The organism is Streptomyces sp. NPDC002911, assembly GCF_053591835.1.
Window position 1 is genome coordinate 1 of sequence record NZ_JBSFUO010000005.1, and the last position, 57,671, is coordinate 57,671.

Sequence of the window (57,671 nt, forward strand, 5' to 3'; positions counted from 1 at the left end):
GCGGGACGCGTCGCGTCACCGAACGGGTCGTTGCCACGCCAGCCCACGGTCCAGAGACCGAAGGTGAACCTGTCCGCGGGGGTGGGAGTGAAGCGTTCCGTCATGATGTGTCCGCCTTCGCCTGCCTCGGGTCCGGAGCCGTCGTCAGTACCCCGGACCTATTTGTTCACTGACATGATTAATTATGCACGCAGCACCGTGCGGACGTAAACCCCCAGAGGAGGAAACGAGGGCCGCCTCTGTTCCGGACGCCGTGGATCACGTAATTTGTTTGTCGCACTCCCAAAACCGCATCACCGGAAACCGCACGAGAAGAGGTAGCCCATGCCGCCGCGTACCGTCGTCATCGGCGTGGACAGCTCCACCCAGTCCACCAAGGCTGCGATCACCGACACCGAGACCGGTGAGCTGCTCGCCGTCGGCCGCGCCCCCCATGTCGTCACGGGTGAGGGCGGGGCGCGCGAGACCGACCCCGAGATCTGGTGGCGGGCGCTGCGCGACGCCGTCGCGGCCGGACTCAAGGAGTCCGGACTCTCCGCGTCCTCCGTCACGGGCATCGCCGTCGCGGGACAGCAGCACGGTCTCGTGACCCTCGACCGGTCCGGCCGTCCGCTGCGCCCCGCACTCCTGTGGAACGACACGCGCTCCGCGCCACAGGCCGCGGCGCTCGTCGCCGAGCTGGGCGGACCGGAGGCCTGGACCGCGCGTACCGGCACGGTGCCCGTCGCTTCCATGACCGCGACGAAGTGGCGGTGGCTGCGCGAGAACGACCCGGTGAACGCCGAGGCGACGGCCGCCGTGCGGCTGCCCCACGACTTCCTGACGGAGCGGCTCGCGGGCGTCGCGGCGACGGACCCGGGCGACGCGTCGGGCACCTGCTGGTACTCCACCGCGACGGGCGCGTACGACGTGGAGCTCCTGGACCGCCTCGGCCTGGACCTCTCCATGCTGCCGGAGGTCGCCGCCACGGGCGGGACCCGGATCGGCTCCCTGACCGAGGCCGCAGCCGAGGCGCTCGGCCTGCCGGCCGGGATCGCCGTCGCGGCCGGCACCGGGGACAACATGAGCGCCGCGGTGGGCCTCGGCCTGGGCGGCGCGGGACTGCTGGACCATCCCGTGCTGAGCCTGGGCACGTCGGGCACCGTCTTCGCCGCCTCCCGGGCCCGGCCCGCCTCCACGGCCCTCTCGGGGTTCGCCGCCGCCGACGGTACGTACCTCCCGCTGGCCTGCACCCTCAACTGCACGCTGGCCGTCGACAAGGTGGCCACCCTACTGGGCCTGCACCGCGACGACGCGACACCCGGCGGCGAGGCCGTCCTCCTTCCGTACCTGGACGGCGAACGCACCCCGGACCTGCCCACCTCGTCCGGCCTTCTCACCGGCCTGCGGCACGACACCACACCGCAGCAGCTGCTGGGCGCGGCGTACGAGGGCGCGGCCTTCACCGTGCTGCGGGCGCTCGACGAGCTGCTGCGGGCGTGCGGCCTCGACCCGGCCGACCCCGAGGTCGCCGGCCGGCCGCTGCGGCTGATCGGCGGCGGCGCCCAGGGCCGCACCTGGGTGGAGACCGTGCGCCGGCTCTCCGGCCGGCCCCTGATCGTGCCGGGCAGCGGGGAACTGGTCGCGCTCGGCGCGGCCGCGCTGGCCGCTTCCGCAGCGGGCGGCGGCGACCCGGTCGCCATCGCGACCCGCTGGAACGCGAAGGCGCAGGAAGCCGACGCCGAACTCCCGCCGGCGAAACGGGACACCGAGACCTGGGAGCGCGTCGGTTCGGTGCTGGACCGGGCGGCGGAGCCATTGCTCGGCGGATGAGGCAGGGCTCAGGAACCGTGTCCGGCGCACGTGTTGGGAATGACAGTGGATCTTCCATAAGATCCGGCGATGATCATAAGAGAACGGCTGACGGCCGGGGTGGGCGTCCTGCTCGCCACCCTGGCCGCCGGGCTGGGCACCGCCCTTCCGGCCGCCGCCGAGGAACCCCCCACCGCCGCATCGCCCAAGGTCGAACTGGTCCTTGACGTCAGCGGCTCCATGCGCACCCGCGACATCGACGGGGAGTCCCGTATATCCGCCGCCAAGCAGGCGTTCAACGACGTCCTGGACTCGGTGCCCGAGGAGGTGGAGCTCGGCATCCGTACGCTCGGTGCCGACTACCCGGGCGACGACCGGAAGGTCGGCTGCAAGGACACCAGACAGCTCTACCCGGTCGGCCCGCTCGACCGCACCGAGGCCAAGACCGCCGTCGCCACCCTGGCGCCGACCGGCTGGACACCGATCGGACCCGCCCTGCTCGGCGCTGCCGACGACCTCGAGGGCGGGGACGCCACCCGGCGGATCGTCCTGATCACCGACGGCGAGGACACCTGCGGCCCGCTCGACCCGTGCGAGGTCGCGCGCGACATCGCCGCCCGGGGCATCCACCTGGTCATCGACACGCTGGGCCTGGTGCCGAACGCCAAGATCCGGCAGCAGCTGACCTGTATCGCCGAGGCCACCGGCGGCACCTACACGGCGGTCCAGCACACCGATGAACTCTCCGGCCGGGTCAAGCAGCTGGTGGACCGGGCCGCCGAGCCCGTCATCACCCCCGTGGCGACCGAGGGTGCGGGCGACTGCTCTGCGGCCCCCGAACTGAAGGCCGGGCTCTACACGGACCGCCAGGAGATCGGCAAGCACCGCTGGTACCGGGTGGACGTCCTGCCCGGCGAGGAACTGCGCGCCTCGGCGAGTGTGGCGGCCGACCGCGCCGTGCACAACGACTACGGGGTCCTGCTGCGCGCCGTGACCGCGCACGGCCGTGAGATCGTCCGTGGGGCGGAGTCCGGCACGGGGCGTACGGACGCCATCTCCGCCGGGCTGCGCTACCCGAAGCCCGCACGGGACGACACCGACGGCGATGTGAAGCCCGCCGCCGAGACCGTGTGCCTCCAGCTCAGCAACTCCTTCTCCGCACCTGCGTCCGTGAAGACCACTCCCGGCATGCCCGTCGAGCTGACCATCGACCTGGTGGACGCTCCCGACGAGGCCGCCGACGCCGCCGCGTTCGGCCTGGGCCGCGGCTGGTGGCTGCTCGGCGTCATGGCGCTGACCGGACTGATCGCGGGGCTGCTGTTCGGCTGGATCTCGCGCTGGCGCGTCGCCGTATGGAGGACCAACTGATGCGTACCACCCGCAGGAACAGCCTGAGGCGCGGATGCGTGGGCGCATCGCTGGCCGCCGTCACCCTGCTCACCTCGGGGGGCTCCGCCGTCGCCGACTCCCCGTCCGCGAGCGCGAGCCCGGCGGAGGGCGAGACTGCGGGACCGACGGAGGCCGGCACCACGTTCCGCACCGCCACGGCGATTCAGCAGGAACAGACGGCGACCGCGGACGCGTCCTCAGGCGACTATCTGTACTGGACCTTCCCCGCCGACGCCGGACAACGGCCCACCGTCCGCGCGAAGGTGAGTCTGCCGGAGGACGCCACCTGGCACGGTGCGTCGACCTGGCAGGTCGACGTGTACGACGGGCTCCGCCGTCGGCAGGCCTGCGTGTACGGCCACCAGACCAGGAAGGCGGATCCGGACGCGGGCACCGTCGAGCTGTCCTGTGTGCTGCGTACGGTGCGCGCCTGGTCCGAGCCGTGGGCGTCCGACCCGCTGCCCGGCAGCTACTACGTACGCCTGACGGTGGTCGGCCTGGCCGAGGAGGACCTGGGCCTGCCGGTCCACGTCGAGACCGAGGTCACCGCGGCCGGCCAGGGCGGTGCCCACGACGTGGACGGCGCTCTCGCCGAGCCCCTGGTGCCGGGCGTGGCCGCCGCCTCGGCACCGAGCGGTACCTCGGTCGGCAGCGAGCCCGAGGACGGCTGGTCCTCCGGCTGGTGGACCGACCGCTGGCTGTGGACCGCCGGCGGTGGCGTGCTCGCCGCGCTGGCTGGGATGTTCGGCTACGGCCTCACCCGCGGCGGCGGCCGCCCGTCACGGGTGCCGCCGGGGGCCTGACCGCGAAACACACCGCCTGAGGGCCGCAGGCCACCGCCGGCGGCCCTCAGGCATGCCGGGACCCGGCACCGCGAACCCGCCTCGAGCGTACGGCTGGCCGGCCGGCGTCAGGCTCTGCAACTCACGTACTGCGCACGGCAGATGACGGGAGTTCCCTGTGTCGCAGCCGCTGTCGGGCATCGCCTTCCGACGCGGTGATCGACGCGGAGATGGGGCGTGTGGTGGCCCGCCACCACGACGGGGACGGAGAGCGCCCCGACCTGCTGAGCCGACTGCTCACCGCGGTGGACGAGACCGGGGCGCACCTCTCCGACAAGGAGATCCGGCGGCGGCCCCCGGGTCTGCCTCGGTACGCGCTTCGCGATGGTCGAGGCGGTGCTGATCCTCGCCGTCCTGGCGCGCCGGTTCCATCTGGAGGTGGACCCGGGCAGGGTTTCAGCCCCGTGCCGACACTGACCCCGCAGCCGGACCGGGAGATCACGGCTACCGTACGGGCGCGCTGAACGCGCCGACGGGTGGAGCGGCCCCGGAACAGTTGACCTCAAGGTTACTTGAGGTCCTAGCGTGCTGTGCATACCGACCGACTCCGGAGGCACGAGCATGGACATGGAAGTCACCGCGTGGCATTCGCTGCACAGCACGATGAACGCGGAGAAGGACCGCAGGCCCTTCTCCCGGGCCACGCTGCACCGCATCGCGGCGTTCGCCCGGCCGCACCGGGGCAGGATCCTCCGCTTCCTGCTCCTCAGCGTGGTCACCGCCCTGCTGGCGGTGGCCACCCCGATGCTGGCGGGGCGGGTCGTCGACGCGATCGTGCAGGGCCGGGATGCCGGCACGATCACCAGGATCGCCCTGCTCATCGCCCTGATCGCCGTGGCCGAGGCGGGGCTCGGGCTCCTCACCCGGTGGCTCTCCGCCACCCTCGGCGAAGGGCTGATCCTGGATCTGCGTACCGCCGTGTTCGACCACGTCCAACGGATGCCCGTCGCCTTCTTCACCCGTACCAGGACCGGCGCTCTGGTCAGCCGTCTCAACAACGATGTGATCGGAGCCCAGCGGGCATTCAGCAACACCCTGTCGGGCGTCGTCTCCAATCTCGTCACCCTGCTGCTGACCCTGGCCGTGATGCTCACCATCTCCTGGCAGATCACGTTGTCGGCCCTGGTGCTGCTGCCGGTGTTCGTCGTCCCCGCCCGCCGGATGGGCTCCCGGATGGCAGGGCTCCAGCGGGAGGCCGCCGCTCACAACGCCACCATGGGCACCCAGATGACCGAACGCTTCTCGGCGCCCGGCGCGACACTCATCAAGCTCTTCGGGCGCCCCGCCGACGAGTCCGCCGCCTTCGCCGCCCGCGCGGGCCGGGTGCGTGATATCGGCGTCCGCACGGCGATGCTCCAGTCCACCTTCATCACGGCGCTCACCCTTGTTTCGGCGCTGGCTCTCGCCCTCGTCTACGGGCTCGGCGGCTACTACGCCCTGCGCGGCAGCCTGGAGCCCGGGGCCGTCGTCGCCCTGGCCCTGCTCCTCACCCGGCTCTACGCCCCGCTGACGGCACTGGCCGGCGCCCGGGTCGAGGTGATGAGCGCCCTGGTCAGCTTCGAGCGGGTCTTCGAAATCCTCGACCTCCAGCCCCTGATCGCCGAGAAGCCCGACGCCCGCCGGGTGCCGGACGGACCGGTGTCCGTGGAGTTCGACGGGGTCTCCTTCGGCTACCCCTCCGCCGACAAGGTCTCCCTCGCCTCACTCGAAGAGGTCGCCACACTCGACTCGGGAGGCGGCACACAGGTGCTGCACGACGTGTCCTTCACGGCGGAGCCCGGCCGGATGGTCGCGCTCGTGGGATCGTCCGGAGCCGGAAAGTCGACGATCGCGCAACTCCTCCCCCGGCTGTACGACACCGACACCGGCGCCGTGCGGCTGAACGGCGTCGACGTACGCGACCTGACGGCAGAGTCGATCCGGGAGACGCTCGGCATGGTCACCCAGGACGGGCACCTCTTCCACGAGTCGGTACGCGCCAATCTGCTGCTCGCCCGGCCGGAGTCCACCGAGGAGGAGATCTGGGACGCGCTGCGCCGCTCCCGCCTGGACGGTCTGGTGGCGTCGCTGCCCGAGGGACTGGACACGGTGGTGGGCGAGCGCGGTTACCGGCTCTCCGGCGGCGAACGCCAGCGTCTCACCATCGCACGGCTGCTGCTGGCCCGTCAGCGGGTGGTGATCCTGGACGAGGCGACCGCCCACCTGGACTCCACCTCGGAGGCGGCCGTCCAGGAGGCCTTGACCGAGGCTCTGGCGGGCCGTACGGCAGTCGTGATCGCCCACCGGCTGTCGACGGTGCGGGCGGCGGACCTGATCCTGGTGGTCGAGGACGGCAGGGTCGTCGAACGGGGCACCCACGACGAGCTGCTGGCCGCAGGAGGAAGGTACGAGGAACTGCACCGCATCCAGTTCGAGCGCCCGGGAACCGAGGGCGCGGCCCGGCCCGTCCGCTGACCGGCGGACGCGCGGGCCCGTCCGTGCCCACCGGTGGGCACGGACGGGCCCGCGGTCGTACATCACCGCGTGTAAGTCCTCCGCCCCCACCCCGCCGAGAAATGAAGCACGGTGTCTGCGCGGTGCACAGAGGCTCTGCGTGCGCGCCGTCGACCGGGGCGCGTCGGGCCTGTGCCCGAGGGGGTGGCACATCGGCGACGACTTCTTCGGGAACGTGAACCTGGGTGGTCCGCCCCATCACGGACGAGACCTCGCCACACGTACTGCCGGACGTTAGCCGCACCGGCGTCTCCCGTCGCGGCAACGGCGTTTGGGCGTGAGCCGGTTACCCACAGGCGCGGCGGCGGTGCCGCACCGAACCGGGCGAGGCGGCCGGTCCGCGTTGCGTGTTTTCGGGGCCCGCTCGTAACGTGACACGTGTCCGTCGAGCCGACCGACCCGGCCGAGGCCTGCACAGTCGGCCTCGGCAGGCCCGGCCGCCCTCGGGACCGCCCGGGCCGCAACAGCCCCTCCCGCCGCTGAAACCGGGTACGAATGAGTCAGTCACACTCCGCCTTCGGCGCATGGATCCGGCCGATAGCCGCCCGCCATGCCGGCGACCGCGCTCGAGCTGTTCTTCGACCTGTGCTTCGTCACCACCGTCGCCCAGGCGTCGGTCGCCTTCGAGCACGAGCTCGGGGAGTGATGAACAGCGCAAGAGACCCCGCCCATGTGCCACGGGGGCAGCACACGAACGGGGTCGGTCGGCTGTAGTGGCCGGTCAGTGCGGCGCGGAGGTAGACGCTCGCAGATCAGAGAGACGGCGCTGATACATCGGGCCGATTGCGTGCGCGCCCCTGGCCTCACTCGGGGTGGCCTGCTCGATGAGGTGATGGGACACAGCCTTGAGATGAGCGGCCCAAGCAATCACGTGCTGTTGCGCTGACCGCCCACATTGCTGCGGTTCACCAGGAAGGCACAGCGGGAGTTCGGGCCCAAGCTTGTTGGCTGCGTGCCGAACGTACCGGGCGATGGAGAGCCACTCGTCCTCGGACCGCCGAATGGCATTCCCTTGGTCCTCCCACCCCCACGGGCCAAAGTCGTCCCCGTGATCGTCCATACGTACGCTCCCTGGTATTCAGTGGGCTAGGCCGGTGCAGCGATGGTAGCGCCGCTGTCTGCTTCCTTGGGGTCACAGTGGCCGACCGAGGGAACGCACGGACCACAGGGGCCGCACATAGGGAGGAATTGCGGAGGCGTGCACGACTGAACACCATCGCCGTGCACAGCTGCGATATCGGCCGCAACGTCGGCCATCTGAGTGCCGCCCCAGATATCAGAGATCGGCTTGTCCAGCACATTGCCGAGGGTCAGGAACCGGCCGAGAACGCACGGCCACACATCGCCGGTCGGACCGATGGCACATTTCTCGTGAGCGCAGTGCCCGCACAGATCAGCGATGGTCGGCGTGGAACCCTGACTTGCTCGACCGAATGCGCGTGTTCGGTCTCCGCCGACTGTCCCTACGCCGAGCGTCGCGAGATCCTGCGCCGCTTCCTGCACGCGCTGCCCGTTCCTCACGGCGACGACTCCACCCCGCAGTGGGATACCGAGCCAGAGCGCCCTTTGCACATTGGCGCGAGTCTTCCTGTGGGAGCCCCGGAGTTGCGTCACTTGGTCGTGCTCCTCGGCGCTGTCCGAGTAGTACGACGTGGCGAGCTTGACGCCATAGCCGGTGAACACGTCCCAGAGTTCCGGGCGGATGTGGGTCATGTTCGAGAACACCTCGACGCCGAGCCCACGGCCGTGCGCGTGCCTGATCAGCGCGGGCAGGTCCGGGTAAAGCGTCGGCTCTCCCCCGATGAACTGAACGTCCAGCGTTCCCATGTCCGCCAGTTGATCAATCACGTTCATCCAGTCCCGCATGGTCATGGTTCCGTGCGTTCCCTTGGGCCCGCTGTCCGCGTAGCAGTGATCACAGAACTCATTGCAGAGTCCCGTCAACTCCAGCCACGCGAATAGGAGTCGGTTTGCCGCAGCGCTCATAGCCAATCTCCTTGCAACCGTTGATGTTTGATTCCCCGGCCGAATGCATCAGGCAGGGGCGGGAGTTCATAACCGGCCGGTTGCGGCCAGCACAGGCAGCGCAGTACAGAGCGCCGCGACAACGAACACGAACACCGACCAACCAAAACGGCGAACTAGCTTCATTCGGCGGCTCGGCGCTTGCATCGCTTGCATTCCGGGAACGGGCACGGCGGATATTTCGGGCCCGGTAGGTAGACAACGCCGGACACGACATCGACCGCGCCGCCGTATTCCGTCCACCAACCCTCGGGACTCCCCGCGTACGGAGTACCCGCGAAAGGGTCGGCCGGTTCTTCCGCCGTGATCATCAGTGCCCCTCGGGATGCCGTCGCAAGTAGACGTTGCAGTCGGTCACGGTCATCACGTCCCCGCCCGTCCGGGCACGGTCGCGAACGTTCGCCAGCTCTGCGCATCCCGCGCATCCCTCTACCGGGGTCGGCTCCAGTTCGCCTAAGCGCATCGGGAGTTCAACGGTCCCTGTGCTGTACCTCGTCGGCTCGGTCATGCGGAACAGCGTCGGACCGGAATGGATCTCCGACTAGCGGCCCCCTGTAGGCCAACTGTCGGCCAGAATGGGGGCATGGGGAACAGCGTCGGGGCCAACATCAAGCAGCAGCGCGAACGGCTCGGATGGAGCCAAGCGCGACTAGCACGGGAAGTCTGCCGAGCCGCTGGCATTGCCGGTGAGCCGGTGGGCCGTCAAGAGGTCAGCCGATGGGAGACAGGGAAACGCACCCCGCGCGAATGGCTACCCTTCCTCACTGCGGCGCTGGCCGTTCCCGTCAATGCACTCAGAGAGCCACAGGCGCCCGCTCAACCGCCTTTGCCGACGCTGGCCGACTTCCTCCCCACCGAGGACCCACTAGAGCCGCTGAGCGCCCGCACAGGGGGCCGACTCGGAATGGGTCAGGTGGACGACTTGCAACAGCGGGTGCACGGCCTACGGCTCGCTGATGACTTCCTGGCCGGTGGGGATCTCATGCGGCCCGCATTAAGAGAACTCCGAACGGCCGTTCGAATGTATCGAGAACACAGCTATTCGGAACTGACGGCCCGTCAGCTTTTTGTTCAAATCGGAGAGTTGGCACAGATCGCGGGATGGATTGCCAGCGACGCCGGTCAGCATGAGGAAGCCGAGCGCATCTACCGGCTAGGGCTCAGCGCGGCGACACAGGCCGAGGACCGGACGCTAGCCGGGAATCTCGCCGGATCACTGGCCTACCAATTCAGCAACAGAGGTCGGACAGTTGAAGGACTAGAGCTTTCCCGCGCCGCTCTGGACGGGGCCGGGTCGGACGCTCCCCCGAAAGCCCGCGCGCTGTACCTCGACCGGGTGGCATGGGCGGCCACAAAAGCAGGAGGAACCGAGAACGCGCAGCACGCAATGCGGACCCTCGGCGAAGCGAGCGAGGCGCTGAGTACAGACAGCGAGGGAACCGAATCACCGGCGTACCTGTATTGGGTGGACGCCGGAGAACTGCAAGTCATGGAATCCCGCGTCTACACAGAACTGCGCCGACCGCTCCGCGCTGTTCCATTGCTGCGGGATGTGCTCGACCGATACGACGCGACGCACACGCGGGAACTCGCGCTCTATCTGTCATGGCTGGCCGTTGCCTACGCCGATGCCAACGAACCCGAGGAAGCGGCCGCGACTGCGGAACGGGTGCTCACGCTGTCAGCAGATGTGGCCAGCGAGCGGACAGCGGAACGGGTGCGGGTGGTCCTGGCCCGCCTCGCTGAGTATGCCGACGTACCCGAGGTGAGGGCCGTTCTGAACTCTGTGGCCTAAGAATCTTAGGGGCGAAAATCCCCTGGTATTGCTGGACTGCCCCTACCCAAGACCCCCACAACGGCTGGATACCCCGCCTTTCTTTCGAAGGTGCCCTAGAAGCGCAAGAAACCCCCGACGTCCGAACCCACAGTGGGGCCGGTCATCGGGGGTCATGACCACACCTGAACGTTCAGGTGTGGTCACCTCATGCCGCAGTTCCTCGGGTGGCCACCGACACGTACGCGGCCAGGCAACCGAGGGGCTGCGTCCGGGGCGGGCTGGACGGTTAGCAGCGAGCGGGGAAAGCGCGATGCCACCTTGCTGGGCGGTGCTGGATCATTCGAGGGTTGCCAGCCGTTCGGGCCGAGGACTACGCGGGTCGGCTCCAATGACGTCACCTCCGGCCGTAAGCGTTGTATAGGTCCATCAGCGCACTGAATTGATTCGGCTCATTCATACGATCAACGGCCGCGAGACGGGCAAACTGTTAAGCGCGAGAGGAAGAAAAGCGGGATTACATCGGGGCCCCGCAATTGTGTTACCCAACCGGTACCGGCCAGCCGAAAAGTCGAGAATTCGTGCGCCGGGCCATCGAAGGCGTCGCCGTCCGCGTCGCCCAGCGCATCCTCGCGATGGCTGCCGCGATCTCGCACAACCACAAGACCGGCCAGCCCGTCATACGATCCTTGATCGCTTATGACCACTGATCACATCGGAATGACTCGTCCAGGTGAAACGCAGCTCCGCCGCGGCGGCTGAGGCGAGGCGGAGGGAGCCCCCGGCTCAGGTCACCGGTCCAGCCACTTCTTCCAGGTGTCCGGGTGCTTCTCGATCCAGCGTTCTGCCGCCTCGTCGGGCGACAGCCGATCGGACGCGATCATCTTGGACACCTCGTTCTGGTCCTTCTCCGACCAGGTGAACTTCTTCAGGAAGGCCGCCGCGTCCCCGCCACGCTTCGAGAAGTCCGCGTTGAGGTACTTCTGGAGCGGGGTCGTCGGGTACGCGCAGTCGATGTCCGCCGGGTCCTTGGCCGCGCAGGCGTCGGAATACTCCGGGAGCTTCACCTCGACCATCGGCACCTCGTTGAACAGCCACTGCGGCTGGTACCAGTAGCTGAGGAAGGGCTTCTTCTCCTTGGCGAACTGCTGCATCTGGGTGATCTGCGCGGCCTCGGATCCGGCGAAGACGACCTTGTAGTCCAGGCCCAGATTCTTCACCAGCGCCTTGTCGTTGGTGACGTAGGACGGCGAACCGTCCATCAGCTGGCCCTTGTCACCGCTCTCCGCGGTGCGCAGTTCGTCGGCGTACTTGTCGAGGTTCTTCCAGTCGGTGACGTCGGGGTGCTCGTCCGCCCAGTACTTCGGTACGTACCAGCCGATGTGGCCCGTGACTCCGAGGTCGCCGCCTGGGACGATGGTCTTCTTGTCCTCGACGTACAGCTGCTCCTGGTCGGGGTGGCCCCAGTCCTCCAGGATGGCGTCCACCCGGCCCTGGCTGAGGGCGTCCCAGGCGGGCACCTCGTCCGTCTGGACGAGGTCGACGCGGTAGCCCAGCTCGTCCTGCAGGATCTTCTGCGCGACGGCCACGTTCGCCTGCGCGCCGACCCAGGACTGGACGGAGAGCGTGACGGTCTTGATGTCGGCGGGAGCGGCGAACGGGGAGGCCTGCTTGGTCATGTCCGCCGCGCCGCAGCCTGTGGCAGCCAGCAGGGCCGCTGAAGAGGCGACGATCGCGGACGTACGGAGACGGGCGCGGGTACGGGTACGGGTACGGGTACGGGTGCGAGCCATGTCAGCTCTCCTTCCGCTGGCGGCGGGCGGTGGGCTGGGTGACCCGGTCCAGCATCAGCCCCAGGCAGACGATGGCGGCACCCGCGACGAGGCCGGTGGCCAGGTCGCCCTGGGCGAGGCCGAACACGACCTCGTAGCCGAGTGCGCCGGAGCCGACGAGGCCGCCGATGATGACGACCGCGAGGACCAGGACGACACCCTGGTTGACGGCCAGCAGCAGCGCGGGCCTCGCCAACGGGATCTGGACCTGCCGCAACTGCTGGCCGCTGGTGGCACCGAGTGAGCGGGCGCACTCCATCGCGGCCGGGTCGACGCCCCGCAGGCCCTGGGTCGTGATGCGGACGACGGCGGGAAGCGCGTAGACGACCGCTGCCGCGGCGGCCGGGGCGCGGCCTACGCCGAAGAGGGCGACGACCGGGATGAGGTAGACGAACTGCGGCATGGTCTGGAAAACGTCCAGGACGGGGCGCAGGAGCCGTTCGAGGCGTCGGCTGCGCGCGGCGCCGATGGCGACGGCGAAGCCCAGGACCAGGGTGACCGCGACAGCGGCGATGACCTGGCTGAGGGTGTCCATCGACAGGTCCCAGACGCCGAGGACCCCGATGGCGGCCATGGCCAGCACGGCGGTGAGCGCGGTGCGCCAGGTGCCGATCGTCCAGGCGAGGGCGGCGACGATCAGCAGGACGGACCACCAGGGCAGGCCCTGCAGTCCGCTGCGGAGCGGGTTGAGGATCCAGTTGGTGAAGTGGGCGGCCCAGTCGGCGGTTCCGCCGAGGACGGGGATGCCGGTGTAGAGGTGGTCGACCATCCAGTCCTTGGCCGTGTTGACCGGCCCCGCGATGGCGACGACGTTGCCCTCGGGCCAGATTCGGCCACCCGTGAAGCGGCCCACCGCGGCGACGGCCGCGGCGATCAGGGCGGCGAGTCCCCAGCCGCGCAGCCCGCGCAGGGCAGCGGGCCCGGTGGGCTCCGTGCCGATCCTCCGGCCGGCCGCCTCGGTCGTACGGTCCAGGACGACGGCCAGCAGCACGATGGGGATGCCCGCGGCGAGTGCGGCGCCGACGTCGACGGAGGAGAGCGCCTGATAGACGCGGTCGCCTAGGCCGCCGGCGCCGATGACGGACGCGATGACGGCCATGGACAGGGCCATCATGATGGTCTGGTTGAGGCCGAGGAGCAGCTCCTTGCGGGCCAGTGGCAGCCGGGCGCTCAGGAGGCGCTGGCGGCCGGTCGCGCCGAGCGAGGCGACGGCTTCCATGACGCCCGCGTCGGCGCCGCGCAGTCCGAGTGCGGTGAGCCGGGCCATCGGCGGAGCCGCGTAGACGACCGTCGCGAGGACCGCGCCGGGCACGCCGATGCCGAAGACCAGGACGACGGGCAGCAGATAGGCGAAGGCAGGCAGCACCTGCATGGTGTCCAGGACGGGGCGCAGGACACGGAACGTACGGTCCGAGAGGCCGGCGGCGAGCCCGAGGAGCAGGCCCAGCGCCACGGAGGCGAGGACCGCGACGGTCATCAGGGCGAGGGTCTGCATGGTCGGCACCCACATGCCGAGCAGACCGCAGACGAGGAAGGACACTCCGGTGGTCAGCGCGAGGCGCCATCCGGCCGTGCGCCAGGCGACGAGCGCGGCGACGGCGGTGACACCGGCCCAGCCGAGGGCGAGGAGCGCGAGGTAGACGCCACGCACCGACAGGACTACGGCGTTGCTGATGTGGCCGAAGAAGTAGAGGAACAGCGGGTGGCTGTCGCGGTTGTTGATGATCCAGTCGTTGACCTCACCGAGCGGTCCGCCCAGGTCGACCGTCAGGGCGCCGGGCCAGACTCCGCCGCCCCAGCGGGCATGTGCGAAGGGCACGGCGACGGCGGCGATGATCAGCAGCGCCACGGTTTTGCCGAGTACGGGACGTTTTCGCAGGACGGCCAGCGGGCCGCTCCCCGGGGGTCCGGCGGCGGTACGGGTGGCGGCTTGGGCGGTGGCCATCAGACGGTCACCTCACGGGCTCCCGAGCCCGCGACGACGTCGAGCAGACATGCGTGGTCGACGACTCCGAGCAGCCTGCCGCCCTCCATCACCCGTGCGACGGGGTCACCGGAGCGGGAGACGGCCTCGATGGCCTCGGAGACGGTGGCCCCGGGGCGGACGGCCGGGCCGTGCTCGCTCTCGCCGGCGGTCGGCGGACGCATGGCGGTGGCGACGGTGAGGACCTGTTCGCGCGGGACGTCCCGGACGAATTCGCGTACGTAGTCGTCGGCGGGTGAGCCGACGATCTCCTCGGGGGTACCGAGCTGGACGATCCCGCCGTCGCGCATCAGCGCGATGCGGGTGCCCAGGCGGAGCGCCTCGCTGAGGTCGTGGGTGATGAAGACCATGGTGCGGCCCTCCTCGCGGTGCAGCCGGACGACCTCGTCCTGCATCTCACGCCGGATCAGCGGGTCGAGCGCGCTGAACGGTTCGTCGAAGAGGAGGACGGACGGGTCGACGGCGAGTGCGCGGGCCAGCCCCACGCGCTGCTGCTGGCCACCGGAGAGCTGGGCGGGTCGACGGTCCTCGAGGCCCGCGAGGCCGACCTTCTCGACCAGTTCGGCGGCCTTGGCGCGCCGTTCGGTCCTGCCGAGGCCCTGGATCTCCAGACCGTAGGCGACGTTGTCGAGGACCGTGCGGTGCGGCAGCAGGCCGAAGTGCTGGAAGACCATCGCGGCGCGGTGGCGGCGCAGTTCACGCAGCCGGGTGGCGTCCATGCCCAGGACGTCCTCGCCGTCGATGGCGAGGGTGCCGCTCGTGGGCTCGATGAGCCGGGTCAGACAGCGTACGAGGGTGGACTTGCCGGAGCCCGACAGACCCATGACGACGAAGACTTCGCCCTTTTCGACGTCGAAGGAGACGTCGCGCACGGCGGCGGTGCAGCCGGTGCGCTCGCGCAGCGCGGTGGGGCTCAGGGCGGCGTGTTCGCTGCCGGGGATGCGGTCGGCCTTGGGCCCGAACACCTTCCAGAGGTTCCGGACGCTGAACACAGGGGTACTGGCTTCGCTCATCGGACATCGCCTCCGGTGGTCGGGGTCGCTCGGAGCAGCTCGGCGCACTTCTCGCCCACCATCAGCACGCCGATCATGGGGTTCACGGCGGGCATGGTCGGGAAGACGGACGCGTCGGCGATCCGGATGCCCTCCAGGCCCTGGATGCGCAGCTGCGGGTCGACGACGGCCGCCGGGTCGCCCACGGACCCGATGCGGCAGGTCCCGGCCGGGTGGTAGACGGTGTGCGCGACCTTGCGGGCGTACTCGCTGATGTCCTCGTCGGACGTGACCTCGGGACCGGGGCAGACCTCGCGCTTGAGCCAGTGGGCCAGCGGTTCGCTCTTCGCTATCTCGCGGGCGAGCTTGATGCCGTCGACCAGGGTGCGGCCGTCGTAGTCGTCCTCGTCGGTGAAGTAGCGGAAGTCCAGGGCGGGCTTGACCTCGGGGTCGGCGCTGGTGAGGTAGAGGCGGCCGCGGCTGCGCGGCTTGGGGATGTTCGGGGTCATCGACACACCGTGTTCGGGCTTCTCGTAGCCGAGGCGCTCCGGGTTGTCGGTGAAGGGGATCTGGTAGAAGTGGAACATCAGGTCCGGACCCCGGGAATCGGGGTCCCGGCGTACGAAGAGGCCCGCGTCGGAATCCATCGCTGAGTTCTCCGGGATCGGCCCGTCGGTCTCCCAGACGATGACCGACTCGGGGTGGTCGAGCAGGTTCTCGCCGACGCCCGGGGCGTCATGGATCACAGGGATGCCGAGCGCGGTGAGATCCTTCGCCGGTCCGACACCGGAGTGCATCAGCAGCCGCGGGGTGTCGACCGCGCCCGCGCAGACAATGACTTCTCGGGCGGCGCGCAGCAGCACCTGCTCGCCGTCCTTGGTGCGTACGTGTACCCCGGTGGCCCGGTTGCCGTCGAACTCCAGGCGGTACGCCCACGTCTCCAGCAGGATCGAGAGGTTGGGGCGGTCACCGGCCTCGATGTGCGGGTGGAGGTAGGCGACGGACGCGGAGGAGCGCTTGTTGTTCTCCGGGTGGTAGGCCAGGTCGAAGAAGCCGGCGCCCTCGTGGAAGGGCTTCCTGTTGAAGCTGTCCACGCGCGGGACTCCGGCCGCCGCCTGAGCGGCGTCGACGAAGTCGCGGGCGATGGCGTTCCGGTCCTTCTCGTCGACGGGCACGATGTTGTTGCGCAGCCGTCCGAAGTAGGGGTCCATCGCGGCGGCGTCCCAGCCGTCGGCTCCGGCCTCGGCCCACTCGTCCCAGTCGCCGGGCAGCGGCTTGAAGCTGATCAGTGTGTTGTGCGAGGAGCATCCGCCGAGGACGCGGGCGCGGCTGTGCCGGATGTGGGAGTTGCCGCGGGGCTGTTCGGTGGTGGGGTAGTCGTAGTCGAGGTCGCCGCCGAGGAGGCCGAGCCAGCGTCGGAGGGTGAGGACGTCCTCACGGTCGATGTCGGTCGGGCCGCCCTCGATGACGGTCACGGTGACATCGGGGTCCTCGGTCAGCCGGGAGGCGATGACCGAGCCGGCGGTACCGCCTCCGACGATCACGTAGTCCACGGGCTCAGGGCGTGCGGTGCTGGGGGACGGGGGCATCGGTCACTGCTCCTTCTGCAAGGTGCTTGCGTGTGCGTGGTGCGGCGAACAGGTGGGGGAGGGCCGTTTCCGGTCAGCCCGCGAACCAGCGCTGGGGGCGCGGGTTCAGGTTCTGATAGATGTGCTTGGACTCGCGGTACTCGGCGAGGCCGGTGGGGCCGAGCTCCCGGCCCGTGCCGGACTTCCCGAAGCCGCCCCACTCGGCCTGCGGGAGGTAGGGGTGGTAGTCGTTGATCCAGACGGTGCCGTGCCGCAGCCGTCCCGCGACGCGCCGGGCGCGGCCCGCGTCGGTGGTCCACACGGCGCCCGCGAGGCCGTAGTCCGTGTCGTTGGCCAGGGTGACGGCTTCTTCCTCGGTGCGGAAGGTCTCGACGGTGAGGATCGGGCCGAAGGTCTCCTCGCGGACCACCTTCATCTCCCGGTGGCAGCCGTCCAGGACGGTCGGCCGGTAGAAGTAGCCGCTCGCGGGCCGGATGTCCGAGGGCCCGGGACGGGCGCCGCCGGAGCGGACGACCGCCCCCTCCTCGCGGGCCGACGCGACGTACGCCTCGACCTTGGCGAGCTGCTGCGCGGAGACGAGCGGACCGCACTCGACTCCGTCCACGGTGCCCCGGCCGAGCCGGATCGCGTCGGCGCGGCGGGCGAGTTCGGTGACGAAGCGGTCGCGGACGGACTCCTCGATGATGAGGCGGGCTCCGGCCGAGCAGACCTGGCCGCTGTGGAAGAACGCGGCGTTCAGCGCCTGGTCGACGGCCGTGTCGAAACCTTCGTCGGTGGCGCACGCGTCGGCGAACACGACGTTGGGGTTCTTGCCGCCCAGCTCCAGGGCTACCTTCTTGACGGTGGGCGCGGCGGCCTGGGCGACCTTCGTGCCACTGGCGAGCCCGCCGGTGAAGGAGACCAGGTCGACGTCCGGGTGTTCTGAGAGCCGGGCGCCGACGGGGTCACCGGCGCCGGTGACGAGGTTGGCGGCGCCGTCGGGCAGTCCGGCCTCGGCGAGCAGCCGCATCAGGTGGACGGTGGAGAGCGGGGTGACCTCGCTGGGCTTGAGCACGAAGGTGTTGCCGGCGGCGAGGGCCGGGGCGATCTTCCAACTGGCTTGGAGCAGCGGGTAGTTCCAAGGCGCGATCAGCGCGCAGACGCCGACCGGCTCGTGCACCACGACGCTGTGCACCTCGGGGTCGCCCGCGTCGACGACGCGGCCGCCGCTCTCGTTCATGACGAGGTCGGCGAAGTAGCGGAAGGCGTTGGTGACGTCGTCGACATCGACGCGGCCCTCCTCCAGGGTCTTGCCGGTGTCGCGGCTCTCGGTGATCGCGATCTCCTCGCGGTCCCGCTGGAGGAGTCCGGCCACCCTGCGCAACAGCTCGGCACGCTCGGCGACGGGCCGGTGGGGCCAGGGGCCGTCATCGAAGGCACGGCGTGCGGCGGCCACGGCCGCGTCCGTGTCATCGGTGCCGGCCTCGGAGACGAGGGCGAGCACGGTGGCGTCGGCGGGGTCGAGGACCTCGCGCGTCGCGCCTGACGTGGCCGCGCACCAGGCGCCGTCGATGTGGAGGGTGTCCAGGGCTGCGGGGGGATGAGCCGACGAGTGGGGAGCCGACATGAGTGATCTGCCTTCCGTGCCTGATTGCCCCGCACCGGTCCGGCCGAGCATCTGCGCGCCGGTGGTCCGGGTCCGGCACCAGCGGTCTGGGCCCCTCCCCGATTCGGCGAGATGTATTCCGAGATATTCACTCTGGGTGATGTGACTCACTTACGGCGTCCGGCGACCCGGAGGCTGCCGATGACGAAGCCACGGGGGTGTCCGTGCCGGCCGGTTCGTGCCCGGAAGGGATACCCCGAGGGCTTCGCGTCGCGCATGTCGGCACGCGCGCTGCACGCGGCAACGGCGTGACCGGACCCGGTGGGCGGCGTCGGCGATTCACGGGCGGGGACGGTTCGGCTTCGGGGCAGACGGAGCTAGCGGCACGGGAGGCGCGGGGCCTGGACGATCAGCGACAGCAGCCGGAGCACGACGGGCTGTGGCCGCTGGTGGCCGGGCGGCTTTCGTGGAGTCCGCCGCACAGTGCTGACCACGCACGAACGACGGACGTCCCGCCACGACCCACCCAGCCCCAGGTACGCGTCACCGGTCACCCCGGCAGCACGGCTACACCGGGTCCGACCGCTCCCCCGCCCCGTCGGCGGCCGCCTCCGTCAGGTCCGCGGTGGCCGGGGTCAACAGGCGTGCGAGGAAGGACCGGGTCCGGGCGTGACCGGGCGCGCCGATCACCCGCTCCGGGGTCCCCTCCTCCACGATGACCCCGCCGTCCATGAAGACGACGCGGTCCGCGACCTCCTTGGCGAAACTCATCTCATGGGTGACGACGAGCATCGTCATCCCGTCGTCGGCCAGTGAGCGCATCACGGCCAGGACGTCCCCCACCAATTCCGGGTCGAGCGCGGAGGTGGGCTCGTCGAAGAGCATCAGTTCCGGATCCATGGCAAGAGCCCGCGCGATGGCCACCCGCTGCTGCTGGCCGCCGGACAACTGTGCAGGGTAGGCGGATTCCTTGCCGGTAAGGCCCACCCGGGCGAGACGTTCGCGAGCGATCCGCGCCGCCTCCGCCTTGTCGCGCCCGAGCACTCGACGCTGGGGGAGCGTCAGGTTTTCCAAGGCCGTGAGGTGCGGGAAAAGGTTGAACGACTGGAAGACCATGCCGATCCGCCGGCGCACCTTGTCAATGTCCACATCCGGGTCGGTGACTTCGGCGCCGGCCACCGTGACCGTCCCGGAGGTGGGCTCCTCCAACAGGTTCACGCAACGCAGCAGTGTGGACTTGCCCGAACCGGACGGGCCGATGACACACACCACCTCGCCCCGGGCGACCGAGAAGTCGATGCCCGCGAGCACCTCCAGCGTGCCGAACGACTTGCGCAGGCCCCGCACGTCGATCGCCGGCCCGCTCACCGCCGCTGCGCCGTCTGCCGTCGAAACCGCCTTCACCGCGGTCACCTCGCCTTCGCGGTACGCGCTTCGAGCCGCCGGACCAGGTGGCCGAGCGGCAGAGTGATGATCAGATAGCACAGGCCGGCGATGAGGATCGGAGTCAGGCTGCGATTCTGGTTCAGGGCGTCCCGGCCGAACTTGGCCAGTTCGTACTGGCTGAGCGACAGCCCCAGCAAGTACACCAGGGATGAGTCCTTGGTCAGCAGGATCAGTTCGTTGGTGAGCGGCGGGAGAACGATGCGCAGGGCCTGCGGGATGATGATGGACACCATGGCCCGGGTCTGCGACATTCCCAGCGAACGCGCCGCCTCCATCTGCCCCTTCGGGACCGCCTGAATTCCCGCCCGTATCGTCTCCGCCATATAAGCTGCGCCGACCAGGCCGAGCGCCAGCATCACGGTCACATACTGGTTGAGCGCCACCTGGAAGGCGAGCGGTACGCCGAACCCGAGGGCGATGAAGACCAGCAGTGCGGGAACGCCGCGGAAGAATTCGATGTACGCAACGGCCAGCCAGCGGTACGGCGGGACGCGCGACAGTCTCATCAGTGCGAGCAGAAGCCCCGCGACCAGCCCGAACCCGAAGCCGAGCAGTGTGTAGACCACGGTGTTGAGCAGGGCGGTGGTGATGATGTCGGGGAACTGCGCCTTGGCGACTTCGACATCGAAGAACGCCCGTCGGATCTCACCCCAGTCGGCAGCCAGGGCGACTACGAGCAGTACGGTGGCGAGGACAGCGTACTGAACGCCCCGGATGGCGCGGGTCCGCTGTCTGCGGGATATGGACATCGGTAGCGGTTTCCTCACTTCTTGGGAGCGGCGGGGAACCACTTCTTGTAGATCCGGTCATAACTGCCATCGGATTTGGCGCTGGTGATCACCGTGTCGATCTCCTTGCGCAGGGCGTCGTTCCCGGTGCGCACCCCGATGCCGTACTCCTCCCCCGTGTCGAACTCGGCGGTGACCTGGGTGTCCGGATTCTTCCGCACGTATTCGAAGAGCACGCCGTTGTCGTTCACCGCGGCATCGACCTGTCCGGTCTTCACGGCTGTGAGCAGCAGAGCCAAGTCCTCGAACTGCACGGTCGTCACGCCCGGGGCATTCTTCTGCGCGTACGTCTCTCCCGTGGTGCCCTGCTGGACCCCGAGCTTCTTTCCCTTGAGGCCGGCCAGCGAGGTGAAGGAGACCCCCTTCTTGGCGATCAGGGCCTGGGTGGCGTCGAAGTAGCCGACGGAGAAGTCCAGGTTCTTCGCGCGCACCGGCGTGATGGTCATGCCCGCCGCGGCCAGATCGCACTTGCGGGTATTGAGGTCCTCGCCGCTCTGAATGCCTTCGAAGGGTGTGTCCACGATCTCCTGGGTGACCTTGAGTTTCTTGGCGACCAGATCCACGAGGTCCACGTCGAAGCCGACGACGGCGTCGTCCTTGCGGACCTGGAAGGGTTCATACGGCAGGTGGGTGCAGGTGGTGAGCTTGCCGGACTTCACCAACTCCAGTTCGGTTCCGCCGGACGCGGAGGGCTTGGTGCTGGTGCAGCCCGTGAGCACGGCGACGGCGGTGAGGGTGGCGGTGGCGGTGGCTACAACAGGCAGCACGGAACGAGCGGACACTACGTCTCCAGGATTCGGCCGGTCAACGGCTTCACTTCGTCGATGAGTTGGAGTGATCTTGCCATCGGATGCGCCGGATGTCGCCTGCCGGGTTCCGTGACGCCCGGGAACCACGGACACAGGAACGCGTCAGGCGCCCACCGGTACGCGCCCGGACGAGGTCCGTATGTGGTCGCGCGGCGGCACAGGTCCGCCGGCGCAAGGACGGCGACCCGGACATGCTGATCGTGGCGCACGCCGGGGATGCGACGTGCCCCACCTGGTCTTCCCGCTGAAGGCCCGGCCCGGCCCGGCTGTCAGGTCCGACGTCCACCCGAACGCGGGGGTGAGCCTCGATACGGACCACGGTCGAGCGTGCGGGCCGGCTGCGGCGGCCCAGGCGCATGCCAGGGCGGCATCGCGGCCCCCGGTGTAGCGGGGGCGCGGTCCGCGGGTCGTCACGGCCTTCGCGATGCCCCGGGCGGCGGCGTCGACGATCAGGCCTGATGCAGTGCCCGAGACCGCAGAGGGCCCGGTGCGTGCACCGGGCCCCTGTGGCGCCTCCTCGTCGCGGTCGGACGGTCAGGCGACGAAGACCGTTCCCGTCCCCTCCCCCGAGGCCCCGGATTCCTCGGCGGTCACCCGGTAGGGGCGCTCCGCGCCCTGCGCCGTGACCCGTGTGCCCGCGTCGTCCCGAACGACGTGGAAGGACGCCGACGGGCTGCCGGTCAGGTCCGGCACCGTGACCGTGCGCTCGTTGGGGCCGGAGCCGAAGACCCGCAGGGTGAGGCCGTCCAGCCAGTCGCCGTCCGGGCGCTGGTCGTCGGCGCCCCACGGCAGTACGGCACCGTCCCTGACCAGCAGGGGCAGGCTGTCGAAGCCGTGCGTCTCGTGCCGCCAGGCAGGGCCGGTGACGCGCTCGCCGGTGAGCAGCGAGGTCCAGGTGCCCTCGGGAACGTAGTACTCGACCTCGCCGTCCTCCGTGAAGACCGGGGCGACCAGCAGGTCCGGCCCGAGCATGTACTGCCGGTCCAAGGTGCGGGAGGCCGGGTCGCCGGGGAACTCCGCCAGCATCGGCCGCATCATCGGGACGCCCGTCCGGTGCGCCTCGGCGGCCACCCCGTAGAGGTAGGGCATGAGCCGGTGCTTGAGGAGGGTGAACTTCCGTGCCACGTCGACGGCTTCCTCGCCGAACTCCCACGGCACCCGGTAGGAGACGTTGCCGTGGAGCCGGCTGTGCGAGGAGAGCAGGCCGAAGGCGAGCCAGCGCTTGAAGACCGCCGGGTCGGGCGTGCCCTCGAAGCCGCCGATGTCGTGGCTCCAGAAGCCGAAGCCGGACAGGCTCAGCGACAGCCCGCCGCGCAGGGACTCGGCCATGGCGGTGAAGGAGGCGAAGCAGTCTCCGCCCCAGTGCACCGGGAACTGCTGGCCGCCCGCCGTGGCGGAACGGGCGAAGAGCACCGCCTCCCCGGCACCGCGCTCCCTCTCCAGGAGTTCGAAGACGGTGCGGTTGTAGATCTGCGCGTAGTAGTTGTGCATCCGCTCCGGGTCGGAGCCGTCGTGCCAGACGACGTCCGTGGGGATGCGCTCGCCGAAGTCCGTCTTGAAGCAGTCGACGCCCTGGTCGAGCAGGGCACGCAGCTTGTCGTCGTACCAGGCACGGGCGGCCGGGTTGGTGAAGTCGACCAGCGCCATGCCCGGCTGCCACAGGTCCCACTGCCAGATGTCACCGTTGGGCCGCCGCACCAGGTAGCCGTGTTCGGCGCCCTCCGCGAACAGGGCCGACTTCTGGGCGATGTACGGATTGATCCACATGCTGATGCGCAGTCCGCGCTCCTTGAGGCGGGCCAGCATCCCCTCCGGGTCGGGGAAGACCTCGGGATCCCAGAGGAAGTCCGACCACTGGTACTCGCGCATCCAGAAGCAGTCGAAGTGGAAGACGCTCAGCGGGATACCGCGCTCGGCCATCCCGTCGACGAAGGAGGTGACGGTCTCCTCGTCGTAGGACGTACAGAAGGAGGTGGTCAGCCAGAGGCCGAACGACCAGGCCGGCGGCAGCGCGGGCCGGCCGGTCAGGGCGGTGTAGCGGGACAGGACGTCCTTCGGGGTCGGGCCGGCGACGACGTAGTACTCCAGCGACTGGTCCTCGACGCTGAACTGCACCTGCCCGACGGACTCCGATCCGACCTCGAAGGACACCTTCCCGGGGTGGTTGACGAAGACGCCGTAACCGCGTGAGGACAGATAGAACGGGATGTTCTTGTACGCCAGTTCACTGCTGGTGCCGCCGTCGGCCTGCCAGATGTCCACGCTCTGGCCGTTCTTGACGTACGGCGTGAAGCGTTCACCGAGCCCGTAGACGTTCTCGCCCACATCCAGAGCGAGTTGGGCGATCATGTGGTGGACGCCGTCGGGTGTGGTCGCGAACGCCGTGCCCTTCGGGTCCACCCCGGTGAGGCGCCGGCCGTCGCCGTCGAGGAAGGTGATGCCCCAGGGCCCGTCACCGTCCATGCGCAACGTCAGTGGTCCGCTCGTGAGTTCGGTGACCGCGCCGTCCCGGCGGGTGCGGGCCACGGCCGCCGTGGTGTCGTCCGCCAGGAGCGTGAAGTCAGGCCCTCGCCGGGCCTTGCCCGCGTGATGGGTGGCGCGCACACCTATGACACCCTCGGCCGGGGAGAAGCATTCGACCGTGATCAACGGGGTGTTGAGTGTGTCGCCACGTGCCGCGACCCGCTTGACCGCGGCGTACGCGGTGAACCGGTCGGCGTCGACCCGCAGATCACGGATCTCGGTCGCGTACGAGGCGCGGACGCCCTCACGCATCAGCCAGAAGCCGTCGGTGAACCTCATGCGGACTCCTTGCCGGAAACGACGTCGATGCGAGCGAGACGCACGGTTCCCGTGAGGCCGATGCACAGCTCGTGCACCCCACGGAGGTCGAGCGCGGTCTCGATGGCCCGGTAGTCGTACGGGCCGCCGGTGGCCGGGAACTGGGTCAGCAGGCTGTGCCCGCCGCCGCTCACGGAGATGCGCCCCTCCCCCGAGACCAGGAACGTCAGTCCGTCCACACCCTCGCCGAAGTCGCACGCCCGGTAGATGAGACGCCCCTCCTCGTCGGCGGAGGCGGGCGCGACGGCGTCACCCTCCGTCTTCGCGCGGTCGACGATCTCCGTGCCCTGCTGCCAGTCGTAGTCGGCGGCCTCGAGACCGAACGCAGCAACCGGGCGGGGGCCTTCGGCTTCGCCGTCGACGATCACCGTGGCGGTGAGCCGGATGTCGGCACTCGACGCGCCCGCGAGGATCTCGTACGTGCCGGGCTCGACGGTCCACCGGCCGTGTGCCACGCTCCAGTGGCCCAGTTCCTGGACAGGTAGGTCGAATTCGATGTGCTCCGCCGCGCCGGACGCCACGTGCACCCGCCGGTGGCCGGCCAGCTTGCGCAGCGGCAGGTCTGCGGGCCCGCCCCGGCCCATGGCGCGCCCCAGTCTGCGTCCCAGTGTCTTGTGGGCGGGCGAATCCTCTGTGAGGGGCTCCGCCACCCGCACGTAGAGCTGGGCCACCTCGTCGGCGGCGGACCCGGCGTCGTTGGTGACGGTCAGTGACACGCGGATCCGCTCGCCGTCCAGTTCCGCCCGCAGTCCGGAATAGGTGAAGTCGGCGTAGCCGAGGCCGTGGCCGAACGGAAAGAGCGGGGCGCCCCTGAAGTAGAGGTACGTCTGCCGGGAGCCGATGATGTCGTAGTCGAACAGGCCCGGCAGGTCGTCGTCGCTCGCGTACCAGGTCTGCGGAAGCCGGCCGGCCGGGGACACGTCTCCCGCGAGGACCCGGGCGAGCGCGGTGCCCGCGGCCTGGCCGCCGTGCGCCGTCCAGAGCAGGGCCGGCAGCCCGTCCGCCGCGTCGTTGACCGCGTACGGGTAGGCGGAGGTCAGGACGAGGGCCGTACGCGGGTTGGCGGCGTGCGCTGCGCGCCACAGGCGGTCCTGCTGGGCCGGGAGGGCGAGGGTCGTACGGTCCTCGGTCTCGCGGCCGTTGATGTGGGGGTCGTTGCCCACGACGACGATCACGGTGTCGGCCGCCGCGGCGGCCCGGGCCACGGCGTCGGCGCCGTGCTCGACGGTCTCCTGCTCGAAGACCGTGGCAGCGTCCCGGGAGATCCTCTCGCCGGACTCGGCAACCTTGGCGCCGTCGGCGGCGACCGACACGTACCCACCGGTCCCGATGTGCAGAAGGCGGTGCCCGCCGTCGTGCCCCTCCACCGCTTCCAGGCGGAACGTCTCCTGGACGACCCAGCCGCCCGGCTCGTCCGCGGACGCCCTGACGTATCCGTCGTCGGCGACGGACAGATACAGCCCCGCATCCGTGCGCAGGGTGAGGACGCCGTCGCCCCAGTCGACGAGCGACAGTTCGGTACCGTCCTCGCCGCAGGTCAGCGCGGGCAGATCCGTGCGGCCGGCGAGGAGGGCCGGGTCGAGGGCGCCTTCCGCGCCCCGCGCCTCTCCGTCCGTCGCCCCATCGGCGACAGGCACCCGGAGCCAGCCGTCGGAGCACTTCAGCCGGATCCGGTCAGCGCCTTCCGCGAAGATGACGTTCTCGGCGCCGTACCGCTCGCGGATTCCGTCGAGCGGCGTGGAGCGGTGCATGAGCGTGCCGCTGTACCAGTCCAGCTTGCAGGCGTCCGCGAGCAGCCCGACCACTGCGACGGTCCGGCCGCGCTTCGGCTCCAGCGGCAGCAGGCCGTCGTTCTTCAGCAGGACGACGGCCTGTTCCGCGGCCTCCAGGGCAAGCGCCCGGTGCTCCTCGGTGTCGAGGTCGTCCACCCGCGCGTACGGATCGAGCTCCGGGTCGAACTCGCCGAGTGCGAAGCGCATCGCGAGCAGCCTGCGGACCGCCGTATCGATGTCGCTCTCGTCGATGAGCCCCTTGGCGAGTGCGTCGCGGATGCGGCCGGTCATGACCGTGGAGTCCGTGCCGTGGTCGGTGAAGCTGTCGACGCCGGCCTTCAGGGCGGCGGCGGTGGCCTCCTCGTGGGTATCGAAGTAGTGCTCCGAATCGACCAGATTGGAGGGCGCGCCCGCGTCCGAGCAGACGACGAGCGGCTGGTCCGTCCAGCGCCTCAGCTGCTGCCCCAGGAGCGGGGACACGTGGTTCGGGCGTCCGTTGACCAGGTTGTAGGCCGGCATGACCCCGGCCACCGCCCCGGCCTGTACGGCGTCGCGGAAGGCCCTCAGGTCGTACTCGTGCAGGACACGCGGGCGGACCGAGGAGGAGACGGTGTCGCGGTCGGTCTCGTTGTTGTGTGCGAGCCAGTGCTTGAGCACGGGGGCGGTGCGCCAGTAGTGGGGGTCGTCGCCGCGCAGTCCACGGGTGTAGGCGACCGCGATGGCGGAGGTCAGGGCCGGGTCCTCGGAGTACCCCTCCTCGCCGCGTCCCCACAGCGGGTGGCGCAGAAGATTCACCGTCGGCGCCCAGACGTTGAGCCCGACGCGGTCGTCCTGGGCGCGCTTGGCCCGCACCTCGTCGCCGACGGCCTCGCCGATCCGGCGGACCAGGTCGTCGTTCCAGGTGGCGCCGAGACCTACGGCCTGCGGGAAGACGGTGGCCGGCCCCATCCAGGCGACCCCGTGCAGGGCCTCCTGTCCGGTCCGGAACGGGCCGAGGCCCAGCCGCTCCACCGCCGGGGCGAACTGATGCAGCATCGCGATCCGCTCGTCGAGCGTGAGCCGTCCGAGCAGATCGTCGGTGCGCCGGGAGAAGGACAGCTGCGGGTCGCGGAAGGGAAGCGGATGGTCCGTCACGTGCGGGTCCCCTTGGAGAGGTGGGAGGTTTTCAGGGCGTCGGGCAGCGAAAGGCCCATCGACGCGAGGAGAACTTCTTTCGAAGCGCTTCGATGCTCTGCGGCCGACCCCGCAGGTGTCAAGGGTGCGACGGGCCCAAAAAGACTCTTCCGGACACATCGAAGCCGCGCCACACCAGGAAACGGTTCGGGTACACGTCGGAGGAATATCGAAACGAACTCTTGTGCGGCCGGAACCCTTCACTTAATCTCGCTGCAACATCGAAGCGCTTCGACGAGGCAGCCCGTTGACCGCTTCAGCTCAGCCGGTGCTGTGCCGACCGGCTCGGCCGGTAACGCCCCTACCTCAGACACAGGGCCGAGCGGCAGTCGCCGCCGCGGGCCGTCCTGTTGCACCACGAAGGGTTGACGCAATGACGCCGAACTCCCCCTCCGCTCCCAGCCGGAGACGATTCCTCGCCTCCTCCGTGGTTGTCGCGGCAGCCGTGGGCGGCGGGATGCCGCTCCTCGCCGCCTGCGGCGGCGGTGCCGGCGGCTCGAAGAACGAGGGCACGACCACGGGCAAGAAGCTGAAGGGCCTCCTTCCCGCCTACGTGCCGTCGAAGGCGGTCACTCCGGACATCCCCAGCAAGAACGGCTCCGCGGTCGGTTTCACCACCGCGCTCCCGGCCGACCAGCTGGCCGTCTCGGTGCCGAAGAAGCTGGGCAAGGGCAGCGAGCTGAGCATCATGGCACCGCTGTGGGGCACCTCGCCGGGTGAGGGCAACCCTTACTGGACGGCCATGGACGAGGCCGTCGGCGTCAAGGTCAAGTGGCAGAACCAGGACGGCAACGTCTACGGCCAGAAGCTCGGCGCGGTGCTCGCCTCCAGCAACATCCCCGACGCGGTCGTCGTACCCGGCTGGGAGCTGAGCGGCAAGATACCGAGCGCCATCGCCAACAAGTTCGCCGACCTGGGCCCCTACCTCTCCGGAGACAAGGTCAAGGCCTACCCGAACCTCGCTGCCATCCCCACCGGCGCCTGGCAGCGTTCGATCTTCGCCGGCAAGCTCCGCGGCCTGCCCATGCCCGCGGAGGCGACCCCGAACATCACCCCCTTCTACCGCGCGGACATCTTCGAGGAGAAGGGGTGGGAGGTTCCGACCACCACGCAGGAGTTCTACGACCTCTGCAAGGAGATCAACGCCCCCAGGAGCAAGGTGTGGGCGTGCAGCGACATGACGTGGTCGGCGTTCGTCTTCTTCGGGGTGCTGCCGGAGAAGCCGTACTACTGGAAGCTCGTCGACGGCAAGCTGGTCAACCGCTACGAGACCGACGAGTACCTCGAGGCGCTGGAGTGGTCGCGCTCGCTGTACTCGGCAGGCTTCGTGCACCCGGACGCCAAGGCCGAGACGGGTGACATGCGGACCACCTTCTCGTCCGGCAACGCCCTCATGTACAACGCGGACATCTCGGACTGGTACGCCGCGACCGCGGTCCAGCGGCTGGACAAGCCCGGCTTCCGGATGGGGGCGATGGACTTCTTCGCCCATGACGGCGGCGCCCCGGTCATCTACGAGGCGGCGCCCTCCAACATCTGGTGCTTCGTCAACAAGGACGCGGACAAGAAGACGATCGAGGACATCCTCGCCCTCGCCAACTACACCGCGGCTCCGTACGGCACGAAGGAGCAGCGTCTGAGGGCGTACGGCACGGAGGGCACCCACCACACCCTCGAGGACGGCGTCCTCACCAAGACCGGGCAGGGCAACAACCAGGTGTTCGCCACGTACGAGTACGTGGCGTCCCCGGCCCCCTTCCGCGCCTACCCCGACTTCCCGGACGTCGCCAAGGGGGTCATCGAGTGGCAGCAGCGTCAGGGCGCGCACCTCAAGAAGCCCCTCTTCCACGGTATGCAGATCCAGGAGCCGACGCGCTTCACCGAGCTCAACGCGCAGTTCGAGGACGTGGAGAAGGACATCGTGCGCGGGCGCAAGAAGGTCAGCGACATGCAGCAGCAGGTCTCCGACTGGAAGACCAAGGGCGGCGACAGGCTTCGCGACTGGTACAAGAAGCTGCTCGACGAGACCGGTGAGTCGGCTTCCTGACATGTCACTGAGCACAGACGACCGGCGCGCGCAGGCGTCACGGACGCCGCCGGTCAAGACGGAGGGGGCCGGCGACCGGCCGGTCACCACGGCCATGCCCCTGCGGCACCGGCTGCGCCGGGATCGCACGCTGATATTGATGACCCTGCCGGCGATGCTGCTGTTGCTGGTCTTCGCGTACATCCCGCTGGCGGGCAACGTCGTCGCCTTCCAGGACTACGACCCGTACATCGCGGACAACGCCTTCCAGGCGATCGCGCAGAGCCCCTGGGTCGGCTTCGAGTGGTTCCAGCAGATGGTGAACGACCGGCTGTTCTGGTCGGCGCTGCGGAACACGCTGGCGATCTTCCTTCTGCAGCTGACCCTGTTCTTCCCGGTGCCGATCCTGCTCGCGCTGTTCATCAACAGCTTCGTGCGGCCCAGGGTCCGGGCGGTGGCGCAGGCGATCCTCTATCTGCCGCACTTCTTCTCCTGGGTCCTGGTCGTCACCGTGTTCCAGCAGATGTTCGGCGGCGCCGGGCTCATCGCGCAGACGCTGCGGGAGAACGGTCACGAGGGTTTCGACCTGATGACCGACCCCGGTCTGTTCAAGTTTTTGATCACCTTCGAGATGATCTGGAAGGACGCCGGCTGGGGCGTCATCGTCTTCCTCGCCGCCCTGGCGGCGGTCAGCCCGGATCTCTACGAGGCGAGCGCCATGGACGGCGCGAACCGCTGGCGCCGGATGTGGCACATCACCTTGCCCGCCCTGCGCCCCGTCGTGGCGCTGCTGCTGGTGCTCCAGGTGGGCAACGCGCTGACCGTCGGCTTCGAGCAGATCCTGCTCCAGCGCACGGCGGTCGGACCGGGCGCCTCCGAGGTGCTCGACACGTACGTCTGGAACGTCGGCATCACCAACGGCGGATTCAGCTACGCGGCGGCCGTCGGCATCGTCAAGGGAATCTTCGGTCTGCTGCTGGTCCTCGGGGCCAACAAGGTCGCCCATCTCATGGGTGAGCAGGGGGTGTACAAGAAGTGAGCAGCCTGCTCTCCGGCCTGACCGGCTTGGCCGGTGTGAAGCCGGGAACCCGTGGCCGCCTTCGTCCGGTGTGGGAGGAGGAGCCGTCGAGGACGGGCCTCGCCTCCAAGGGCGTGGTCCTGGTCCTGATCTGCCTGGCCGTTCTCTTCCCGCTCTGGGTCGTGATCGTCACCAGCCTGTCCTCGGTGAAGACCATCACGGAGGCCGGCGGGCTGGTGGTGATCCCGCGCGGCATCACGTTCGTCGCCTACCAGGAACTTCTCGGCGGCGGCCAGGTCACCCGGGCCACCGTGATCAGTATCTGTGTGACCCTCGTCGGAACGGTCTTCAGCATGGCCGTGTCCGTCATGTGCGCCTACGGGCTCTCGCGTACCGGGTCCGTGCTGCACCGGCCGCTGCTGGTGTTCATGCTCGCCACGATGTTCTTCGGCGCGGGCCTCATCCCCACCTACCTGGTGGTCCAGGGACTCGGTCTCACCGACTCCTATCTGGCGCTGATCCTGCCGAGCGCGCTGAACGTCTTCAACATCCTGGTCCTGCGTGCCTTCTTCATGAGTACGGCGCAGGAGCTCATCGAAAGCGCCCGGATCGACGGGGCCGGTGACTTCCGCATCCTGTGGCAGATCGTCATGCCGCTGTCCCGTGCGGTCATCGCCGTGATCACGCTGTTCTACGCGGTCGGTTACTGGAGCGCCTGGTTCAACGCCTCCATCTACATCAGCGACCCGGAGATGCTGCCGCTGCAGAACGTGATGAACCAGCTCGTCCTGAAGCAGGAGCGGCCCACAGGCCTGACCCAGGTCATCAACACGGGGCATCTGTCACCACTCGCCATTCAGATGGCGGTCATGGTGCTGGCGCTGATCCCGGTCGCGTTCCTGTCGCCGTTCGTCCAGAAGCACTTCAAGGAAGGCATGCTCACCGGCGCCGTCAAGGGCTGAGCCCTGCCACTGCCACGCATCCACCCGTCACTCCGCCACCGGAGGGTCCTCGTCATGCGCGCTTCGTCCGTCCCGCAGCCAGAACCTGCCCCGCATCCCCGGCGCCGCACTGTCCTGGCCGGTGCGGCGGTGATCGCGGCCTCGGCCTCCGTGCTTCCGGCGGCGGGGGCGGCCGTCGCCTCCCGGCGGCCCGCGAAGGTCCAGCCGCACCGCTGGCGCACCGCCGCGATCGGAGGGACGGGCTTCGTGACGGGAGTCCTGTTCCACCCCTCCGTACGCGGTCTTGCGTACGCCCGCACGGACATCGGCGGCGCCTACCGGTGGGACGACCGCAGGTCCCGGTGGACGGCGCTCATCGACCACATCGGCTGGGACGACTGGAACCTTCTGGGCGTCGAGGCGATGGCCGTCGACCCGGCGCATCCGGACCGGCTGTATCTGGCCCTCGGGACGTACACACAGGCGTCGGCGTCCCCGGGTGCGGTGCTCAGATCCGAGGACCGGGGCGCGACCTGGGCGCGTACGGATCTCACGGTGCGTCTCGGGGCCAACGAGGACGGCCGGGGCTGCGGTGAGCGGCTTCTGGTCGATCCGCGTGACAGCGGGGCGCTCTGGCTCGGGACGCGCCACGACGGGCTGCTGCGCTCCAGGGACCGGGGCGCCACCTGGGCCGCCGACACGTCCTTCCCTGCCACGGCGTCGGCAAGCGGGCAGGGCGTCACCCTGCTGGTGGCGGCCGGCCGGACGGTGTACGCGGGCTGGGGCGACGGCGGCACGGCGCTCTACCGTACGAACGCCTCCGGCGCCTGGGAGGCCGTCCCCGGACAGCCGTCCGCCGGAGCGTCGACGAAGGTGCCGGTCCGTGCGGCGTACGACGCGGGCAGCGGTGCGCTGTACGTGAGTTACGCGGACGGGCCGGGCCCGAACAACCAGGCCGACGGCTCGGTGCACCGTCTCGACACGGTGACGGGGACCTGGGCCGACGTGACCCCGGCCGTCCCGGGCGACGGCGACGCGTTCGGCTACGGCGGGGTGGCCGTGGACGCGACCCGCCCGGGCACGGTCGTCGTCTCCACGAACAACCGCTGGGGCCTGGTCGACACCCTGTTCCGCTCCACGGACGGCGGAGCGAGCTGGGCCTCGCTCAAGGACACGGCGGTGCTGGACGTCTCGGAGACCCCGTATCTGAAGTGGGGCGGGGAGCCCAAGTTCGGCTGGTGGATCCAGGCACTGGCCGTCGACCCGTACGACTCACGGCACATCGTCTACGGCACCGGCGCCACGATCTTCGGGACGCGCGACCTGGTGCACTGGGCGCCGGAGATCCGAGGCCTGGAGGAGTCTTCGGTACGCCAGCTGATCGCACCGCCCTCGGGGGCCCTGCTGCTCAGCGGCCTGGGGGACATCGGGGTCATGCGCCACGACTCCCTGACCTCGTCCCCGTCGCGTGGCATGGCGTCGAACCCGGTGTTCGGCACGGCGACCGGGCTCGCGCTGGCCGCCCGGAAGCCGTCGTACGTCGTACGGACCGGCTGGCCGTCGGGCTCCGACTCGGCCGGCGCGTACTCCCACGACGGCGGGGCGAGCTGGCAGCCCTTCGCCTCCCAGCCGGCTGTCGCTCCCTCGGCCCCCGGCCCGGTGGCGGTATCCGCCGACGGGGCGACGCTCCTGTGGTCGTTCATCCACTGGGACGGCACCAAGTACGCCGCGCACCGCTCCACGGACGGCGGGGCGACGTGGGCCGAGGTGGCCACGTTCCCCAAGGGCGGCACGCCTGTGGCCGACCCGCTCGATCCGGCGCGCTTCTACGGGTACGACACGGACACGGGCGCGGTCTTCGTCTCCACGGACAAGGGGGCGACCTTCACCGAAGGCGCGAAGGGGCTCCCTTCGGGTGATGTGCAGTTCCGTATCGCGGCGGCTCCCGGGCGCACCGGCGACCTGTGGCTGTCCGCCAAGGACAACGGACTGCTGCGATCGACGGACGGCGGTCGCACGTTCACGCCGGTGGCCGGCTGCCAGGCCTCACACGCCCTCGGCTTCGGCAGGGCGGCACCGGCGAAGGGCCGGGCCGGATACCCCGCGGTCTTCCAGACCGGTCGGGTCTCCGCGGCGTACGACGGCGTGGCCGTGCTGCGCTCGGACGACGCGGGCGCGAGCTGGGTCCGTATCAACGACGACTCCCACCGGTGGGGGTGGACCGGCGAGGTCATCACCGGCGACCCCCGCGTGCACGGCCGTGTCTATCTGGGCACCAACGGCCGCGGCATCCAGTACGCAGAACCCCAGTAGAGGAACGAGACCTCCATGCCGTCCCTGCACGACGCCACCCGTGGCCGCGTCCTTTTCGGAGGCGACTACAACCCCGAGCAGTGGCCCGAGGATGTGTGGGCCGATGACGTCCGGCTGATGAAGGAGGCCGGGGTCAACACCGTCACCGTCGGCGTCTTCTCCTGGGCGATGATCGAACCACGTCCGGGTGCACGGGAGTTCGGCTGGCTGGACCGGCTGCTGGACCTCGTGCACGCCCACGGCATCGGTGTCGTCCTCGCCACCCCGACCTCCTCACCGCCGCCGTGGATGGGCGCCCTCCACCCGGAGACCCTGCCACGCACCGAGGACGGCGCACTCGTCAACTACGGTTCCCGGCAGCACTTCTGCCCGAGTTCACCGGTGTACCGACGCTACGCCGCGGCCCTCACCGAGGACCTCGCGGCGCGATACGCCGACCATCCGGCGCTCACGGTGTGGCACATCAACAACGAGTACTGCACGCACTGCTTCTGCGACGAGACCGGCGCCCACTTCCGCCGCTGGCTGGCCACCCGCTACACCACCCTGGGCGCGCTGAACGAGGCCTGGGGTACGGCGTTCTGGAGCCAGCGCTACGACACCTGGGCGGAGATCCTGCCGCCGCGCCGGGCGCAGTACATGCGGAATCCGGCGCAGGAGCTGGACTTCAAACGCTTCACCTCCGACGCCCTGATGGAGTGTTATGCGGCCGAGCGGGACATCGTCGCCCGGCACACCCCGCACATCCCGGTGACGACCAACTTCATGCCGCTGTGGTCGGGCCAGGACGCCTGGGCGTGGGCGGAGCAGGAGGACATCGTCTCCGTCGACGTCTACCCGGACCCGAAGGATCCGCGGGGCGGCCAGTACAACGCGATGCTCGCCGACATGACCCGCTCGCAGGCCCGTGGCCCGTGGATGGTGATGGAACAGGCGGCCGGGGCGGTCAACTGGCGCGGCGTCAACCACCCCAGGCCCGCCGGCCTCAACCGGCTCTGGTCGCTGCAGTCGGTCGCCAGGGGCGCGGACGCCCTCTGCTACTTCCAGTGGCGGCAGTCCCGGCAGGGGGCGGAGAAGTTCCACTCCGGGATGCTGAGCCACGCCGGTGAGCACGGCCGAACGTTCCAGGAGGTCAAGCGCATCGGCGCCGAACTCGCGTCGATCGGGGCCGCGGTGAGCGGCACCGGGGTGTCCGCCGAGGTCGCCGTGCTGCACGACTGGGACGCCTGGTGGTCGAGCGCCCAGGAGGGCCGGCCCTCCTCCCTCGTCTCGTACACGGAACTCGTCCAGGCGTGGCACCGAGGGCTGTGGGAGAGCGGGATCGCCACCGACTTCGCCCGCCCCGACGCCGACTTGAGCGACTACCGCATGGTGCTCGTGCCCCAGCTCCAGCTCCTCGGCGACGCGGCGACCGACAACCTCCTCGCGTACGTGCGGAGCGGGGGCACCCTCGTGTGCGGGTTCTTCACCGGCATCGCGGACGTGGACGACCGGATCAGGCCGGGTGGCATGGACAGTCGGCTGCGTGAGCTGTTCGGAATCCGTACGGTGCACGAGTGGTGGCCCCTGGACGCGGACGCGACGGTGGAGTGCGACGGTTTCCGCGGCACCCTGTGGTCGGAGGAGCTGGAACCCGACGGCAGCGCGGAGACGGTGGCCGCCTACCGCGACGGGGAGCTGGACGGCCTTCCGGCGGTGCTCCGCAAGGGCACCGCTTGGTACGTCTCGACGCTGCCCGAGCCCGAGGCGCTGCGCGGTCTGCTCGGCCGGGTGGCCGCCGGAGCCGGCGTGCACCCCGTGCTGGAGCGGCTGCCCGCCGAGGTCGAGGCGGTGCGGCGCGGCGAACTGCTCTTCCTGCTGAACCACGGCCGTTCCCCGGCCCGGGTGGAACTGCCGGGCCCGCACCTCGACCTGCTCACGGGCGCCGAGTCCGACGGCGGCGTGGAGCTGGAACGCTACGGCGTGGCCGTGCTCACAGACGCCTCACGCGGAGACGCCTCCGCATGATCGACGGCACGTGGGAGCCCTGCCCCGCCACCCGCTGGGAGGACGCGTTCCTCAGCGGCAACGGCCGCCACGGGGCGATGGTGTACGGCGATCCGGCGGACGACCGGGTGATCGTCAACCACCACACCCTGGTTCGGCCCAACGGCAGCGAGGGCCTCCGGCCACCGGAGCTCGCCGACCGGCTCGGCCGGCTCCAGGACGCGCTCCTGTCAGGCGACACGACGGCGGCCGAGGACTTCGGCGCCGGGCGTCCGCTGGTCTGGGTACAGCCGTTCCACCCGGCGTTCCGGTCCCGTGTGCACCGCGACCGTGGGCCGCACGAGGCCGTCGCCGGGTACAGGCGCGAGGTCGACTTCACGACGGGCGAGGTGACCGCGTCGTACGAGGCGTGGCGCAGCAGCGTCTTCGTGTCGCGGGCCGACGACGTGATCGTGCAGCAGGTCACCGATCTCGGGCTGACCGCCGACGTGGTGCTGGATCCCTGCCTGCCCGGAGCCCCCGCGCAGCTGGCGATCGGCCGCTCGACGGTGCTGACCCCGGAGGGCGCGCACCTGGCCCTACGGGTGGGCTACCCGGGCAGCGGACTCGGCTACACCGGTGTCACCGTGGCGCGGGTGGACGGCGGCACGGTGTCCGTGGCCGGCGAGGGCATCCGGATCGAGGGGGCCCGGAGCCTCACTCTCACGACCCGGGTCGTCCGCGGGGCGGGCCGCCCGGACCTCGGAGAGCTGTGGGCCGCTCTGCCGTGCGAGGGCTACACCACGATGCTGGCCCGCCACCTGCCGCTGCACCGGACCGCGTACGGGCGCGCCTCGTTCGAGCTGCGGGACGCTGCGCCCGAGCGGGAGCTGTCCGGGAGCGAGCTGCTCCGTGCCCCGAAGTCTCCCGCGCTGCTGGAGCGGCTCTTCGCGGCCGGCCGCTACCACCTGCTCTCCTCGTCGGGGCTGCTGCCGCCCCGGCTGACCGGTCTGTGGACCGGCGACTGGGACACCGCCTGGTCGGGGGCCTTCACCACGAACGCCAATCTCAACCTGCAGATCGCCTCCGCCGCGGCGGCCGCCCTCCCGGAGGTCACCCATGCCCATGCCGCGCTGGTGCAGGGCCAGTTGACCGACTGGCGGGACAACGCAAGGGCGCTCTTCGGGACCCGGGGCGTCGTCGCACCGTCCCACACCGACGGCGAGTCCGGCCACACCCGCCATTTCCAGCGCGCCTATCCGCTGCATCTGTGGACCGCCGGGGCGGACTGGCTGCTGCAGCCGCTGCTGGAGCACGCCGAGGTCACGACGGGGTCCCCGGACACCGCCCTGACCAGTGCTCTTGTCGAAGTGGCGCTCTTCTACGAGGACTTCCTCAGCCGCGAGGACCCGGACGGAAACCTGGCGGTCGTCCCCTCCTACTCCCCGGAGAACCGGCCGGCCAATGCGAGCTGGGGCACGGTGAACGCCACGATGGACGTCGCCGCGGCCCACCACGCCCTGACGACGGCCGCCGAGCACGCCCCCGGGCACCCGTCGGCCGGCCTCTGGCGGACACGCGCCGCCCGGCTCCCGGCGTATCTGGTGAACGAGGACGGGGCGCTCGCCGAGTGGGCGTGGCCCGGCCTGCGGGAGACCTACGACCACCGTCATCTGAGCCACCTCTACCCGGTATGGCCCCTGGACGAGATCAATCCGTACGACACCCCGGGGCTGGCCACGGCCGCGCACCGCGCGCTGGAACTGCGCGGCTCGGAGAACGACTCCGCCCACGGGCATCTGCACCACGCCCTGATCGCCGCCCGGCTGCGGGACCCGTCCCGGGTGGCTGCGGCGCTGGACGCGGTGCTGGGCGGCGACTTCTTCCACGATTCGCTGATGAGCGCGCACTACCCGTCCCGGAACGTCTACAACGCGGACGCCGCCCACACCTTGCCTGCCGCCGTGATCGAGTCGCTCGTCCAGTCGGCACCCGGCCGCCTGGTGCTGCTGCCGGCCGTCCCTGCGGCCTGTCCGGCGGGTGAACTCCGTGGCGTAAGGACCCGGTTCGGCGCACACCTGGACCTGCGGTGGTCGGAGGACGGCGCCACAGCCGTGCTGCGTCCCACGCGCGACGCCCGCGTCGATCTGCGTACGGGTGACGGGCTCGCCCTCACCGAGACCTCCGCCGGGCACCCCCCGGGTCCGCTGGAGCTGACGGCCGGCGTGGACCGCGTCCTCACCCTGGGGCCGCGGTAACACTCCTCCGTCCCCAACGGCCAACCGTGGCCGCACCGTGGCTTCGCGGCGGCACCGGCCCACGCAACGATCTGGACCTCGTCCGAGCAGTGGGACAACTGCACGAGCGGGCACCCAGACCATCCGGGCCGACTCCCGAGCAACCGGGGCGCCCCGCCGAACCCGCGGCAGTGCGCCGCGACACACTCCACCCGAACGAGTAGGCACGCCCTTCGCCTGTCAGGCCGGAGCCGGGCCCGTGCTCGCACGTTCCGTCAGGACGGGCTTGATCAGTTCCACTTCGTCCGTGCCCCGGCCGACGAGTTTCGCAACCACCTGTTCCACCGCGCGGCGCCCCATCTCCTGTGCCGGAATGGCGACGGAGGTGAGTCGCACCGAGGCCTGTGTGGCCACCTGTTCGGGGCAGACGGCCACGACGGACACGTCCTCAGGCACGGCGCGCCCCTGCTGTTGGAGCAGGTTGAGCAGCGGCTCGACGGCGGCCTCGTTCTGGACGATGAACCCGGTCGTTCCCGGCCGCTCGTCGAAGACACGGCCCAGGGTGCCGGCCATCGCGGCGTACCCGCCCTCGCAGGGGCGGTGCAAAATCCGTACCCCGGTCTCCCGCGCCCTGGCCCGTATGCCGTCCACGGTCCGTTCGGCGAAGCCCGTGTGCCGTTCGTAGACTGCGGCCGCCTCGCCTATCACCGCCACCTCGCGATGGCCGAGGCCGGCGAGGTGGTCCACGCACAACGCCCCCGTGGCCTCGAAGTCGAGATCCACGCAGGTGAGCCCCGAGGTATCGGCGGGCAGGCCGATGAGGACGGCGGTCCGCCCGGAGTCGCGGAGCAACGGCAGCCGCTCGTCATGCAGTTCGACATCCATCAGGATCATGGCGTCCGCCAGCGAGCTACCCGCGATCCGGCGGACGGCGGCCGGGCCCTCCTCACCGGTGAGCAGCAGCACGTCGTATCCGTGGATCCGGGCGCTCGTGGCGACGGCGATGGCGATCTCCATCATCACCGGTACATACATGTCCGTGCGCAGCGGCACCATCAGCGCGATGATGTTGGACCTGCTGCTGGCGAGGGCACGCGCACCGGCATTGGGGTGGTAGCCCAGCTGCTGGATACTGTGCTCCACCCGTTCCCGGGTGGAGGCCGAGATCGACCGCTTACCGCTGAGGACGTAGCTCACCGTGCTCGCGGAAACTCCGGCGTGCTGGGCGACCTCGGCAAGCGTGACCATTCGGCTTCTCCCCTACAGATGGTGACCGCAAGGGAGAGCGGGTGAAGCGCTTCAACAGCGCCTTGCTGTGCTCCCCTTCGCACTCTGACATGCACAGACACTGGAGCCTAGACTCGGACACAGACACTGTCCAGAGTGGGAGTCGAAGCGCTTCGACTCCCGGTACCGATCCTGCCTACCGTGACTCAGGATGCCGAGGGTGTCCAGCCTGCCAGCCAGTCGGCGGTCTCCTGCTGCGCGGCCTGGGAGTCGCTGAGCTGCGGCCGGTTAGTGCTCGCCGAGCCGGATCCGGGCCCGGTGTTCTTGTACTCCGCGAAGCGGTCGTCCTTCCAGGAGAAGCCGCTCATGTCCGTCCATGGAGCGGACTTGACCGCTGAGCTCAGGGTCGTACCACGGAAGGTGGCCATCGGGTCGAGCGAGGCGTCGCCGCCCGCGTGCCACGGCCGGCCGAGGTGGAAGGACGACGCCGAGACATCGCCGTTGACGGTCGAGCCGGTGATCAGGAAGCCCTTGCGGTCGGCGGCCGTGCTGGGCGCGGCGATGTAGCCGGCGGAGCTGCCGTCCCACCGCTTCTTCAGTGTGATGACCGACCTGTCGATGACTGCGGTGGCGCGTCCGAAGATGAAGTCGACGTTGCCGATGACGTAGGAGTTGGACATGTACACGCGGCCGAGTGTCGTCTTGGAGGCGGTATCGAGCAGCAGGGTGTCCTGGTCGCCGGTGACGATCACGGAGTCGAGGAAGACCTTGTCCGCGGCGGTGCGCAGGGCGACGGCCTGGAGCCCGCTCATGTTCTGGTTGGCGGCCTCGTCGAAGTCGTTGGAGATCGTGAGGTTGCGGGCCTGGAAGCCGTTGGCCTCGGCCGCGACGGTGGCGCTGCCGCTGGTCCCGTAAGTACCGGAGCCGTCGGGCTTCCGGGTACCGGAGGCGTTGTTGTAGACGATGACGGTGTCGTTGCGGCTGGAACCGCTGCCCTGGAGGGTGACGTTCTGCTTGGTGGAGGGGATCTTCACCAGTTCGCGGTAGGTCCCCGGCTTGATGGAGACGATCACCCGCGCGGTGTTGCCCGCGGGGATGGCGTTCACCGCGCCCTGCACCGTGGTGTATTGCCCGCTGCCGTCCTTGGCGACGGTGACGGTGGTCGCCGCCGCCGCGCCGGATGCCGACCCGAACGTCTGGAGGCCGGTGACGGCCAGGACCGCGGTCGTCGCTGCCGTCAGTGCCCTGCGCGGTCCGGGCCGGAAGGCGGTACGTCGTCTGTTCGCTTCCATGGCGTGATCCGTTCGCTCGGGGAGAGAGAAGTGGGGCTCCGCGGAGTAGTCGCCGCCGCCACCCCGAAGGTTGCCGGGGTGGCGGCGTCACATCCGCCGGAACCTGGTGTCCCGCGCCCGGACAGCGGTCGCGGGGCCCGCCGAGCGGAGCACCACGTCGAGGGCGCGGGCGGGGTCGGCGGCGTACACGTTGCTGAACCAGGCCATGTTGGCCTCGACCACCGCCCACCGCCCCTCCCCCGCGGCGCCGTCTCTGCGCATGAGCCCCACGTCGAGCACCACCCCGCTCGGCAAGGTGTCCGCGTACGCCTCGGCCAGCGCCCCGGCGAATGCGCGCACCGCGGGCTCGTCCGCGTGGCCCGTCAGCGGTGCCACGTCGAGCCGGCCGAAGGTGGCGTACTGCGAACCGGTCCGTATCTCCCCGTCCAGCAGATGGAGCCGGAACTCCTTGACCCAGGTGACCACTTCACTGACCTGGACGAACGGGTCGTCCTGGGAGCCCGCGGGGACGGGCAGGGCGCTGCCGTCCGCGTACACGGCGGCCGGGAAGCTTTTGTCGGTGGGCGGCTTCATGAAGAGCGGACCTGGTGTGCGGCGGGCCTCGCCGAGCGGTAGGCACCGGACGTGGCGGCCGGTGAACGCGTACGGCAGCGCGTCGAGCCAGTCGTCGGCCGGCTCCAGGAGGGCGGCCCCGAGGCGGCCGACGGCAGAGGCTGCGAAGTGCGGACCGCCGTAGTAGTGCGTCCGGGTGTCTGCCGGCGGGCGGGCAGGGTGGCCGTCCTGCGGCAGGACGGTCACGTCCATGCCGCGCGCACGCGCCGCACCGGCCAGCAGGGCGGCTGTGACGGAGCGGTGCGGGGCAAGGGCGAGGAGAGCAGCCATGCCGCCGCAGCTTACGGGCACCGGCCCATGGGCTGCGGCCGGCCTGGGTCGGACCGGGGCGAGCTTCCACTGCGGGCAGGTGTTGCTCAGCCAGGTCCACTGCCGTACGTCGGCGCCGTCCGACGTCGAGCGGGCCGCCACGCCGGAGACCTTCCCGGTGGCCTGGTTGACGATGCGCACCCAGCCCCCGGACCGGTGGTGACGAACCGGAAGTGCTGGCAGGTGTTGTCGAGCGCTCGCACAGGTGCCGTCATGGTGAGAGATCCAGGGGTCGGCCCCTTCTGCGTCTTGACCGGGTTGACGTCGGCTGCCCCTGGGCGAGCGCCAGCGGGAGAACGCTCGGCAGGGTCAGTAGGCGACGGGCCATCCGCTGCCCCAGTTCAGGAGGTTGACTCCGAGCTTCGGGGTGCCGTTGTCCTGGCCGTCGTAGTAGTGGTAGACGAGCAGGTCCCCGTCGGAGTCCGCCAGGATCGACTGGCCACCGGGGCCGACGTAGCGGCCGTGCGACTCCATGACGGGCGTACCGCCGTTGCTGAGCATGCTGACGCCGTTGCGGTCCTTGTAGGGCCCGGTGACGCTGGTCGCCCTGCCCACCTTGATCTTGTACGTCGAGCTGGTGCCGGCGCAGCACGTGTCGTACGACGCGAAGAGGTAGTAGTAGCCGTTGCGCTTGATGATGGAGGGTGCCTCGACGGCTTTGGTCCCGGTGGGCCGGGAGGCGAGCGAGCGGCGGGCGGTGTCCCCGGCGTACTGCTTGCCCGTCGACGGATCGATCCGGATCATCTTGATCCCGGTCCACCAGGAGCCGAACGACAGCCACCACTTCCCGTCGCCGTCCACGAACAGGTTGGGGTCGATGGCGTTGTAGTCGCTCGAGGAGCTCGACGTGTACACGATCCCGTAGTCGGACCAGCTGCCGGCCTGCCCGGTCGTGGAGGCCGCGAGGCCGATAGCCGACGTGTTGGAGCCGAAGGACGAGACGGCGTAGTACATCAGGTACTTGCCGCCCTGGTACGAGATGTCCGGGGCCCAGGGGTCGGAGGCAGATGAGTAGTTCTTCCACCAGCTCGGCTTGGTGGTGAAGGCGTTACCGGACCGGCCGAAGGCGGTGCGGTCGGTGGAGGTGCGGAGCTGGAGGCCTTCACCGGTCGAGTAGAGCAGGTACTGGCCGGAGGAGCTGCGGATCATGCTGGGGTCGTGGACGACGATGTCGCCGTTGACGACGCCCGGGTTGGGGTAGGCGGACGCGCTGCCGGGCAGGAGGGCCAGCAGGAACGCGGCAGGGAGTACGGCGAGGCTTCTCCTCAGAGTGCGGCTCACGAGGAAGCTCCTTGTCAGTCGGGGATGGGGTGCATCCCGCAGTCGCCGCCGGTACCGCATGGGTTGCCGCGCGCCACTCACTTTCTCCGACAAGCCGGACGTCGTCCGAAATCCTGAACGGCGCTGCGGCGAGGGGGAGTTGCCCTGCCCGACGTGTGTGCGTCCGGCCCGGAAGCCCTCCCCGCCGACCGCGCCCCACGCGAACCATCTCCAGCGGCAGCCGACGGACGTTCGGAATCCGGCGACGGCATGGTCACTCCTGATTTCTCGTGAGGTCCGAGGTCCCGAGGTTCCGGCACGAGCGGGGTGGACAGTGCCCCGCGCCCATGTTCTTATGCTGCACGTCGCCTGCGTTTCCAACGTAGTACAAGCGCTCCACCCCGAAGTGACGCATCCTCACCGTACGGCCCGCACCACCCTTGAGATAGCCCTGACGTCTTTCCACGCACCTCGCCCGACAACGTTGTCGCTCACGAGAAAGGCCTTCGCCCTCATGGTGCGCACCATCCGCAAGCTCTCCGTCGCCCTGACCGCCGCCGCCCTGCTGGCCGGCTTCGCGCCCTCCCTCGCAGGAGCCGAGCAACCAGCCGCCGCCCGGCCGGCCGCCGCACCGGCGCCCAGCACGGCCGAGGCCGGGAACCCGCTCGTCGAAGGGTGGTATGCCGATCCGGATGTCGCGGTCTACGGCGACCGCTTCTGGATCTACCCGACCACATCACGCAGTTACAGCGAACAGACCTTCATGGACGCGTTCTCCTCGACGGACATGGTGAACTGGACCAAGCACTCCAAGGTGCTGGACATCGCCGACGTCTCCTGGGCCAAGTACGCGCTCTGGGCGCCCGCACCGGTCTTCCGTGACGGCAAGTACTACCTCTACTTCGCCGCCAACGACATCCAGACCAACTCCGAGCACGGCGGGATCGGCGTCGCCGTCGCCGACCGCCCCGAGGGCCCGTACAAGGACGCCATCGGCGGTCCGCTCATCTCCCAGTTCCACAACGGCGCCCAGCCGATCGACCAGGACGTCTTCATCGACGACGACGGCCAGGCGTACATGTACTACGGCGGATGGGGCCACGCGAACGTCGTCAAGCTGAACCCTGACATGACCAGCCTCGGCACCTTCTCCGACGGATCGACCTACAAGGAGATCACTCCGGAGAACTACACCGAGGGCTCCTTCATGTTCAAGCGCGACGGCATGTACTACATGATGTGGTCCGAGGGCGGCTGGACCGGCCCGAACTACTCGGTGTCGTACGCCATGTCGAACTCCCCGACCGGCCCGTTCCAGAAGATCGACAAGGTGCTGGCCCAGGACCCGGCCGTCGCCCGTGGCTCCGGGCACAACTCGGTACTCAACGTGCCCGGCACCGACATCTGGTACATCGTCTACCACCGCCGCCCGCTGAGCGAGACCGACGGCAACCACCGGGCCCTGGCCTACGACCGGATCCACTTCAACAAGGACGGCACGATCCGTCCGGTCACCATGAAGGTCAAGGACAACTTCGACGACGGCAACGCGGTCGGATGGCGCACGTACGGTGATGCCGACTGGACCCCTGAGCGCGATGCCTACTCCGCCGCCTCGGCCGCCGGCGGCTTGTCGCTCCAGGACACCAACTTCTCGGACCTGATCTACGAGGCCGACGTGACCCTGCGGCACGGCCGCAGCGAAGCGGGCCTCGCCTTCCGTGTCACGCAGCCGGGCACCGGCACCGAGGGCTTCCACGGCTACTACGCCGATCTCACTCCGAACGGCCTGGTCCTCGGCAAGGCGACCGGCGACAAGCGGACGCCGCTGGCAACAGCGCGGCTGACGGGAGCGGTCGGCAAGACCCACCGGGTGAAGATCGAGGCGATCGGCTCGTCCCTCAAGGTCTACGTCGACGACATGGCCGAGCCGAAGATCAGCACGACGGACGCCGGCTTCACCTCCGGCGCCAACGGCGTACATGCCGCCCGGCTGTCGTCGAAGGCCGGTGCGGCGGCACCGAGCAGGCCCCTCGCACGCTTCGACAACGTCGCGATCCGATCGAACGTGTTCAGCTTCGAGGCTGCCGACGCCCCGAACCAGTTCGTCCGGCACGCGTGGAGCCGCGGCCGGGTCGACGCCGACGTGACGCCGTACGCCGACATGCAGTGGAAGGTGGTTCCCGGCCTGGCGGATCCGTCGGCCGTGTCACTGGAGTCGGTCAACTTCCCCGGCACCTTCCTGCGGCAGCGGGACGGAGAGGTGTGGATCGACGCGCGCACGGACGACGCGGGTTTCCGCGCGGACGCGACATGGCGACGCGTACCCGGACTCTCCGACCGGTCCCTGACATCCTTCGAGTCCTACAGCGAGCCCGGCCGCTTCCTGCGGCACCGCGACGCGCTGTTGTACGCCGAGGACGTCACCGCCACGCATCGGCCCGACGCCACCTTCAGGGCTTGGTGACTTGATGAGGCGGCCCGGCCGGGTGATGCCGGGCCGGGCCGGCCGACCGCGGCGGCCTGGAACAGCGCTTCGGCCAGGCGTCGGTGGATCTGCTGCGCGGGGCGGACAGCGAACCGGCCGGCCTGGATGCCTGGGTGGACTTCGAGACCCGCTCTGCGGGTACTGCCGCCTGTTGGCGGAGATCACGGGCAGCGCCGGCGCTTACTCCGGAGCATGGCCCGTCACACTGCGCCGTCGCTCTCCCACCCTCTGATCCACGTGGTCCTGTCAGCCGTTGCTACGGAAGACGAGTAGATAGCGCCAGAAGAGAAGCCTGCGGATACTGCATCCCGGCAGCAGCACCGCGGCCTCCCGGCGAATCTGCGGCAAGGACACGGCTGGCTGTCTCACCGGCGCCTTCACCCGTTCTCGACCAGTCGCGGCAGAGACAGGGCGAATCTTGTTCTTCACCGCGACGGCCAGCCTGGCGACGGCGTTGACGGGCGAGGCTGCCAGGCTCCAAGCCCAGTCGAGCCAGGTCTTCTCCGGATAACAGCCCAAGATCACGAGGACGCCACCGGGCGCAAGCGCTTCACGCAATGCGGCGACCGTGTCGAACGGCATGTGATGGATGCTGGCGAGGCATGAGATGAAGTCGTAGTGCTCCATGGGTAGTTCGACTTCGGTGACGTCCGCGTGCTGGAAGCGCAGGCCCCGGTCACCGGCTACCCGCGCGGACAGTGCGCGTGCCTCCGCGATGGCCTCCTCCGAAGGATCGACCGCATCAACCTCCAGGCCCAGGTGAGCGAGTCGACGCGCGAACCGACCGGTCCCACAGCCGACATCCAGTGCCGCACCGCAGTTGCGCGGCACCTCGCGTAAGAGCAGACGGTGATAGTGGTCGTTGTGATCAAAAGGCATCCCCCGACCCTGCCACAGCGGACACGCTCAGCCCGCCCCTTCCACCAGCGGCAGGACATCGATGTCCCCATGGCTCCGGATCCGGCCCCGCCCACCGCGAGCTCGATCGCGAAACCTCCAGCCACTCACCAGCAGGGCTCCAAGCCGGAAAACCTCGCGACAACCTCGCTCGGAGAGGCGGGGCCCACCTGCCGAACGGAGCCCTGAGACGTCATGCCGCCCATTCTCCCCTGGCTGCCCGTGAGCCGACGCACACCGCCGTTGATCACGAGCAGTAACGGACCCGGGAGTCGAGGTCGTCAGGTCCTGGAATACCGACTACTCGATCAACGGCTCACACCAGTCCCGAGGCCGGACCTGTTCCGCCGCAGCACCCCCACCGAAGGCGGCTTCTGCGCCTTTCGGCGTGTCATCGATGGGTGCGCCTACCTCTGAACCCTGGGCTCAGGGCGGCTCACGCGGAGATCCTCGCCCAGCGCACCCGCAACGGCGAACTCCTCGGACATAGACGAGACTTGCAGGCCGATGGACCGAAAAGGCCACCCGCGGATCACCACCGAGAACTCCTCTCTCGCACAGCGGATCCGCCGGCTCACCGCCGACAGCCGCACCCTCGACGAGCAGCTGAAGGCCTCCCGTTTTAACCTCCGTTTCCGAGACCAGCGCATCTCCGACCTCGAAGCGCGCCTCGCCGACGGATCAGTGACCTGAACAGAATGTCGGCGACCCGCCCCGCCCCGCGCCTCGGTAAGAGGTCCATCACCTCCCCGCGGGGGGCCGCCATCGTTCGTCTGCGAAGCGTACGAGCGCGTCGTGCAGTTCGGGCGGGGTCATCGCGTCGTCAGGGTCTTCGGTGGGGCAGTCAAGCGGCCACAGGGCGATCCAGCCGGCTCCGTTCACACGGATCCGCGGCCCCGGGATGGCCTCAGGCCTCAGCCGCAGGTGGAGCATGACGGTGCCGTCACTTTCGCCGAGCGGCGGTTCGTACGGCCGAGCCGCGACCTCCGCGACATCCCGCCACTCGAAGCGTATCGTTCGCTTGCCCGCTGCGAACTCGATGCCGCCATCGTCGAGACACAACTCGGCCTTGCGCCAGGTGAGTGGCGGGATCAGCAGGTCGATGGCGAGCGGAAGCGCCACGAAGAAACCCACGGTCGACCAAGCGCCGGGATCGTGCCAGCCGTCCTCGACGGTGATGATGCCGATCCACACCAGCGCAAACGTCCACATCGCCACGTACTGGAACGGCTCCCCCCTGGAGCGCCTGACCCCGACGTAGCCGGGCATGCGTACGGACTGCGGGGTAATGCTCGCCGCGGGAAGCGGGCGCAGCGGCCAGGGCGCGCGGGTGGCGGGGCGCCGCCGACGGGACGCCGGGGCGCCACCGCCGCGCTGATTAGCTGCGAGGCGTGCCTGGAGTTGGGCGTGGCGGAACTGGTAGACACCGCCGACCTGCCGTAGCAGGCCCACCCGGCGCGCGTCCTCGAGGAACGCCATGGTCGACCACGGTAGCCTCCCCAGGCCCGCGAGCGTCACCTTCGCGAGCAGCCACTGCGTCCAAGGGCTGAATGCCACAATCACCGCAGCCACACCCGCGGTTCCAGAGAGCCAACTGCCGAGCAGCACTCTGTGGTCCGGGCCCTGGACGATGAACAGGGTGCCAATGGCCCCGATCACGGGCGCGACACCCAGCAGCATCAACGCCGTGCTGGCCCGCTCGCCGCTCAGCAATGCCCGTGGTCCCACGGCCTGAGCGGTGTCGGCCGGTGCGCCGACGACCATCATGAGCAGCGCCGGAACGATGAAACCCAGCGCCAGAAACGGTTCGTCCCGGGTCAGGAGGAGGGCGATGGGCGTCAGCACTACAAGGAACCAGAACAGGCCCGAAATGCGGGAGCGGTGCCTGCCGAACGCGGCAAGCCGACGGGGTAGCGGCCCCTTCCACAGCTGAGAGAGCAGGAGGAGCATGCTGCCCACTGTCCCGAACATCATGGCGGCGAAGGCTCCCGCCGCCGCCTGGAAGGCCAAAAACGGATCGCCTCCGGTAACCCAACCGTGGAACCGCGTGGAACCTGCCATCAGCAGGACGTAGCCCGCCACCAGTGCCGGCGCCTTGAGGACCGTCGGTGGCTTCGAACGGTGAAGCTCCCACCAGGCGAGCTCCCTTGTCCCGGTAGCAGTGAGATGGCCTGCGAGGAAACCGAGTGCACGCTGCGCCTGCGAGTGTCCCCACTCGCGTATCGGGTGAGGCTGATGGGGCGAGGCCGGCCCGGAGGGGAACGCCGCGAGAACAATGGAGTCGAGCAGGTGGCGCTCGACGGCAGCCAGGTCAGGGAAACGGGACTCGTCGGCGAGTTCGCGAGGTTCGGCGTCCGGGCGGGCGTACACCGTGCGGGCCAGCCACAACATGAGCGGGGACGAGAGTGCTCTGGCCACTGTGGCTTCGGGGTGGTGCGTGAGGTGGTCCAGGAGCATCTGCCACTGCTGGGTGCGCTGCGGATGCGAGGAGCCGCGCAGGTACTCCGCCGCTGCGCCGGCCCCCACTGGCTGCGCCCTGATCACCGCCGCCGCCTGTAACACAGCCTCTTCTTCAACCAGTTCGCTGTACTCCGCCGTGCGGGAGGTGAGGATCAGCGGAGCGCCATCCGCGCCTGCCTTGTTGAGCCCGGCCAGCGCAGCGGACCGGAGTGGGCGTGACAGTTCGTCCAAGCCGTCGAGGACCGGCAGCACCCGCCGGTCGCGGACCAGCTCGCGGATCCGGGTCCGGTCGAGGTCCCTGGTCAGGCCCGCATACTCCTCGTGGATGCGGCGTGCGAGCCAGACATCAAAGTGCTCTTTGCCCGCGTCCCAGGACGACATCAGCAGCGGTACGGGGACAGGCCGCGCCGCGTCCTGCAGGCTCAGCAACTGCAGCGTGAGCAAGATCGCCAGGGATGTCTTGCCCGCGCCGGGAGCGCCGATGATCACCAGGCGCTGGGCGGGCAGAGCCCAGAAGGCGGCGGCGAGTTCAGCGAGGCCCGCAGTGCTGCCGGTGAGGTCGGCGCCGACGTGCTGGCGGTGGTCGGCGACCGTCCAGTCGGCCTGCCAGCCCACCGCGAGCCTGGCGCTTCCGGTCAGGCCCCGGGCCCCCGCCTCGTCCCGCCACTGGGCGAGTACCACGCGCGCCAGCTCGGCGGCGGCGCGGTCCTGCGACGTCTGCGGCGGCGGCAGATGCAGGTGGAGGGCACCGAAGTCTCGGCCCTGGATCACATACGTCGCGCTGCCGCCGGAGAACACGTTGTGCACGTCGCCCCGTACATGCTCCGACATGGCCGCTCAGCCGGTTCTTCTCTGTGGCTGGCAGGAAAGCTCCACCCGGCACACCCCCGTCATGTCCGCGTTGTGCTCATTTCCCTGCCCTGAAACCGGGCTGTCCAACCGGGCACGCCGGCACAGGCAGGTGGGCCGTTGCCGTTCGCCCCAGGCTGACGCAGCCTGGCCAGGCTGGCGGCTCTCTGTATCATGGCTGGTTGAAAGTAATAGGGCCGCGGAAGTCCCGCCCCATGATGACGGCCGCCTGGTCGCCACCCGTGATCCGGCTGCGGACGTCTCCGACACCGGTTCGCACCGCAGCGTCCTCCGCGCCAGGTCGCGAGATCCTCGTGGAAGGCGTCGTCGTACGTGGCCCGCAGCAGGAGCACCCGAGCGAGCGCACGCGCACGCTCCGCACTCCCTGGCCGGCAGCACGGCGGGCGCAGCGGGACAGCAGGTCTGGATGTCACTGCGTGACATCGTTCGGCGCCGCACCGTAACATCAGAAGATCGGCCGCAATCGCTTCCATACGTCCTCCGCCCTCCGCCTTTCCCTTCCGAACGCTTTCGCATGCGCCGCAGTTGCACACGGCGGAGATTTCTGGTCGCTGCTCGAACGGCACCTGGCCGACCTCGTGACAGTTGACCTCGCCCACCTCAGCCGCATGGTCGACCGAAGCCGACCAAGGTCCCATACCGGCACCAGCTGATCGACGACCGCCTCCCGCCCGCCGGCCTGATCATGGTTCATGACGCGGTCAAGCCTTCGGTCACCGCCCGCTCAAGGCGGAACTCCCCTGACTCAGGCCGAGGCGGTGCACGTAGCGGCCCTGCTCCGTCTCGGCATTCGTTGCGATGGATCACGCGGAGCGGCCACGGCTTCCACCAGCCACAACTGACAAGGTCGCGACCAGAAGGGGCCTGCGCACTGGGTGCAGCCACGGCACGTCCCTTCAGTGCGAAGCAGCTGAGCCGCGTACCCTTGGCCGGTCCCCGCAGCACGTACACGGCCCCATTGCCCGTTGCCCGGCGCCTCGCCTCTGATCAGCCGGTTTCCGACACCGCGGCGCGCGCCGCGGTGAGGATCTCCTCGGAGAGCGGGGCACCCTTGGTGGCTCGGGCCAGGACGAGCGCGCCGACCATGGTGCACAGCCGGGCGATGCCGTCCTGATCCTCGGTGGCGAGCCATCCGGCGAAGTCGCTCACCCCCTCGCTGTACACGCGGTGGGCATCGCGGCGGCCCGGTCCTCGCGCCATGTCGGCGGCGAGCGCCGCGGTGGGGCAGCCCTCCGCCGCGTTGTCGCGGTGCTCCGAGGAGAGGTAGGTGTCGATCAGTGCCTGCTGGGCGACATCGAGCTGTCCGCCATGTTGTTCGAGTCCGGCATCGCGGAGCCGGGTGAGTCCCGCGAACGCGTGGGCGGTGGCTTCGTCGATGAGCGCTTCCTTGGACTCGAACTGCTTGTAGAAGCCGCCGTGGGTCAGACCGGACGCCTTCATGAGGTCGGCGACGCTGACCTGCGTTCCCTGCTCCCTGAACAGCTGGGAAGCGGTCTCCACGACACGCCTGCGGTTCTCCTCGGCTTGCGCCCGCGATACGCGCCCCATCTGCCGCCTCCCTGGATGTCGATTGGCATCTATCGTAGACCAATGTATAGATTGCTGTCATAATCTAAAAATTGGGGCCCCTCCGGCCCACAGAATCTGGGAGCGCGCATGGACCTGAAGAACGCCGTCGCCGTGGTCACCGGCGCCAATCGAGGGCTGGGCCGCCACCTGGCCACGCAGCTTCTGCAGCGCGGAGCGAAGGTGTACGCGGCGGCCCGCCACCCTGAAGCGGTAAACCTGCCGGGCGCCGTCCCGCTGCGGTTGGACGTGACGGACGAGGAGTCGATACGGGAGGCGGCCCACACTGCCTCCGACGCGACGCTGCTGATCAACAACGCGGGCATCTCCACCGCCACGCCGCTGATCGCGGGCGACCTCGGCTCGGTGCGCCTGGAGTTGGAGACGAACTTCTTCGGTCCGCTCGCCGTTACGCGTGCCTTCACCCCGGTCATCGAGGGCAACGGCGGCGGCGCCGTGCTCAACGTCCTGTCGGTCCTGTCCTGGCTGCACCCGGCCGAACTCGGGTCCTATGCCGCGGCTAAAGCCGCCGCGTGGGCACTGACCGGCGCGTCCCGGGAGGAACTGGCGCCTCGCGGCATCACCGTCTCGGCGCTGCACGTCGGATACATGGCCACCGACATGGCCGCAGACGTCCCCGCCGATCAGAAGGCCGACCCCGCCGACGTCGCCACCCAGGCCCTGGACGGCGTGGAGGCCGGCCTTACCGAGATCCTCGCCGACGAGACCACCCGGTACGTCAAGCAGAGCCTGGCCACCTCGCCGGACGCCGCCTGAGGCGCAACTTGCCGCACCCCCGCTCCCCCTGGCACACCCTGAGTAGGAGGACGAGGGTGAAGGCCTCATGGTCCAGGCAGGCTGCCGCGATCACGCGAGCGCGTCGACTCTGCTCCCGTTCATTCCCACGGCGTCACGGTGAGCCGGAGCCGGGCGTTCTCTCCCAGGAGCGGGGTGGCCGTTTTCGGCAGTTCGATGTGGTGCTCGCGCAGGCCAGTGATGGAGGGTTCAGGGCGGTATTCCCTGATTGCGCCGGAGATGGCCGAATTCCAGGCCGCGGTGAGGGGCGGCGCTGTGGCCTCCGGGTCGCTGCCCAGGTCGACGACGAGGACGTCGTCGAAGTCGGCCGTCTGCTCAAGGTGGTCCCCGAAGGCGAGGAAGCCCTCGCGCTCCCGGAGCGACAGGATCCGCAGGTGGAGCGTGAACCGCATACTGGTGACGTCGCCGGGACGCGGCAGGCCCGTGCAGAGGAACGTGTCGGCGAGCGGGACGGCACCGGAGCCGTCCCCCGCGCCGCCGTCCTTCGTGGCATCGTGCAACTGGATCGGGCACCAGTGGTCGCCGCTGCGTTCGTACATCACCACCTGGAGGCCGCGTACCGACAGGGCGACCTCGGCCTGCCAGGCCGTGTCGGTCCGCCGAGGCAGCCGGTGGCCGACGAGCGCGGCCTCGACCCTCCGGTCCCCGAACAGAAAGCGCCGCAGGTTCTGGTAGCCCTCCTCGGAGTTGACGAGCCCGTAGGACCCGCTGTGGCTGCGGTGCACGTACGCCCGGTGGGCGCCGGGCACGTACGCGTTGTCCATCTGGACCAGGCCGTCACTGCGGGGCCCGACCACGGCGGCCGACAGGCCACGGGCCACGGCGTAGTCGGCCGGATCGGTGCCGACCAGGCAGAAGACGCGGTTGAGCGGGAACGCCAGGGGCCGGTCGGCCGGCATCTGACGGGGGTCCCAGTCCTCCGGCGGGCCGTCCGGGTCGGCGAGGGACTCGGGTGTCAGGTACTCGTACATCCGCTCACGGCCGAAGATGTCCGCGCCGCTGATGTTGGTGGCGTCGCGCAACGCCTCGAGCAGGCCGAGGCCTCGGTCGAAGGCGATGCCGCCGTGCGGGGTGCCGTAGGTGAAGAGCTTGCCGATGCACTCGGCCGGATCGCGGCCGAGGTCCGGAAGGATCTTCTGGATCAGGCAGCGGCACACCAGCCCGCCCATGGAGTGCGCGATCAGATGCACGCGGGGAGCACCCGACTTCCGCCTGATCCTTTCGATCATCTCCAACAGACCCTCCGCCGCCGTCTCCATGCGGAACGTCGTGGGCCTGCGGCCCCAGGTACCGGAGGAGACATCGTAGAAGCGATGAATCCAGATGGCGTCCTGCGGAACCGTGCCCTGGGATTCCAGGTAGAGGTCCTGTCCGCCACCCACGAGAATCTGGTAGCCGTGGTCCAGGTGGAGGCGCAGCAGGGGGCTTTCGAACTGGTGGAAGTACGGTTCGCCGCCGGGCCCGACCCGGACGTGGGTGGATCCCTCGTTGAATCCGTAGAAGGGGTCGGCCACCGCCTCGTCGATGCCTTCGGTGTCCCCGGCGAATCCCCGGACGTACACGATCGGCAGCTTCTGCACTGTGGGCATCGTGTCGCTCCGTTCGGTACGCGTCGGCGATCGGCCTCTCACGGGTGTGCACGGGCGACGTGGTCTCACCACGATTACAAGCGTCCTCCCGTCCCGGTGGTCGTGCAAAATCTCGCCGGATTGAGCCGGAGAGTCGTTGGCCAGGCAAATTGTGAAGGATAAACCGCATGCTTGTCTGTGATCCGCCTGCCCCGGAGTTCGTCTCGGCGTGCGCGAAGGTTCCTGAGCTTCACTGCCGGCTCGTCGGCTGGAGGTTGTACGGGACCACGCACCTCCGTCGCCGTTCTCACACAGCGAAGAAGCGTCAGGGGGATCCGCCTCGGAATTGTTGGTGCATTGCGGGGTAGAGGACTCGACAGCCGCCATCTCACCACCCCGGCCGCTGCCCAGGTGTTCTGCTCACGATCGAGTGCGGGATACCTTCCGGCCGGCGGTCGCCGGGGCCGATCAGGTCAACCGGGAGGTCTCGGCAGCGCTGCCGGCACTCGCGGCCCGCACTCCCCCGGGGCCGGCACCCGCGGGTGACTCCGCGAACAGAACGCGACATCGGTCAACAGCCAGGAGGCAGTCAGAGCCTCGAAGCTCGTGGCGATGACACGACCTGCGGGTCCGGGCGTGCGGCCGAAGGAAGGCGGTTCCACCGCCGCCGACGAGCGGGTCGTGGTTTTCTCCGTGTCCCGCAAGTTGTAGCGTCGGGTACGCGCTATGCGATGCGGTCAGGAGGCGACGACCATGTCCGATCCCATCCCTCCCGCCGAGTGGGAGGAACACTTCGGCCCTGGTCCCCGGCATGCGCCCGAGGACACGGTGCCTTCCCGGCCGGAGGTCGTCGAGGTCACGCCGGACGACGTCCCCGAGACGGAGGAGCACGGTACGGCCGGGCACCGGGGCAGCGGGCCGGCCGAAGGTCCCCCGCCCCCGCCGCACCTCCCGCCGGCAGAGCCGCGGCGCCCCCTGTGGCGGCGTCCTCCCGGGCAGCAGGACGACAAGGGTGAGCCCACGCAAGGCTGACGGCTCCCCCCACACAGCGGGGACAACCGTCGAGGTGGAGCGTGCCCGCCCCGGTCAGGGTTCGACCGCGAGCGCGTGGGCGATCAGATCCGGCAGCGAACGCCCACCACCCGCGGCGTTCGGGCCGCCTGCCATGCCCCAGTTCTCGGCGCTCTGATCCGCGATCGCGCGCGGGCCGCTGTCACCCGACCACCAGCCGAAGTACGGGCCGCCCGACTGGCCGGTGGCGACATCGTTGCGGTGCATGATCCGCAGCCCGTTGCGCCCTCCCGAGGTCTCGTTCACCGTGCTGTCCATGACGCCGTTGGACGTGTAGACCGGCCGGGTGCCCGAGCCGATGTCGGACGGGTAGCCGATGTGCGACCAGAAAGCCTGCCCGTTCCAGCTGGAAACGTACTCACGTGAGCCCATCCATCCCGTGCTGTCGCCCAGGTTGCCGCTCAGCACGCAGACCACGTAGTCGAAGGCGGCCTCGTTGGACGAGATCCCGTCCGCGCCGTTGACCTGCTGCCAGAAGTAGATGCGCGTGACATGGGCGGACCCGAACGGAGCGCTGGTGTCGTACTGCATGGGCGTGAAGGTCATCCAGTCCGCCCCACCTCCCGCCAGCCAGGGCACGACGTGGCTGGCGGTCACCATATGACGGCGCCCCACCATGAAGCCCGAGCCCCAGCCGCCCGGCACCGCGACCCGGCCACAGGTCCGCCAAGGGTAGGACGTGTCGTAGATGGTGGTGCGGGTGTCCGGGGGGAAGACCGTGGTCGGCTCGCCCTTGTCGTCCTGGGCTCCCTCGGTGCGGCGCCACATCGGCGCCCTGCCGCCCTCCGGGCGCAGCAGTTGCGGAAGCGCCCGCAGGGGCGCGCCCTCGGGACGATAGGGCTCGTGTCCGCTCTGGCCGTCGGCCTGGCGGGTGAGGCCGGCCTCGGAGACCTGGAAGATCTCGGGACGTGGCGGGAAAGTGTGCTCGGTCGCGCTCTGCGCGGACGCCGTGGGCTCGATGCTCGAACCCCAATTCGCTGGTGGAATCGGCTCGGACATGTCCGTCTGTCCTTTCGTGGCGGGGAGGGCGCCCGACCGGCCCGCGACGTGGACCGTCCGCGCGACCGCCTGTGTCGAAACGCGATCACAGTTAAGAGGAGGACGATGCCCGGCGCGTCCCCTCTTCGGATGAGTTGCTGAAACATCACGCGTTCGGCCTCTTTGCGGTTTTTTTCCGGACCGGATCTCCAGCGAGGAACGTTTCCGCTACAGGTCGCGCGCCTCCGGCACCTGATCGGCACTTATCGACTCGTGTGAAGAGATCGTCATTCCGGACGACAGTTTGGCGCGCCTGCTGAACAAGGTGCCTCCATGAGCTCGTCACACGACTCGACCGTGGATCGTGGGCGACGCCTCGTCGGCACTGATCGAGCCGGCCGAACCCCTCGGGGCGACAACTGGCGAACGGTCAGCAGCAGCCCGACGTCGAGGACGACTTCCCCGGCGTTGCCGAGCGCGGGTATCTGTGCGGCCGCTCCCGAGACCGCCACCATCACGGCGGCGGTGATCGCCAGCCAGGCGAACCCGGTGCACCGCCACAGCACGATCCCGGCGGAGAGAACCACCAGCCCGGTGATGATGGCCGGCAGGGGGCCCGTCGGTGACGCGGCGTCGTTCACATATCGCAGGGTGCCCGCCCAGCGCTCCGTACGCAGCGACAGGCCGATGATGTCGTGGAGCACGCCTGCTGCTACCAGGAGGACCGTGAGACCGACGGCGGTGCCTCGCACTCGCCTCCGCCGCGCCCAACGCAGCCCCGCGTGGTTCGCCGCCGACAACGACCAGAGCACCAGGAAGGGCGTCAGCAGCGCGTGCAGAGCGAAGCGGGGGACGCTGATCGTCTGCAGCAGGGACCCGGCTCCCGTCAGGGTCCCCACGGCGATCACGCCGTTGTCCCAGACCAGCGCCGAGCACACCAAGGTCGGCACAGCGGCCAACAGACCTGGTGCCACACACCAGTGACGCCCCGCGGACACCGCCAAGTACAACTGCGCGGCCGCGAACACGGCGAACACCAACGAGATCACTCAGGACTCCTTTCGCACCACCCAATGTATTTCAATGATCAAGATACTTGGTGGTCTGCGAACCTCGGAAGTTGGCCGACGGCGGCGTGGCCGAGATACCTCTGTTCGCGGCGATGAACCGCCCTGCGGATCTGGTCGACATCGCGCTGGAGGAGGTGCTGGAGCTGTCACGGTTCTCCGCCTTCGACAAGATCGGGCGGCGAGCCGAGTCAGTCGAAAAGCCGGCCGGCTCGATCGGTGAACTCCTTGGGACGCAGGTCGCGCCGGCCGTCCCTGCATCGCAGACCTCGTATGGAGGCGATTCCATGAATCGGTGTCTCATCGCCCCCGTAGGGGGTACGGAGGTGAGCATGGCTCTCGTGAAGCGTGTTGCTCTTGCTCCTCGTGCGGTACTGCAGCTGCGGCGCGTCCGCTCGGTGTACATCGCGGGAACGCTGCTGTCCGCCCTCGGCCTGCTCTCCCTCGATGACCCGGCGGGAAACGGCCGCCAGACGGCGATGGCCGGCGTCTTCCTCGTGGTGTTCGCCGCGCTCCTCACTCTGACCGCGGTGCAGCTGTGGCGGCACGGGCGCACCGAGCACTGCAGTACGGCGAAGAAGCTCACCCCGCTCCTCTGACGTCCGTCGGTACGGCTGGCTGGCTGCTCTGTGGCGCCGCGCCGCATCGCCGTATCGGCGCTGCACGTCGGATACATGGCTGCCGACATGGCCGCGGGCACCCCGCCGTACGGAACACCGACCCCGCCGAGGCAGGTCGCGATGATGCAGGCACGGACACGCCCAAGTGCAGGCACCGGCCGTTCCTGGGGCTCCCGCCGAACCACCGGTGGCTGAACGGCCTCCCTCACAGCAGCGTCCTCCGTCGGGCAGCGGTATACGCTGCTTGACCATGCGCATACCAGCACGCGGATCGGCCGTCGGCGCCACCGCAATCGCCACAGTCCTTCTGGCGGCGGTCACCGGTTGTTCGTCCGGCTCCGACGGCGGCGACGGCGGTTCCGAGCTGCTCACGGGGCTCGGAACCCTCGCAGGTGACACCAGCACGAAGCAGGTGTCCTACCTCGACGTGGCGCACGTACGGAAGCTGAGCAAGGGCGACCCGAAGCGGTTCACCTCCATCTCGGAGCCGAGCAGCCCCCTGCTGGGTACGCATCAGCCCAGTCTGCTGGGGCAACAGTTCAGGGTGGCCCAGATAAACACCGCGGTCGACACCAGCGAGGCCGGGCACTGGGAGGGTTCGTTCGACGCGTCGGCGATCACCAAGTCGCTGAAGTCCAACGGCTACACACGGGACGACAGGGATGGCCAGGAGGTCTGGACGCATCCTGGGGACGCGGGAGCCACGCTCCAGATCTCGGGGGACGAGATTTCCTATTCCACCAGGAACTCGGACCCCATGTCGGCCGTCGACCCGAAGGACGGTGCATCCCTGGCCGACGACAAGGAGTTCCGGCGCGCGGCCGAGTGCCTGGGAGACGTCTATCGCGCGGACTTCAACCCGTTGAGCTCCCCCAATCCGGTGCGCCTCGCCGCACTGGGCCAGCGGGCGTCCACCGCCGCCAAGAACACGGAAGTGCTGTGCTT

Annotated in this window: 38 protein-coding genes and 5 pseudogenes (1 of these 43 running past the window's edge); 20 read left to right on the plus strand and 23 right to left on the minus strand. The window is 69.6% G+C overall.

Annotated features, from left to right (window positions below; translation table 11 throughout):
- Positions 1-324: 324 nt before the first annotated feature.
- From xylB to ACWD04_RS10000, 6 genes and pseudogenes are all read left to right on the plus strand, one after another.
- Entirely contained in the window at positions 325-1,812 is a 1,488-nt protein-coding gene (gene xylB, locus ACWD04_RS09975) for a xylulokinase (RefSeq protein WP_451130022.1), read from the plus strand.
- A 69-nt stretch (positions 1,813-1,881) separates the two neighbouring features.
- Positions 1,882-3,159, plus strand: a complete 1,278-nt coding sequence (locus ACWD04_RS09980; protein WP_451130024.1) for a VWA domain-containing protein — start codon at positions 1,882-1,884, stop codon at positions 3,157-3,159.
- Complete coding sequence (locus ACWD04_RS09985; protein WP_451130026.1) at positions 3,159-3,983, plus strand: hypothetical protein; 825 nt, start codon at positions 3,159-3,161, stop codon at positions 3,981-3,983. The genes ACWD04_RS09980 and ACWD04_RS09985 overlap by 1 nt, the downstream gene beginning before the upstream one ends.
- Before the next feature lie 167 nt (positions 3,984-4,150).
- Positions 4,151-4,486, plus strand: a pseudogene (locus ACWD04_RS09990) (cytochrome P450); the annotation flags it as partial.
- A 97-nt stretch (positions 4,487-4,583) separates the two neighbouring features.
- On the plus strand, positions 4,584-6,476 hold the full coding sequence (locus ACWD04_RS09995) for an ABC transporter ATP-binding protein (RefSeq protein WP_451130028.1): 1,893 nt from the start codon (positions 4,584-4,586) through the stop codon (positions 6,474-6,476).
- Between the two features lie 534 nt (positions 6,477-7,010).
- Positions 7,011-7,152: pseudogene (locus ACWD04_RS10000) on the plus strand (low temperature requirement protein A); the annotation flags it as partial.
- Positions 7,153-7,601: 449 nt separating this feature from the next.
- Here ACWD04_RS10000 and ACWD04_RS10005 read toward each other — a convergent pair.
- Positions 7,602-8,501 (minus strand): radical SAM protein, encoded by a 900-nt coding sequence (locus ACWD04_RS10005; protein ID WP_451130030.1) that lies wholly within the window; start codon positions 8,499-8,501, stop codon positions 7,602-7,604.
- 349 nt (positions 8,502-8,850) lie between these two features.
- Positions 8,851-9,048 (minus strand): hypothetical protein, encoded by a 198-nt coding sequence (locus tag ACWD04_RS10010; protein WP_451130032.1) that lies wholly within the window; start codon positions 9,046-9,048, stop codon positions 8,851-8,853.
- A gap of 75 nt (positions 9,049-9,123) precedes the next feature.
- Between ACWD04_RS10010 and ACWD04_RS10015 the strand changes: the two genes are divergently transcribed.
- On the plus strand, positions 9,124-10,335 hold the full coding sequence (locus ACWD04_RS10015; RefSeq protein ID WP_451130034.1) for a helix-turn-helix transcriptional regulator: 1,212 nt from the start codon (positions 9,124-9,126) through the stop codon (positions 10,333-10,335).
- Positions 10,336-10,901: 566 nt separating this feature from the next.
- Positions 10,902-11,024: pseudogene (locus tag ACWD04_RS10020) on the plus strand (IS982 family transposase); the annotation flags it as partial.
- A gap of 81 nt (positions 11,025-11,105) precedes the next feature.
- On the opposite strand, the gene ACWD04_RS10025 reads toward ACWD04_RS10020, so the two are convergent.
- The 10 genes from ACWD04_RS10025 to ACWD04_RS10070 form a co-directional block, all read right to left on the minus strand.
- Positions 11,106-12,107 (minus strand): ABC transporter substrate-binding protein, encoded by a 1,002-nt coding sequence (locus tag ACWD04_RS10025; protein WP_451130036.1) that lies wholly within the window; start codon positions 12,105-12,107, stop codon positions 11,106-11,108.
- Between the two features lies 1 nt (position 12,108).
- Positions 12,109-14,091 carry an ABC transporter permease gene (locus tag ACWD04_RS10030; protein ID WP_451130037.1) on the minus strand — a complete coding sequence of 661 codons (1,983 nt, stop codon included), beginning with the start codon at positions 14,089-14,091 and terminating at the stop codon, positions 12,109-12,111.
- Positions 14,091-15,143 (minus strand): quaternary amine ABC transporter ATP-binding protein, encoded by a 1,053-nt coding sequence (locus ACWD04_RS10035; protein ID WP_451130039.1) that lies wholly within the window; start codon positions 15,141-15,143, stop codon positions 14,091-14,093. Before ACWD04_RS10035 ends, ACWD04_RS10030 begins: the two co-directional genes overlap by 1 nt.
- The gene (locus ACWD04_RS10040; protein ID WP_451130041.1) at positions 15,140-16,711 is read right to left on the minus strand and encodes a GMC family oxidoreductase; all 1,572 of its coding nucleotides are present in this window, start codon (positions 16,709-16,711) and stop codon (positions 15,140-15,142) included. The genes ACWD04_RS10035 and ACWD04_RS10040 overlap by 4 nt, the downstream gene beginning before the upstream one ends.
- A gap of 73 nt (positions 16,712-16,784) precedes the next feature.
- Positions 16,785-18,317 (minus strand): aldehyde dehydrogenase family protein, encoded by a 1,533-nt coding sequence (locus ACWD04_RS10045; RefSeq protein ID WP_451130043.1) that lies wholly within the window; start codon positions 18,315-18,317, stop codon positions 16,785-16,787.
- 546 nt (positions 18,318-18,863) lie between these two features.
- Positions 18,864-19,700 (minus strand): amino acid ABC transporter ATP-binding protein, encoded by an 837-nt coding sequence (locus ACWD04_RS10050; protein WP_451130045.1) that lies wholly within the window; start codon positions 19,698-19,700, stop codon positions 18,864-18,866.
- 5 nt (positions 19,701-19,705) lie between these two features.
- Complete coding sequence (locus tag ACWD04_RS10055; RefSeq protein WP_451130047.1) at positions 19,706-20,491, minus strand: amino acid ABC transporter permease; 786 nt, start codon at positions 20,489-20,491, stop codon at positions 19,706-19,708.
- Positions 20,492-20,505: 14 nt separating this feature from the next.
- Positions 20,506-21,312 carry an ABC transporter substrate-binding protein gene (locus tag ACWD04_RS10060; RefSeq protein WP_451130049.1) on the minus strand — a complete coding sequence of 269 codons (807 nt, stop codon included), beginning with the start codon at positions 21,310-21,312 and terminating at the stop codon, positions 20,506-20,508.
- A 561-nt stretch (positions 21,313-21,873) separates the two neighbouring features.
- Positions 21,874-24,141, minus strand: coding sequence for an alpha-xylosidase (yicI, locus tag ACWD04_RS10065; protein ID WP_451130051.1), 2,268 nt, complete (start codon positions 24,139-24,141; stop codon positions 21,874-21,876).
- On the minus strand, positions 24,138-27,086 hold the full coding sequence (locus ACWD04_RS10070; protein WP_451130053.1) for a glycoside hydrolase family 3 C-terminal domain-containing protein: 2,949 nt from the start codon (positions 27,084-27,086) through the stop codon (positions 24,138-24,140). Before ACWD04_RS10070 ends, yicI begins: the two co-directional genes overlap by 4 nt.
- 412 nt (positions 27,087-27,498) lie before the next feature.
- Between ACWD04_RS10070 and ACWD04_RS10075 the strand changes: the two genes are divergently transcribed.
- From ACWD04_RS10075 to ACWD04_RS10100, 6 genes are read left to right on the plus strand one after another with little or no spacing between them, the layout of a single operon-like run.
- Positions 27,499-29,172 carry an extracellular solute-binding protein gene (locus tag ACWD04_RS10075; protein ID WP_451130055.1) on the plus strand — a complete coding sequence of 558 codons (1,674 nt, stop codon included), beginning with the start codon at positions 27,499-27,501 and terminating at the stop codon, positions 29,170-29,172.
- A 1-nt stretch (position 29,173) separates the two neighbouring features.
- Complete coding sequence (locus tag ACWD04_RS10080; protein WP_451130057.1) at positions 29,174-30,190, plus strand: ABC transporter permease; 1,017 nt, start codon at positions 29,174-29,176, stop codon at positions 30,188-30,190.
- A 5-nt stretch (positions 30,191-30,195) separates the two neighbouring features.
- Positions 30,196-31,131, plus strand: a complete 936-nt coding sequence (locus ACWD04_RS10085; protein ID WP_451130545.1) for a carbohydrate ABC transporter permease — start codon at positions 30,196-30,198, stop codon at positions 31,129-31,131.
- Positions 31,132-31,185: 54 nt separating this feature from the next.
- Entirely contained in the window at positions 31,186-33,423 is a 2,238-nt protein-coding gene (locus ACWD04_RS10090) for a 1,4-beta-glucanase (protein WP_451130059.1), read from the plus strand.
- A 15-nt stretch (positions 33,424-33,438) separates the two neighbouring features.
- Positions 33,439-35,430 carry a beta-galactosidase gene (locus ACWD04_RS10095; RefSeq protein WP_451130061.1) on the plus strand — a complete coding sequence of 664 codons (1,992 nt, stop codon included), beginning with the start codon at positions 33,439-33,441 and terminating at the stop codon, positions 35,428-35,430.
- Positions 35,427-37,646: a glycosyl hydrolase family 95 catalytic domain-containing protein gene (locus tag ACWD04_RS10100; RefSeq protein ID WP_451130063.1), complete on the plus strand. Its 2,220-nt coding sequence runs from the start codon at positions 35,427-35,429 to the stop codon at positions 37,644-37,646. Before ACWD04_RS10095 ends, ACWD04_RS10100 begins: the two co-directional genes overlap by 4 nt.
- Positions 37,647-37,865: 219 nt before the next feature.
- On the opposite strand, the gene ACWD04_RS10105 is transcribed toward ACWD04_RS10100, so the two are convergent.
- The 5 genes and pseudogenes from ACWD04_RS10105 to ACWD04_RS10125 form a co-directional block, all read right to left on the minus strand.
- Positions 37,866-38,873: a LacI family DNA-binding transcriptional regulator gene (locus tag ACWD04_RS10105; protein WP_451130065.1), complete on the minus strand. Its 1,008-nt coding sequence runs from the start codon at positions 38,871-38,873 to the stop codon at positions 37,866-37,868.
- 185 nt (positions 38,874-39,058) lie between these two features.
- Positions 39,059-40,027: pseudogene (locus ACWD04_RS10110) on the minus strand (pectinesterase family protein); the annotation flags it as partial.
- 204 nt (positions 40,028-40,231) lie between these two features.
- Positions 40,232-41,026 carry an ATP-grasp domain-containing protein gene (locus ACWD04_RS10115; protein ID WP_451130547.1) on the minus strand — a complete coding sequence of 265 codons (795 nt, stop codon included), beginning with the start codon at positions 41,024-41,026 and terminating at the stop codon, positions 40,232-40,234.
- A 114-nt stretch (positions 41,027-41,140) separates the two neighbouring features.
- Positions 41,141-41,206, minus strand: a pseudogene (locus tag ACWD04_RS10120) (hypothetical protein); the annotation flags it as partial.
- A 168-nt stretch (positions 41,207-41,374) separates the two neighbouring features.
- Positions 41,375-42,346 (minus strand): arabinan endo-1,5-alpha-L-arabinosidase, encoded by a 972-nt coding sequence (locus ACWD04_RS10125; RefSeq protein ID WP_451130066.1) that lies wholly within the window; start codon positions 42,344-42,346, stop codon positions 41,375-41,377.
- Between the two features lie 493 nt (positions 42,347-42,839).
- Between ACWD04_RS10125 and ACWD04_RS10130 the strand changes: the two genes are divergently transcribed.
- The gene (locus ACWD04_RS10130) at positions 42,840-44,792 is read left to right on the plus strand and encodes a family 43 glycosylhydrolase (protein WP_451130068.1); all 1,953 of its coding nucleotides are present in this window, start codon (positions 42,840-42,842) and stop codon (positions 44,790-44,792) included.
- Positions 44,793-45,059: 267 nt separating this feature from the next.
- Here ACWD04_RS10130 and ACWD04_RS10135 read toward each other — a convergent pair whose 3' ends face one another.
- Positions 45,060-45,692 (minus strand): class I SAM-dependent methyltransferase, encoded by a 633-nt coding sequence (locus ACWD04_RS10135; RefSeq protein WP_451130070.1) that lies wholly within the window; start codon positions 45,690-45,692, stop codon positions 45,060-45,062.
- A gap of 525 nt (positions 45,693-46,217) precedes the next feature.
- Here ACWD04_RS10135 and ACWD04_RS10140 point away from each other — a divergent pair.
- Positions 46,218-46,403 (plus strand): hypothetical protein, encoded by a 186-nt coding sequence (locus tag ACWD04_RS10140; protein ID WP_451130072.1) that lies wholly within the window; start codon positions 46,218-46,220, stop codon positions 46,401-46,403.
- A 48-nt stretch (positions 46,404-46,451) separates the two neighbouring features.
- On the opposite strand, the gene ACWD04_RS10145 is transcribed toward ACWD04_RS10140, so the two are convergent.
- Both ACWD04_RS10145 and ACWD04_RS10150 read right to left on the minus strand, forming a co-directional pair.
- A complete protein-coding gene (locus ACWD04_RS10145; RefSeq protein ID WP_451130074.1) occupies positions 46,452-49,001 on the minus strand; it encodes an NACHT domain-containing protein in 2,550 nt (849 codons plus the stop codon).
- Between the two features lie 1,026 nt (positions 49,002-50,027).
- The gene (locus ACWD04_RS10150) at positions 50,028-50,588 is read right to left on the minus strand and encodes a TetR/AcrR family transcriptional regulator (RefSeq protein ID WP_451130076.1); all 561 of its coding nucleotides are present in this window, start codon (positions 50,586-50,588) and stop codon (positions 50,028-50,030) included.
- Between the two features lie 108 nt (positions 50,589-50,696).
- On the opposite strand from ACWD04_RS10150, the gene ACWD04_RS10155 reads away from it, so the two are divergent.
- Positions 50,697-51,383 (plus strand): SDR family oxidoreductase, encoded by a 687-nt coding sequence (locus tag ACWD04_RS10155; RefSeq protein WP_451130078.1) that lies wholly within the window; start codon positions 50,697-50,699, stop codon positions 51,381-51,383.
- A gap of 119 nt (positions 51,384-51,502) precedes the next feature.
- On the opposite strand, the gene ACWD04_RS10160 is transcribed toward ACWD04_RS10155, so the two are convergent.
- Complete coding sequence (locus ACWD04_RS10160; RefSeq protein ID WP_451130080.1) at positions 51,503-53,011, minus strand: esterase/lipase family protein; 1,509 nt, start codon at positions 53,009-53,011, stop codon at positions 51,503-51,505.
- A 732-nt stretch (positions 53,012-53,743) separates the two neighbouring features.
- On the opposite strand from ACWD04_RS10160, the gene ACWD04_RS10165 reads away from it, so the two are divergent.
- Positions 53,744-54,022 (plus strand): hypothetical protein, encoded by a 279-nt coding sequence (locus ACWD04_RS10165; protein ID WP_451130082.1) that lies wholly within the window; start codon positions 53,744-53,746, stop codon positions 54,020-54,022.
- 54 nt (positions 54,023-54,076) lie between these two features.
- Here ACWD04_RS10165 and ACWD04_RS10170 read toward each other — a convergent pair whose 3' ends face one another.
- Positions 54,077-55,060 (minus strand): trypsin-like serine peptidase, encoded by a 984-nt coding sequence (locus ACWD04_RS10170; RefSeq protein ID WP_451130084.1) that lies wholly within the window; start codon positions 55,058-55,060, stop codon positions 54,077-54,079.
- Between the two features lie 266 nt (positions 55,061-55,326).
- On the minus strand, positions 55,327-56,088 hold the full coding sequence (locus ACWD04_RS10175) for a hypothetical protein (RefSeq protein ID WP_451130086.1): 762 nt from the start codon (positions 56,086-56,088) through the stop codon (positions 55,327-55,329).
- Positions 56,089-56,438: 350 nt separating this feature from the next.
- Between ACWD04_RS10175 and ACWD04_RS10180 the strand changes: the two genes are divergently transcribed.
- Complete coding sequence (locus tag ACWD04_RS10180; protein WP_451130549.1) at positions 56,439-56,705, plus strand: hypothetical protein; 267 nt, start codon at positions 56,439-56,441, stop codon at positions 56,703-56,705.
- 271 nt (positions 56,706-56,976) lie between these two features.
- Positions 56,977-57,671 carry the 5' portion of a hypothetical protein gene (locus ACWD04_RS10185; RefSeq protein WP_451130088.1) on the plus strand. 217 nt of this gene lie beyond the right edge of the window, so only the first 695 of its 912 coding nucleotides appear in the window; its start codon is at positions 56,977-56,979; the stop codon falls past the right edge of the window.

Coding starts and splice junctions, on each gene's coding strand:
- xylB (WP_451130022.1), top strand. CDS start 325: ATGCCGCCGCGTACCGTCGTCATCGGCGTGGACAGCTCCACCCAGTCC.
- ACWD04_RS09980 (WP_451130024.1), top strand. CDS start 1,882: ATGATCATAAGAGAACGGCTGACGGCCGGGGTGGGCGTCCTGCTCGCC.
- ACWD04_RS09985 (WP_451130026.1), top strand. CDS start 3,159: ATGCGTACCACCCGCAGGAACAGCCTGAGGCGCGGATGCGTGGGCGCA.
- ACWD04_RS09995 (WP_451130028.1), top strand. CDS start 4,584: ATGGACATGGAAGTCACCGCGTGGCATTCGCTGCACAGCACGATGAAC.
- ACWD04_RS10005 (WP_451130030.1), bottom strand. CDS start 8,501: ATGAGCGCTGCGGCAAACCGACTCCTATTCGCGTGGCTGGAGTTGACG.
- ACWD04_RS10010 (WP_451130032.1), bottom strand. CDS start 9,048: ATGACCGAGCCGACGAGGTACAGCACAGGGACCGTTGAACTCCCGATG.
- ACWD04_RS10015 (WP_451130034.1), top strand. CDS start 9,124: ATGGGGAACAGCGTCGGGGCCAACATCAAGCAGCAGCGCGAACGGCTC.
- ACWD04_RS10025 (WP_451130036.1), bottom strand. CDS start 12,107: ATGGCTCGCACCCGTACCCGTACCCGTACCCGTACCCGCGCCCGTCTC.
- ACWD04_RS10030 (WP_451130037.1), bottom strand. CDS start 14,091: ATGGCCACCGCCCAAGCCGCCACCCGTACCGCCGCCGGACCCCCGGGG.
- ACWD04_RS10035 (WP_451130039.1), bottom strand. CDS start 15,143: ATGAGCGAAGCCAGTACCCCTGTGTTCAGCGTCCGGAACCTCTGGAAG.
- ACWD04_RS10040 (WP_451130041.1), bottom strand. CDS start 16,711: ATGCCCCCGTCCCCCAGCACCGCACGCCCTGAGCCCGTGGACTACGTG.
- ACWD04_RS10045 (WP_451130043.1), bottom strand. CDS start 18,317: ATGTCGGCTCCCCACTCGTCGGCTCATCCCCCCGCAGCCCTGGACACC.
- ACWD04_RS10055 (WP_451130047.1), bottom strand. CDS start 20,491: ATGTCCATATCCCGCAGACAGCGGACCCGCGCCATCCGGGGCGTTCAG.
- yicI (WP_451130051.1), bottom strand. CDS start 24,141: ATGAGGTTCACCGACGGCTTCTGGCTGATGCGTGAGGGCGTCCGCGCC.
- ACWD04_RS10075 (WP_451130055.1), top strand. CDS start 27,499: ATGACGCCGAACTCCCCCTCCGCTCCCAGCCGGAGACGATTCCTCGCC.
- ACWD04_RS10080 (WP_451130057.1), top strand. CDS start 29,174: ATGTCACTGAGCACAGACGACCGGCGCGCGCAGGCGTCACGGACGCCG.
- ACWD04_RS10090 (WP_451130059.1), top strand. CDS start 31,186: ATGCGCGCTTCGTCCGTCCCGCAGCCAGAACCTGCCCCGCATCCCCGG.
- ACWD04_RS10095 (WP_451130061.1), top strand. CDS start 33,439: ATGCCGTCCCTGCACGACGCCACCCGTGGCCGCGTCCTTTTCGGAGGC.
- ACWD04_RS10100 (WP_451130063.1), top strand. CDS start 35,427: ATGATCGACGGCACGTGGGAGCCCTGCCCCGCCACCCGCTGGGAGGAC.
- ACWD04_RS10105 (WP_451130065.1), bottom strand. CDS start 38,873: ATGGTCACGCTTGCCGAGGTCGCCCAGCACGCCGGAGTTTCCGCGAGC.
- ACWD04_RS10115 (WP_451130547.1), bottom strand. CDS start 41,026: ATGGCTGCTCTCCTCGCCCTTGCCCCGCACCGCTCCGTCACAGCCGCC.
- ACWD04_RS10130 (WP_451130068.1), top strand. CDS start 42,840: ATGGTGCGCACCATCCGCAAGCTCTCCGTCGCCCTGACCGCCGCCGCC.
- ACWD04_RS10135 (WP_451130070.1), bottom strand. CDS start 45,692: ATGCCTTTTGATCACAACGACCACTATCACCGTCTGCTCTTACGCGAG.
- ACWD04_RS10140 (WP_451130072.1), top strand. CDS start 46,218: ATGGACCGAAAAGGCCACCCGCGGATCACCACCGAGAACTCCTCTCTC.
- ACWD04_RS10145 (WP_451130074.1), bottom strand. CDS start 49,001: ATGTCGGAGCATGTACGGGGCGACGTGCACAACGTGTTCTCCGGCGGC.
- ACWD04_RS10150 (WP_451130076.1), bottom strand. CDS start 50,588: ATGGGGCGCGTATCGCGGGCGCAAGCCGAGGAGAACCGCAGGCGTGTC.
- ACWD04_RS10155 (WP_451130078.1), top strand. CDS start 50,697: ATGGACCTGAAGAACGCCGTCGCCGTGGTCACCGGCGCCAATCGAGGG.
- ACWD04_RS10160 (WP_451130080.1), bottom strand. CDS start 53,011: ATGCCCACAGTGCAGAAGCTGCCGATCGTGTACGTCCGGGGATTCGCC.
- ACWD04_RS10165 (WP_451130082.1), top strand. CDS start 53,744: ATGTCCGATCCCATCCCTCCCGCCGAGTGGGAGGAACACTTCGGCCCT.
- ACWD04_RS10170 (WP_451130084.1), bottom strand. CDS start 55,060: ATGTCCGAGCCGATTCCACCAGCGAATTGGGGTTCGAGCATCGAGCCC.
- ACWD04_RS10180 (WP_451130549.1), top strand. CDS start 56,439: ATGGCTCTCGTGAAGCGTGTTGCTCTTGCTCCTCGTGCGGTACTGCAG.